47 protein-coding genes and 1 tRNA gene (2 of these 48 running past the window's edge) are annotated in these 57,671 nt (G+C 66.5%); 14 read left to right on the top strand and 34 right to left on the bottom strand.

Features of this window, described 5'->3' with window-relative positions; all coding sequences use genetic code 11:
* On the top strand, positions 1-1,305 hold the 3' portion of the coding sequence (locus H0A72_RS17025) for an ATP-binding protein (protein ID WP_180157501.1). Its footprint begins 405 nt before the window's first position; only the last 1,305 of its 1,710 coding nucleotides appear in the window; its start codon lies off the left edge, out of view; it ends in the stop codon at positions 1,303-1,305.
* A 438-nt stretch (positions 1,306-1,743) separates the two neighbouring features.
* On the opposite strand, the gene H0A72_RS17020 is transcribed toward H0A72_RS17025, so the two are convergent.
* The 16 genes from H0A72_RS17020 to recA form a co-directional block, all read right to left on the bottom strand.
* Positions 1,744-2,643: a hypothetical protein gene (locus H0A72_RS17020; protein ID WP_180157499.1), complete on the bottom strand. Its 900-nt coding sequence runs from the start codon at positions 2,641-2,643 to the stop codon at positions 1,744-1,746.
* Positions 2,640-2,870, bottom strand: a complete 231-nt coding sequence (locus H0A72_RS17015; protein WP_180157658.1) for a hypothetical protein — start codon at positions 2,868-2,870, stop codon at positions 2,640-2,642. The genes H0A72_RS17020 and H0A72_RS17015 overlap by 4 nt, the downstream gene beginning before the upstream one ends.
* 155 nt (positions 2,871-3,025) lie before the next feature.
* Positions 3,026-3,778: a phosphonate metabolism protein PhnP gene (gene phnP / locus H0A72_RS17010; protein WP_180157497.1), complete on the bottom strand. Its 753-nt coding sequence runs from the start codon at positions 3,776-3,778 to the stop codon at positions 3,026-3,028.
* Between the two features lie 18 nt (positions 3,779-3,796).
* Complete coding sequence (locus tag H0A72_RS17005) at positions 3,797-4,501, bottom strand: fumarylacetoacetate hydrolase family protein (RefSeq protein WP_180157495.1); 705 nt, start codon at positions 4,499-4,501, stop codon at positions 3,797-3,799.
* Position 4,502: 1 nt separating this feature from the next.
* Complete coding sequence (gene ppa / locus H0A72_RS17000; protein ID WP_180157494.1) at positions 4,503-5,039, bottom strand: inorganic diphosphatase; 537 nt, start codon at positions 5,037-5,039, stop codon at positions 4,503-4,505.
* A gap of 39 nt (positions 5,040-5,078) precedes the next feature.
* Complete coding sequence (locus tag H0A72_RS16995; RefSeq protein WP_180157492.1) at positions 5,079-6,608, bottom strand: heme biosynthesis HemY N-terminal domain-containing protein; 1,530 nt, start codon at positions 6,606-6,608, stop codon at positions 5,079-5,081.
* Between the two features lie 3 nt (positions 6,609-6,611).
* Positions 6,612-7,937 carry a uroporphyrinogen-III C-methyltransferase gene (locus H0A72_RS16990; protein ID WP_180157490.1) on the bottom strand — a complete coding sequence of 442 codons (1,326 nt, stop codon included), beginning with the start codon at positions 7,935-7,937 and terminating at the stop codon, positions 6,612-6,614.
* Between the two features lie 15 nt (positions 7,938-7,952).
* The gene (locus tag H0A72_RS16985) at positions 7,953-8,762 is read right to left on the bottom strand and encodes a uroporphyrinogen-III synthase (protein WP_180157488.1); all 810 of its coding nucleotides are present in this window, start codon (positions 8,760-8,762) and stop codon (positions 7,953-7,955) included.
* A 21-nt stretch (positions 8,763-8,783) separates the two neighbouring features.
* A complete protein-coding gene (hemC, locus tag H0A72_RS16980; protein WP_180157486.1) occupies positions 8,784-9,731 on the bottom strand; it encodes a hydroxymethylbilane synthase in 948 nt (315 codons plus the stop codon).
* A gap of 7 nt (positions 9,732-9,738) precedes the next feature.
* Positions 9,739-9,864 carry a hypothetical protein gene (locus H0A72_RS22360; protein ID WP_281389360.1) on the bottom strand — a complete coding sequence of 42 codons (126 nt, stop codon included), beginning with the start codon at positions 9,862-9,864 and terminating at the stop codon, positions 9,739-9,741.
* A 3-nt stretch (positions 9,865-9,867) separates the two neighbouring features.
* Positions 9,868-10,572, bottom strand: a complete 705-nt coding sequence (locus H0A72_RS16975; protein ID WP_180157484.1) for a TerC family protein — start codon at positions 10,570-10,572, stop codon at positions 9,868-9,870.
* Between the two features lie 82 nt (positions 10,573-10,654).
* A complete protein-coding gene (gene sucD, locus H0A72_RS16970; protein WP_180157482.1) occupies positions 10,655-11,536 on the bottom strand; it encodes a succinate--CoA ligase subunit alpha in 882 nt (293 codons plus the stop codon).
* A gap of 22 nt (positions 11,537-11,558) precedes the next feature.
* Positions 11,559-12,719, bottom strand: a complete 1,161-nt coding sequence (gene sucC / locus H0A72_RS16965) for an ADP-forming succinate--CoA ligase subunit beta (protein ID WP_180157480.1) — start codon at positions 12,717-12,719, stop codon at positions 11,559-11,561.
* Between the two features lie 92 nt (positions 12,720-12,811).
* Positions 12,812-13,381 carry a DUF2889 domain-containing protein gene (locus tag H0A72_RS16960; RefSeq protein WP_180157479.1) on the bottom strand — a complete coding sequence of 190 codons (570 nt, stop codon included), beginning with the start codon at positions 13,379-13,381 and terminating at the stop codon, positions 12,812-12,814.
* A 131-nt stretch (positions 13,382-13,512) separates the two neighbouring features.
* On the bottom strand, positions 13,513-14,028 hold the full coding sequence (gene recX / locus H0A72_RS16955; RefSeq protein ID WP_180157477.1) for a recombination regulator RecX: 516 nt from the start codon (positions 14,026-14,028) through the stop codon (positions 13,513-13,515).
* 16 nt (positions 14,029-14,044) lie between these two features.
* Positions 14,045-15,127, bottom strand: coding sequence for a recombinase RecA (gene recA / locus H0A72_RS16950; RefSeq protein WP_180157475.1), 1,083 nt, complete (start codon positions 15,125-15,127; stop codon positions 14,045-14,047).
* A 256-nt stretch (positions 15,128-15,383) separates the two neighbouring features.
* Here recA and H0A72_RS16945 point away from each other — a divergent pair, with 256 nt between their 5' ends.
* The 3 genes from H0A72_RS16945 to H0A72_RS16935 all read left to right on the top strand — a co-directional run bounded on the left by H0A72_RS16945 (position 15,384) and on the right by H0A72_RS16935 (position 19,441).
* Positions 15,384-16,070: a response regulator transcription factor gene (locus H0A72_RS16945; RefSeq protein WP_180157473.1), complete on the top strand. Its 687-nt coding sequence runs from the start codon at positions 15,384-15,386 to the stop codon at positions 16,068-16,070.
* 21 nt (positions 16,071-16,091) lie between these two features.
* A complete protein-coding gene (locus H0A72_RS16940) occupies positions 16,092-17,603 on the top strand; it encodes a sensor histidine kinase (RefSeq protein ID WP_180157471.1) in 1,512 nt (503 codons plus the stop codon).
* Positions 17,604-17,815: 212 nt separating this feature from the next.
* On the top strand, positions 17,816-19,441 hold the full coding sequence (locus H0A72_RS16935) for an MFS transporter (RefSeq protein WP_180157656.1): 1,626 nt from the start codon (positions 17,816-17,818) through the stop codon (positions 19,439-19,441).
* A gap of 252 nt (positions 19,442-19,693) precedes the next feature.
* Here H0A72_RS16935 and araD read toward each other — a convergent pair whose 3' ends face one another.
* The 4 genes from araD to H0A72_RS16915 form a co-directional block, all read right to left on the bottom strand.
* Entirely contained in the window at positions 19,694-21,421 is a 1,728-nt protein-coding gene (gene araD, locus H0A72_RS16930; RefSeq protein WP_180157469.1) for an L-arabinonate dehydratase, read from the bottom strand.
* A 79-nt stretch (positions 21,422-21,500) separates the two neighbouring features.
* On the bottom strand, positions 21,501-22,928 hold the full coding sequence (locus tag H0A72_RS16925) for an FAD-binding oxidoreductase (protein ID WP_180157467.1): 1,428 nt from the start codon (positions 22,926-22,928) through the stop codon (positions 21,501-21,503).
* Between the two features lie 10 nt (positions 22,929-22,938).
* Entirely contained in the window at positions 22,939-23,760 is an 822-nt protein-coding gene (locus H0A72_RS16920; protein ID WP_180157465.1) for an aldolase/citrate lyase family protein, read from the bottom strand.
* 1 nt (position 23,761) lies between these two features.
* Positions 23,762-24,748 carry a Bug family tripartite tricarboxylate transporter substrate binding protein gene (locus tag H0A72_RS16915; RefSeq protein WP_180157463.1) on the bottom strand — a complete coding sequence of 329 codons (987 nt, stop codon included), beginning with the start codon at positions 24,746-24,748 and terminating at the stop codon, positions 23,762-23,764.
* 147 nt (positions 24,749-24,895) lie between these two features.
* Between H0A72_RS16915 and H0A72_RS16910 the strand changes: the two genes are divergently transcribed.
* Positions 24,896-25,936 carry a LacI family DNA-binding transcriptional regulator gene (locus H0A72_RS16910; protein WP_180157461.1) on the top strand — a complete coding sequence of 347 codons (1,041 nt, stop codon included), beginning with the start codon at positions 24,896-24,898 and terminating at the stop codon, positions 25,934-25,936.
* A 201-nt stretch (positions 25,937-26,137) separates the two neighbouring features.
* Positions 26,138-27,037: a recombination-associated protein RdgC gene (locus H0A72_RS16905; RefSeq protein WP_180157459.1), complete on the top strand. Its 900-nt coding sequence runs from the start codon at positions 26,138-26,140 to the stop codon at positions 27,035-27,037.
* A gap of 50 nt (positions 27,038-27,087) precedes the next feature.
* Here the strand turns inward: H0A72_RS16905 and H0A72_RS16900 are convergent, their stop codons facing one another.
* From H0A72_RS16900 to tig, 9 genes are all read right to left on the bottom strand, one after another.
* Positions 27,088-28,380, bottom strand: a complete 1,293-nt coding sequence (locus H0A72_RS16900) for an aspartate carbamoyltransferase (RefSeq protein ID WP_180157457.1) — start codon at positions 28,378-28,380, stop codon at positions 27,088-27,090.
* Between the two features lie 94 nt (positions 28,381-28,474).
* Positions 28,475-28,861, bottom strand: coding sequence for a hypothetical protein (locus H0A72_RS16895; protein ID WP_180157455.1), 387 nt, complete (start codon positions 28,859-28,861; stop codon positions 28,475-28,477).
* A gap of 100 nt (positions 28,862-28,961) precedes the next feature.
* Positions 28,962-29,570, bottom strand: a complete 609-nt coding sequence (locus tag H0A72_RS16890) for a SecDF P1 head subdomain-containing protein (protein WP_180157454.1) — start codon at positions 29,568-29,570, stop codon at positions 28,962-28,964.
* 115 nt (positions 29,571-29,685) lie between these two features.
* The gene (gene pbpC / locus H0A72_RS16885; RefSeq protein ID WP_180157452.1) at positions 29,686-31,839 is read right to left on the bottom strand and encodes a penicillin-binding protein 1C; all 2,154 of its coding nucleotides are present in this window, start codon (positions 31,837-31,839) and stop codon (positions 29,686-29,688) included.
* Positions 31,836-37,817, bottom strand: coding sequence for an alpha-2-macroglobulin family protein (locus H0A72_RS16880; protein ID WP_343287144.1), 5,982 nt, complete (start codon positions 37,815-37,817; stop codon positions 31,836-31,838). The genes pbpC and H0A72_RS16880 overlap by 4 nt, the downstream gene beginning before the upstream one ends.
* A gap of 171 nt (positions 37,818-37,988) precedes the next feature.
* Entirely contained in the window at positions 37,989-40,457 is a 2,469-nt protein-coding gene (lon, locus tag H0A72_RS16875) for an endopeptidase La (RefSeq protein WP_180157448.1), read from the bottom strand.
* Between the two features lie 109 nt (positions 40,458-40,566).
* A complete protein-coding gene (clpX, locus tag H0A72_RS16870) occupies positions 40,567-41,874 on the bottom strand; it encodes an ATP-dependent Clp protease ATP-binding subunit ClpX (RefSeq protein WP_180157447.1) in 1,308 nt (435 codons plus the stop codon).
* An 87-nt stretch (positions 41,875-41,961) separates the two neighbouring features.
* Positions 41,962-42,618 carry an ATP-dependent Clp endopeptidase proteolytic subunit ClpP gene (gene clpP / locus H0A72_RS16865; protein ID WP_180157445.1) on the bottom strand — a complete coding sequence of 219 codons (657 nt, stop codon included), beginning with the start codon at positions 42,616-42,618 and terminating at the stop codon, positions 41,962-41,964.
* Positions 42,618-43,928 (bottom strand): trigger factor, encoded by a 1,311-nt coding sequence (gene tig / locus H0A72_RS16860; protein ID WP_180157443.1) that lies wholly within the window; start codon positions 43,926-43,928, stop codon positions 42,618-42,620. Before tig ends, clpP begins: the two co-directional genes overlap by 1 nt.
* 223 nt (positions 43,929-44,151) lie before the next feature.
* Between tig and H0A72_RS16855 the strand changes: the two genes are divergently transcribed.
* The 8 genes from H0A72_RS16855 to H0A72_RS16820 all read left to right on the top strand — a co-directional run bounded on the left by H0A72_RS16855 (position 44,152) and on the right by H0A72_RS16820 (position 51,893).
* Positions 44,152-44,236, top strand: a tRNA-Leu gene (locus H0A72_RS16855).
* A 162-nt stretch (positions 44,237-44,398) separates the two neighbouring features.
* Positions 44,399-45,004, top strand: a complete 606-nt coding sequence (locus H0A72_RS16850) for a phosphohydrolase (RefSeq protein ID WP_180157654.1) — start codon at positions 44,399-44,401, stop codon at positions 45,002-45,004.
* A 7-nt stretch (positions 45,005-45,011) separates the two neighbouring features.
* A complete protein-coding gene (locus tag H0A72_RS16845; RefSeq protein WP_180157441.1) occupies positions 45,012-45,695 on the top strand; it encodes an HAD family hydrolase in 684 nt (227 codons plus the stop codon).
* Positions 45,696-45,787: 92 nt separating this feature from the next.
* A complete protein-coding gene (dapC, locus tag H0A72_RS16840; protein WP_180157439.1) occupies positions 45,788-46,990 on the top strand; it encodes a succinyldiaminopimelate transaminase in 1,203 nt (400 codons plus the stop codon).
* Positions 46,991-47,098: 108 nt separating this feature from the next.
* Complete coding sequence (gene dapD / locus H0A72_RS16835) at positions 47,099-47,920, top strand: 2,3,4,5-tetrahydropyridine-2,6-dicarboxylate N-succinyltransferase (protein WP_180157437.1); 822 nt, start codon at positions 47,099-47,101, stop codon at positions 47,918-47,920.
* Complete coding sequence (gene dapE, locus H0A72_RS16830; protein ID WP_180157435.1) at positions 47,920-49,065, top strand: succinyl-diaminopimelate desuccinylase; 1,146 nt, start codon at positions 47,920-47,922, stop codon at positions 49,063-49,065. Before dapD ends, dapE begins: the two co-directional genes overlap by 1 nt.
* Before the next feature lie 9 nt (positions 49,066-49,074).
* Complete coding sequence (gene prmB / locus H0A72_RS16825; protein ID WP_180157433.1) at positions 49,075-49,971, top strand: 50S ribosomal protein L3 N(5)-glutamine methyltransferase; 897 nt, start codon at positions 49,075-49,077, stop codon at positions 49,969-49,971.
* Positions 49,968-51,893, top strand: a complete 1,926-nt coding sequence (locus tag H0A72_RS16820) for an ATP-binding cassette domain-containing protein (RefSeq protein ID WP_180157431.1) — start codon at positions 49,968-49,970, stop codon at positions 51,891-51,893. Before prmB ends, H0A72_RS16820 begins: the two co-directional genes overlap by 4 nt.
* On the opposite strand, the gene H0A72_RS16815 is transcribed toward H0A72_RS16820, so the two are convergent.
* The 5 genes from H0A72_RS16815 to purN all read right to left on the bottom strand — a co-directional run.
* Positions 51,886-52,035: a hypothetical protein gene (locus H0A72_RS16815; RefSeq protein WP_180157429.1), complete on the bottom strand. Its 150-nt coding sequence runs from the start codon at positions 52,033-52,035 to the stop codon at positions 51,886-51,888. The two genes, H0A72_RS16820 and H0A72_RS16815, sit on opposite strands and share 8 nt — an antisense overlap.
* A gap of 180 nt (positions 52,036-52,215) precedes the next feature.
* On the bottom strand, positions 52,216-54,495 hold the full coding sequence (locus tag H0A72_RS16810) for a UvrD-helicase domain-containing protein (protein WP_180157427.1): 2,280 nt from the start codon (positions 54,493-54,495) through the stop codon (positions 52,216-52,218).
* Entirely contained in the window at positions 54,492-55,706 is a 1,215-nt protein-coding gene (locus tag H0A72_RS16805) for a DesA family fatty acid desaturase (protein WP_180157425.1), read from the bottom strand. Before H0A72_RS16805 ends, H0A72_RS16810 begins: the two co-directional genes overlap by 4 nt.
* A 107-nt stretch (positions 55,707-55,813) precedes the next feature.
* Positions 55,814-57,220, bottom strand: a complete 1,407-nt coding sequence (locus H0A72_RS16800) for an RsmB/NOP family class I SAM-dependent RNA methyltransferase (RefSeq protein ID WP_180157423.1) — start codon at positions 57,218-57,220, stop codon at positions 55,814-55,816.
* Positions 57,213-57,671, bottom strand: partial view of a phosphoribosylglycinamide formyltransferase gene (gene purN, locus H0A72_RS16795; RefSeq protein ID WP_180157652.1) — the 3' portion only. The gene runs 171 nt beyond the window's last position; the window shows 459 of its 630 coding nt (coding positions 172-630); its start codon lies off the right edge, out of view — the gene reads right to left on this strand; it ends in the stop codon at positions 57,213-57,215. The genes H0A72_RS16800 and purN overlap by 8 nt, the downstream gene beginning before the upstream one ends.

Below are 57,671 nucleotides of genomic sequence, written 5' to 3'. Positions count from 1 at the left end.
ATTGAGGGAAGTAACCTTGCTGAAATAAGAAAAGTACGATTGGCCGTATTCCCACACGCTCCAAATACTGGTGTTTCGATGCCGCCGGCGCATATTTTTGGACGCCATTGCGCGGTACTGGGGACGACTGGTGGTGGAAAAAGCTGGACGCTAGCTCATCTTGTCGAGGAAATCGCCAGGCTTGGAGGGAAAGCTATACTTTTTGATGCAACGGGCGAGTACGGAGGGCAATGGGACGGCATCGATCACGTCCACCTTGGTGGACTTCGCGAGGATGCGAGAGACACCCGGCGATTCGTTAGTTTTCCGTACAGTCAGTTTTCAGAAACGGATCTTTTTGCAATGTTCCGCCCAAGCGCTAGTGCTCAAGTGCCGAAGCTGAGAGAAGCCATACGCAGCCTAAAGCTGGCCTATTTAGCCCCTGAGATTGCGATTGACGGACTTATAAAGAAGGCAGATCAATCAAAAGTTCCTTTTGAGAATGCACTACTTCAGCATGGTGCTGCACTAGGGAATATCGGTGCGGAATTCAATATTGAACTCCTTTCCCGTCAAATCGAGGAAGAATGTGTTTGGGCGACAAGCAACCGGGGGCAACGCATGTGGGGCGGCGCTAACGCAAACGAGCTGGGATTCTGCACCACCCTGATATCACGTATTTCCTCCGATGTAGGCTCATCGCACCTTGCTTGCGTATTTCAGCCTCAGCGACTGGACGAATCCCTTACCGCATCAATCGACAGATTTCTGCAAGATGGAACCAAGCGAGTTTTGCGAGTCAGTATGGAATTCCTGCCCTTCGAGCACAACACCAGAGAGCTTGTGGCAAATGCTGTTGGACGCTATCTGCTCCGCTTGGCAAGACAAGGGCGTTTTATCCATAACCCTCTTGTCGTTCTACTCGATGAAGCCCATCAATTTTTGGATAAAAACATCGGTGACGAGTTCTCAAAGACACCGCTTGACGCCTTCGGTCTAATTGCAAAGGAAGGTCGAAAATACAGTTTGACTTGTGTACTGGCAACGCAACGGCCCCGCGATATTCCAGAGGATGTGCTGAGCCAAATGGGTATGTTTATCGTACATAGATTAATCAATGGCCGCGACAGGAATGTTGTCGAGAAGGCTTGTGGAAATTTGGATGCCTCCGCCGCGGCATTTCTCCCAACATTGGGGCAAGGCGAGGCCATTGTTGTCGGTGTTGATTCGCCCATTCCTTTGCCAGTTTTGATTCGACGACCTACGACTCCCCCCCAGTCTAGAGGAGCTGATTACGAGAACCTCTGGAATGCACAACTGGCATAAGTGTGGCGTGGCCTATTGGATTAAGAATTTCCCTTCGTGACCCTCTGATCCCCATCGTGAACGCCTTCAGTATGTTCGTGGCCAGCGTCTCGCCATCGACAGGCTTATCCGCCGTTGGCTCGGCATCCTCCGGAGCGTCCTGCGCCTGCGTTTTCTCCGGCGTGGTTCCCGGATCTTCGGCCTGGAAGATGGTGGATATCCAGCCGGTGCCATCGAGCGACTACCTCACACCTAGATGGTTAAGGCTCTATTGTTGCTAATCCAAAAGCCATAAGCCCATCGGAATCGGGTATTAGGTAATAACCCATCGGTTGATGCAAGAGCAGCTTCGCAGCGTCTTGTATAAGCCCTCGCGAACTTGTACCCTGGCTTGTACCCTAGCACCTACCCAATCTACTTTTTTATTTATTAATCAATCGGTTAGGTACTTGACAAATATTATCTGTGGTAGCAGCCTATCCAGCGGTTCGACCGCAAGGCATGGAAGGATTCGGTGTCGATGGACTGCCACAAGCCCGAGGCGTCCAGCCTGGTCTGGCCCCGCCGCCGCAGTTCATGGCGCAGGCCCGGGCAGCGGGCATCGACCACCCAGGGGTTGCGCGCGGTGTGATCGCGCGGGTCGAGAAAGCGATAGCGGGCCGCCGCCTGCTCGGCCAGGTCGCGCAGCTGCAGGTGGCCGGCGTACTTCTGCACGTGGCCGGGCCAGTTGTCATGGTCGACGCGCAGATCGAAATCGCCCGGCTCGATCCGCATGGAATAGTTGTCGGCGAGCACCTGGCGCAAGGCGGCCTCGCGGGCCGAAGGCAGGGCCCGCACGATGTCTTCCTGGACCCGGGACAGCACCTGCCGGACGGCGGCGTCGTGATTCTTGTAGGCGCGCGCCAATTCCCCTTGTTCGCGGGCCAGGTCGTCCATGCCGGCTGCGCGGCTTGCCGCCGCGTAGGCCGCGCCGTGGCCGGGGCCGAACATGAAGCCGATGAGATGGGCGGGCGGGTTGCCGGAGGAAAGCTGCCCGGCTTGCGTGCCCCCGAGCATGGCCCAGCTGCCCAGCGTGACGAGATGCGCCATGGCGACCTGCTGCCCCACGTGCGCGCGGTTCACGTAGGCCAGCATGTTGAGGCTGCGCGCCTGGATCAGCGCGGCGCTGTATGCGGCGGCATCGAGAGAGTGCAGCTGCTTGGCGCGCGCGGCCGTCACCTGGCCCACGAAGAAATACCTGGCGAAGACGATGGCCGCCACGCCGGCCAACAGCATGCCCAGTACCATGGCCTGGCCTTGCTGGCCCGGCCCCGGCGGCGGCGCGCCCCGGGGCGCCGGCGAGCGCGCCGGGCGTGTCATTGCCCGGCCCCGGCGTTGCCGGTGAAGGACTTGAGGGTCTTGGCCGCCGTCTGGGCCGCGGCGCCTTCGGCCGCGGTTTGCGCCATGCGGGATTGCTCGGATCCGTCTTCGCCGGCGAGCTCCTTCGCCATGGCGGCGGTCTGCGAGCGCACGACCTGCCCGAACTGCTGGTAGACGGCGATGGCGGCCACGGCGACCAGGGCCACCACCACGATATATTCGGTCATCCCTTGTCCGCTTTGCGAACGCGTCGACTTCGGCACGATGTTCTCCTGAAGAAATTCAGGATCAGTGTGCCCCCGTTCGCCTTGCCGGCAAATTCGCAAATGCCGAGTTGGGCAAAGCGGTCAGCGGATGGAAAGAGCCACCCGGGGGAAGCGCGTCAGCGGAACACCGCGCCGTCCGCGCCGACCAGCACCTCGGCGGGCAAGGCCTGCTGGTTGGCCGTCAGCCAGGCGTCGAATTCGTGGCCGATATGCGTGAGCACCGCTTTGCCGACCGCCAGCCCGTCGATGATTTCCAGGGCGCGCGTCAAGTCGTTGTGGCCGCGCGGCGCATGGGCCTGCGGGGCGAACGAACAGTCCAGCACCATGAGCTCCAGGGAGAGCCGCTTCAGGAATTCAAAGGTGTCGCCGGGCAGGCCGGCGGTATCGGTCAGGTAGGCCCAATGCCGGCCGCCGTCCGAGAACACGTAGCCCAGGGTCGGCCGGCTATGCCGCAGCGGCACGGGGGTGACATCCAGCCCCATCAGGCGCAAGGGCTCGAAAGGCGTCAGCGTGCGCGAGAAGTCCAGAATGCCCGGATGCTTGTAGAGGTCGGCGAAGCCTTGGGGATCGGCCGGCCCCAGCACGGGCAGCCGGCAATCGCGGCCCCAGCGCAGGTGCAAGAGCCCCTGGGCGTGGTCGGCGTGATAATGCGTTTGCAGAAAGCCTTTGAAACTGCCCGGCGGGAAGCGCTCGGCCAGGTCCATCAGGCCGGCATCGAGCAGCCAGCGCTCGCCCCGATGTTCGATCGAGGCGCAGGCGGGGCCGCGGCGGCATGCCGGGTCGCGCCTGGCGCGCTCACAGGCGGCGCAGCGGCAGTTGTACACCGGCACCTGGCCCGAATCGCCCGTGCCCAGCAGGGTCAGCTTCATCGGGGCCGGCCGTCGGCGTCAGAGGGGTTCGCCCACTTTCACCCGCAGTTCACCCAGCCCGGCGACGGCGCCCACCATGGTGTCACCGGCGACCACCGGACCCACCCCTTCGGGCGTGCCGGTGAAGACGATGTCGCCCGCCTTGAGTTCGAACAGGCCGGACAGGTAGGAAAGCGATTCCGCCACGTTCCAGATCATTTGCGACAGATCGCTGGATTGCTTCTGCACGCCGTTGACGCTGAGCGTGATGGCGCCCGAGGACACCGTGCCGACCGTCTTGCGGGGATGCAGCGGCCCGATGGGGGCGGAAAAATCGAAACCCTTGCCCACTTCCCAGGGCCTGCCCAGCTTCTTGGCTTCGCCCTGCAGGTCGCGGCGCGTCATGTCCAGCCCGACGGCATAGCCCCAGACGCAGTCCGCGGCCTGTTCGGGCGTCAGATTGCGCCCGCCCTTGTCGAGCGCCACGACGAGTTCGATTTCATAATGGAGATTGGAGGTCTTGGGCGGATACGGCATGGTGCCGGTCTGGCCGTCGGCCACGTTCAGCAGCGCATCGGCCGGCTTGCAGAAGAAGAAAGGATCTTCACGGCCGGTGAAGCCCATTTCCTTGGCGTGTTCGGCATAGTTGCGGCCGACGCAATAGACGCGCCGCACCGGGAACACGGCATCGGAGCCCGCGACCGCCAGGGCGGCCACCGGATGAGCGGGGATGATGGTGTTCATGTCATTTGCTCCCGTCGGCATAGCGCGCGGCGCTGTCGCGGATTTCTTTCATGGCGGCCTCGGGGCCTTCCCAGCCCTTGACCTTCACCCACTTGCCTTTTTCCAGGTCCTTGTAGTGCTCGAAGAAATGCTGGATGCGATCCAGCTCTTCAGCGGGCAGGTCCTGCGGCGTCTTGATGGAACGATAGGGCGGGTAGAGCTTGTCCACCGGCACCGCCAGCAACTTGGCATCGCCGCCCGCCTCGTCTTCCATCTGCAGGACGCCGATCGCCCGCGAACGGATCACCGCGCCGACCTGTATGGGGAAAGGCGCCAGCACGAGCACGTCGACGGGATCGCCGTCGTCGGAGATGGTCTGGGGAATGTAGCCGTAATTGCAGGGGTAATGCATGGCGGTCAGCATGAACCGGTCCACGAAGACGGCGCCCGAGTCCTTGTCGACTTCGTACTTGACCGGGTCCGCGTTCATGGGAATTTCGATGATGACATTAAACTCTTCCGGCAATTTCGTGCCGGCTGGTACGTTCTTCAGGCTCATGCTCTGTTCTACCCTATATTTCAGGATTCAAATGAAAGATCAATGGTTGCCGGAGCCGCGCGAGGTATCGCGGTCCGACGTTTGCGTGAGATCGATGCCCACGAAAGGCGAGCTGTCGAAATATTCTTCCTGCGCCGAGACGTCGTCGCCGGCCGCCTTGGGCGTGGCGGGCGCCGCCGCGCGGGGCTCGTCGGCGCCGGCGGCGGGTGCATCCGCGGCCGTATCCGCGGCGGCGTAGTCGGAGAAATCGGCCGCGCTCGCCGCCAGGGGAGTTTCCAGGGTGGACAGCACCTTGGCCTGGGGCAGGTGCTCGACGTCGATCAGCGTGGGGTCGCCGCGCGTGTCGGCCGCCGGCAATGCGCGGCTGGCCGGCAGCACCGGCAACACGCCGGCCACGCTGGACGCCAGGCGCCAATGCGTCGTGGCATCGGCCGGGCGGCCGAGGCGGTCGTAGAGGTTGCCGAGCAAGGCGTGGATGCGCATGTCGCTGCGCAATTTCATGCTGCGCAGCAGATACTGTTCGCCCGGCCCCCAGAGCTCGCCGGTCAGGCAGAGGTTGCCCAGCGCGGCCAGCAGGGCCGAGTCGTCGGGATGGGTCTTCAGCCACTCCTCCGCCTTGCTCAGGCGCCGGGCCACGTGCTCGGGCGGGCATTGCGAATAGGCGTTCAGCAGGCGCGCGTCCAGCCGGACATTGAGCGCGGCTTCCAGGACTTTTGCCGCTTCATCGTGGTTGCCCTGCCCGGTGTGGATGGCGGCGGCGGCCAGGGCGATGTCCGGCAGCGCGCGTTCGTCGGACTTGAGATCGGACCAGATGGACTTGAGGTTCTCCGGGCCGCCCTGCCTCAGGCGCGCGGCCGCCGAGACCTCGATCAACTGCTGCGCTTCGGCCTTGTCGATCACGCCGCGGCGCGACAGCAGGCGGGTCAATTCATATACGCGGTCATGGTTGCGCAACTGCCGGTGCGCGCGCAGCAGCAGCCGGGTGGCGTGGAAATAGCGCGAGCTGGCGTCCTGCAGCGGCTGCAGCAGCACCAGCGCGTCCTGGGGGCGGTTCTGGTCCAGATACATCTCGGCCGCGACGATGGACGCGGCCTCGCGCAGGCGGATGTTCTCGGAGGCGTGCTCGCGCGCCTGCGCCAGGGCCTCGTCGCGCCGTTCGAACTCGCCCATGTGGTGCGCGGCCCGCGCCGAGGCCAGCGCGGCCAGCACTTTGCGCGAGCCGGAGCGCGTGCGCCCCAGCACCTTGGACAGGTCCTTCTCGGCCTCGGTGTAGCGGCCTTCGAGTATGTGGATCCAGCCGTTCTCCAGCAATTCGTGGTCGCGCTTTTCGGCGCGCAGGCCCCGCCAGGAACGGAAGCGCCCGGGGCTGTGGGAGATCCAGGCGAGCACGCGCAGGACGATGTAAAGAACCAGGAAGCTCGCCAGAAGCAGCAGCACGGCCAGCGTCAGGGACAGTTCGATGCGATACGGCTGCGCGATGATCAGCACGTTGCCGCTGTGTTCGCGCAGCACCAGCGCCAGCGCCACGGCGGCGACGAATACCAGCAGGGTCCAGAACCAGGTCTTCATGGCTTACCCCCGCGCGCCCGGCGCCTGGGCGCCCGCGCCGGCCTGGCCGTCGGGCCGGGCGCCCGCCGGCTGCGGCTGGGAAGGCTGGGCGGCTTCGGACGGTTCGGAGGATTCGGCCGAGGGCTCGGAATCGCCCGCTTCGTCTTCGGCTTTGGCGCTGGCTTCGCGCAGGGTCTCGATGGCGGCCAGGCTGTTGTCCACCGTCGGCAGACGGACGTCGATGTTGGTGTCGGACATGTCGCGCGCGATCTTGAGCGCGCGGCGGGATTCGGCCGATTGCTGGTCGAAACGGCTTTCGATCGCCTTGACCAAGTGGGCGGTTTCCGTGGCCCAGACATTGGGCTGGCGCATCATCAGGGCCAGTTGGGCGGTCATGATGCGCAGCCGCAGGTTCTCGCGGAAGCGAGTGGCCTGGTCGGGCGACATCAACAGCGCGTGGGGGTCGTCGACGCGGCGCACGGCGATGAATTCGCCCAGGTCGTGGCGCACCGAGGCCCAGGCTTCGGCGCTCCATTGCCGGGCGGCCGCCAGGCTGTGCCGCCACCACGGGGCGTCGGGATCCTGGCTTGCGGCCTGGCCGCCGCCGGCCGCCGGCGCGGCGCCCGGCGCTTGCGGCCGCAGGGGCTGGGGCGCGGCGTCGTCGGGCACCATGAGGGGCGCCTGGCTCACGAGGTTGCCGAGCTCGTCCAGCTGCGCGGAAAGCGCCGCGATGTCGACCGTGGACGCCGCCCGCAGGCGGTCGAGATCGCCGTTGACGGTTTGCTGCAGCGACGCCAGCGTGGGGCGGTTGGCGCGAGCCAGCTGCGCTTGCGCGGTTTCCAGGGAAATGATGGCATTGGCCACGTTGCCGCCCAGCTGCAGCTGCTGCTGGGCGATGGTGACGAGGTGGTCGATGTCGTTGATCAGCACGAGATCCGAGCCGCTATCCGTGAGCGTCTGGAACGCCTGCTGCAAGCTGTCGGCCTGTTCGCGCGCTTCTTGCAACGCGGCTTCGAGCGAGGCCAGGCGAACGGATTGTTCCTGCGCCAGGGCCAGCGCCTGGCGAGCCTGTTCGGCCGCCCGGCCGGCCGTATCGGCGCCGATGCGGACCTGATCGGACAGCACCGCCGTGTTCCTGGAATATTCCTGGTGCTGATACCAGGCCGTGGCCCCCAGGGCCGCGGCCACCAGCAGCACGACCACGAACGCCGGCAGCAGGGCCGAACCCGCTTTGCGCTGCCGAGCCTCGTGCGCGCGGGCGGACTGGCCGGCGGCGGACTCGGACCGGGGCCCGGAAGCGGAAACGACGGCCGGCACGGCGGGCGAGATCTCGGTTTTTTTGTCTGTCATGGCGAGATTGTAATCCTAGGAGCTTTCAGAAGGCGACGCCATCCCGACCAGGGCCTGGAAAATGGCGTCGTCGCTTGGTTGGCATATTTTTACCATCCGCGGCCCTACCTTACCAGAAGCGCCGGACACGGATTGTAAGCGGCCCGCGATGCGCTCGTGCACGACGAGAAAGCGCAGCGACGGCCAAGCATTTTCCAGGCCCAGGCGCAAAAGGTTGGCGTACACCGCGTCGACGCCCTCGCTGCTGGTCAGCAGGCAGATGCAGGGGCCGCCCTCTTCCAGCGCCGCCGCCAGCCGGCGCCCCTGCTCGGCGGACCATTGCGCCGGCCGGCGCTCGTATGCGGCATGGCGATCGACCCGCAGGCCCGCTTCCTCCAGGCGCGCGCCCAGCCATTCACGGCCGCGATTGCCGCGCACGATCAGCACGCGCCGCAAGGAGCCGAGACGGGGGCTGAGCTGTTTCCACAAGGCTTCGGAATCCTGGCCGTCGCGGGGGTCCGGCTGGATGATGGCGCCAGGGTCGACCCCGGCCCGCTGCGCGGCCCGGGCGGTCGCGGCGCCCACCGCGGCGACCCGCAAGCCGGGCGGCCATGCGGCGTCGGCGGACAGGCCGCGCAGCTGCGCGGCATAGAAGCGGACGGCGTTGCCGCTGACGAAAACCAGCAGGTCGTAATGGGCGGGCAGCGGAAAAGCGCGTTCGCCGGCCGGAAGCGCCCGCAGGCTGAGCGCGGGAAGAACCAGGGGTTCCAGGCCGGCGTCCCGCAGCCTGGCGGCGAGCTGCTCGTTCTTGCCCTCGGGCCGCGTCAGGATGACACTGGCGTCCATGACCGCGCCGATCAAGAGACCTCAGGCCGACGCATCGGGCATCGACAGGCGATCCAGAATGGGGCGCGCGCCTTTGGCCAGCAGGTCTTGCGCCACGCGTTCGCCGAGGGCGGCGGCGTCCGCGACCGGGCCCGCGGCCCGCGCCCGGATGATGACCGAGCCGTCGGGCTCCGCCACCAGGGCGTCCACCGCCAGCGTGCCGCCCTGCACTTGCGCATAGGCCGCCAGCGGCACCTGGCATGATCCGCCCAGCACCCGCGACACCGCGCGTTCCGCGAGCGCGCAGGCGGTGGTCGCGGGATCGGCCAGGGGAGCCAGCCAGGCATGCATGTCGGCCCGGGCTTCGAGGACTTCGATGCCCAGCGCGCCCTGCCCCGCCGCCGGCAGGCTCTGCTCCACCGGCAGGTAGCCGCGTATGCGCGCCTCCAGCCCCAGGCGGCGCAGGCCGGCCGCCGCCAGGATGATGGCGGCGTAGTCGCCGCGATCGAGCTTGCCCAGGCGGGTGTCGAGGTTGCCGCGCAGCGGCTGGACGACCAGGCCGGGATGGCGCTGCCGGATCTGGGCCTCGCGGCGCAGGCTGGACGTGCCCACGACGGCGCCGGCCGGCAGCTCGTCCATCGAGCCATAGCCGTTCGAGACGAAGGCGTCGCGCGGGTCGTCGCGCTCGAGCACCACGGACAGGGCGAAGGGGCTGTGCAGGTCGACCGGCACGTCCTTGAGCGAGTGCACGGCGAGGTCCGCCCGCCCGTCCAGCAGGGCGGTTTCCAGCTCTTTGACGAACAAGCCCTTGCCGCCGACCTTGGACAGGCTGCGGTCCAGGATCTGGTCCCCGCGCGTGGTCATGGTCAGCAGGCCGACCTCGCATAGCGGGTAGAGTTCCTGCAGGCGGTCGCGCACGTGCTCCGCCTGCCACAGTGCCAGGCGGCTGGCGCGGGTGGCGATGGTCAGTTTCTTTGGTGTTTCCGGCATGCCCAGACTACGCCAGATACTTGAACAGCACCGCCAGCACGATGCCGATCACCGCCAGTATGAACAGGCCCTGCAGCAGCGTGAGGCCGGAATCATCCGACTTCTTGCCCGACGAAGACTTGAATAGACCCATGATTTATTCCTGTGCCCCAGCGGTTTTGCGGCCGGCGAGCCACTTGCCGACCAATATCACGAGGATGGCGCCGGCGACTTCGGCCCCGATCTTGATGGACGGCTGGATTTCGCCGAATTGCTCGACGATGAATACGTCCGTGACCAGCATGCCGCCCGCGATCCAGCCCAGCAGCCCGGCGCCGAAGGTGACGACCAGCGGAAAGCGGTCGATGAGCTTCAGCACCAGCGTGCTGCCCCAGATGATGATGGGCACGCTCACCACCAGACCGAAAATCACATAATACAGCTGATGGTCCATATGGGTGTTCTGCGCCGCGCCGGCAATGGCGATGACGTTGTCCAGGCTCATGACGAAGTCGGCGATCAGGATGGTCTTGACGGCGCTCAACACGGAGTTGCCGCCCTTGATGTTGCCGTGCTCGTCTTCTTCGGGCGCCAGCAGCTTGATGCCGATCCAGACCAGCAAGGCGCCGCCCACCAGCTTCAGGAAGGGGATGTCGAGCAAGGTCAGGGCGAAGGCGATGAGCAGCACGCGCAAGACGATGGCGCCCGCCGTGCCCCACAAGATGCCCTTGATGCGTTGGGCGGGCTGCAGGTTGCGGCAAGCGAGCGCGATGACGACCGCGTTGTCTCCGCCCAGCAGGATGTCGATCAGGATGATCTGGAAAACCGCGCCCCAATGGAGCGTCTGGATAAACTCTAGCATTTTCGTATCCGTTGTATGCCAAGAGGCGTCGTGAGTATGAAAGCCCAGTGCAAAAAGGCCCGCCAGGCGAGCCTTTTTGTGCTTACAGCACCGATTTGAGCAGCTTGCCCATTTCGGACGGATCGCGAGTCGTGCGGATGCCGCAGGACTCCATGATCTCGAGCTTGGCGTCGGCCGTGTCCGCGCCGCCGGAAATCAGCGCGCCGGCGTGGCCCATGCGCTTGCCGGCCGGCGCCGTGACCCCGGCGATGAAGCCGACGACGGGCTTCTTCATGTTGTCCTTGGCCCACAGGGCCGCGTTGACTTCGTCGGGGCCGCCGATTTCGCCGATCATGATGACGGCGTCGGTGTCCGGGTCATCGTTGAACATCTGCAGGACGTCGATGTGCTTCAGGCCGTTGATGGGGTCGCCGCCGATGCCGACGGCGGAAGACTGGCCCAGGCCCAGTTCGGTGAGCTGGGCGACGGCTTCGTAGGTGAGCGTGCCGGAGCGGCTGACCACGCCGATGCGGCCCTTGCGCGAAATGTGGCCCGGCATGATGCCGATCTTGAGCTCGTCGGGCGTGATCAGGCCTGGGCAGTTGGGGCCCAGCAGCAAGGTCTTCTTGTTCTCGTCGCGCATGCGATTGCGCACGACCAGCATGTCGCGCACGGGAATGCCTTCCGTGATGCAGATGACCAGGTCCAGGTCGGCGTCGACCGCTTCCCAGATGGCGTCGGCAGCGCCCGCGGGCGGCACGTAGATGACCGAGACGGTCGCGCCGGTCTCGGCCTTGGCTTCCTTCACGGACGCGTAGATGGGCACGCCTTCGAAGTTGTCGCCCGCCTTCTTGGGATGCACGCCGGCGACGAACGCGTTCTTGCCGTTGGCGTACTCGCGGCACATATGGGTATGGAACTGGCCGGTCTTGCCGGTGATGCCCTGCGTGATGACTTTGGTGTCTTTGTTGATCAGAATCGACATGAAAAAATCCTCGGCAATATTCTTATTTCGCGGCGGCCACGACCTTGGTCGCGGCTTCGGCCATGGTGTCAGCGCTGATGATGGGCAGGCCCGACTCGGCCAGCAATTTCTTGCCCAACTCTTCGTTGGTGCCCTTCATGCGCACGACCAGCGGCACGCTGAGGTTGACGGCCTTGCAAGCCGCGATCACGCCCTGGGCGATGACGTCGCAGCGCATGATGCCGCCGAAGATGTTCACCAGTATGGCTTTCACGCCTTTGTTCTTGAGCATGATCTTGAACGCTTCGGTGACTTTCTCGGCCGATGCGCCGCCGCCCACGTCCAGGAAGTTGGCGGGTTCGCCGCCGAACAGCTTGATGGTGTCCATGGTGGCCATGGCCAGGCCGGCGCCGTTCACCAGGCAGCCGATGTTGCCGTCGAGCTGGATGTAGGCCAGGTCGAACTTGCTGGCTTCGATCTCGGCCGGGTCTTCTTCGTCGAGGTCGCGGTACGCGACGATTTCGGGATGGCGGAACAAGGCGTTCGAATCGAAGTTGAACTTGGCGTCCAGCGCGATGATGTCACCGGATCCGGTGAGGATCAGCGGGTTGATTTCGGCCAGGGACGCGTCGGTGTCCCAGTAGGCTTTGTAGAGCTTCTGGAATTCGGCGGCGGCCTTGGCCACCGAGGCGTCGGGCACGCCGATGCCGCGCGCCAGGTCGGCGGCTTCCTGGTCGGTCAGGCCGGCCTTGGGGTCCACGAACACCTTGAGGATTTTCTCGGGGGTCTTCTCGGCGACTTCTTCGACGTCCATGCCGCCTTCGCTGGAAGCCATGACGCACACGCGCTGCGTGCCGCGATCGGTGACGATGCCGACGTAGTATTCCTTCTTGATGTCGGCGCCTTCTTCGACCAGCAGGCGGTTGACTTTCTGGCCTTGCGGGCCGGTCTGGTGCGTGACCAGCTGCATGCCCAGGATTTCCGACGACAGTTGACGAACTTCATCGATGGACCGGGCAAGTTTCACGCCGCCGCCCTTGCCGCGACCGCCTGCATGAATCTGCGCCTTCACCACCCAGACGGGTCCGCCCAGCTTTTCGGCTGCAGCAACGGCTTCGTCTACGGAAAAAGCAGGAATTCCGCGCGGCACAGTCACGCCAAATTGCTTCAGCAGTTCCTTGCCTTGATACTCGTGAATTTTCATTTGTTACCTGTCAGAACGTAAAGATAAAAGAGAATGTGTTCGGGGGCTACACCAGGACCGTCACACACGGATAGCGCATCTGCTGCATCGGTTCATTCGCACGAGGCCTTCTTGCGGGAGGTCTTGTACCAATGGGGATAAAACTCCTGGACGACGGGGCCGTCCAGCCGCAAGGCGTGGCAGCCTTCGAGCTGAAAGGGCCGCTTGGCGAGGTCGGCTTCCGCTTGGCGCCGGACGTTGGACATGGTTTGCACGGCCACGGTGGGCAGCACGTACGACAGTTCGGTCATGTGGGTACAGCCGGCGGTCCGGCCGAAGCGGTCTTTGACTTTTTGGCGGAAGTTGCGCAAAAGGTTCATGCCGATGAGATCGCGGTAGTCTGGCGTAATGGCGGAGCAGACGACCCCGTACGGGGCGGCGTCATACGCCGCTACGGCGTCGGTGATGCTGAACTCCTGGTCTATGGTGATGCGCAGGTGCATGTGATGCACAGGAGTGCCCGCCCGGTGGGTTTGCCCGTTTCTTTTGGGAAAGTCGTAGGCTTTGACGTCGATGAGTTCGGCTTCGAGGTCCCACAGTCCGTCTTTACGGGCATACGAACTCACCCGTATGGAACGAGTATGCATGGGTTCGCGTGCGGCATCGGGCGGCGGTAGCGGCATGTATGAACGATGAATATTGCGTAAAACCTGTTAAGTATAGCGCAGTGTTTTGTTTGGAACGCGGGCGGCTTAGCGCACGGGGGCTTGGGAGGGTGGCCGGCGGCGGCACGCCGGATGGGCGGGGAATGCGTTTACTCGTCCGGGCCATGGCCGCTCGGAACACGCCCGAGAAGGCGGCGGATGAGTTCCGTGGAGAAGCCGCGCGACGCCATGAACCGGAACTGCCTTGCGTAGTCCTTGGCGTCCCGGGGCGGCCGCCCGAACTTCTTTTCCCAGATTTCCGTGGCGCGCTGCCGTTCCGTGCCGTGCAGGCGCTGTTCGGCGTCCTGGATGACGTTTTCGGCCAGGCCGTGCTGCCTGAGCTCCTGGACGATGCGCTGCGCGCCCTGGCGCTGCGCCCGGCGGTTGACCAGGCTTTGCGCGAAGCGTTCGTTGGACAGCCAGTTCTCGCGTTCCAGGCCGTCCAGCAGGGCTTCGAGTTCGTCCGGATCTTGCGCATGGGGCGCGAGCTTGCGCTGCAGTTCACGCCGGGAGTATTCCCGGCGGGAAAGAAAGCCGATGGCCCGGGCCTTCAGCGAAGGGCCGGAGCGAGGCGAGGGGCCCGGATCGGCGTCGGACAAGGTTTCGAACTCGTCGTCGCGATGCATGGCGCCCCCCCGTGGATCATTCGCCGTCTTCGGGGCCGTCGTCGACGGGGCCCGCCGCCCTGGCCCGGGCGACCGGCGCGGCCTGGGCGGCGACGCCCAGCTGTTCGCGGACCCTGTTCTCGATTTCGAAGGCCATTTCGGGGTGTTCCTTCAGGTATTCGCGCACATTGTCCTTGCCCTGCCCGATGCGGGTGCCGTTGTAGCTGAACCAGGCCCCGGCCTTGTCGACGATGCCGGCCTGGACGCCGAGATCGATGATTTCGCCTTCGCGCGAAATGCCGGCGCCGTACATGATGTCGAATTCGGCCTGCTTGAACGGCGGCGCCACCTTGTTCTTGACGACCTTGACCCGTGTTTCGTTGCCGATGACCTCGTCGCCCTTCTTGATGGCGCCGATGCGGCGGATGTCGAGGCGCACGGAGGAATAGAACTTGAGTGCGTTGCCGCCCGTGGTGGTTTCGGGGTTGCCGAACATGACGCCGATCTTCATGCGGATCTGGTTGATGAAGATGACCATGCAGTTGGCGCGCTTGATGGTGGCGGTCAGCTTGCGCAGGGCCTGGCTCATGAGGCGGGCCTGCAGGCCGGGCAGCGAGTCGCCCATGTCGCCTTCGATTTCGGCCTTGGGCACGAGGGCCGCGACCGAGTCGATGACGATGAGGTCGATGGAGCCCGAGCGCACCAGGGCGTCGGTGATTTCGAGGGCCTGTTCGCCGGTGTCGGGCTGGGAGATGAGCAGGTCGGCCAGGTTGACGCCCAGCTTGGCGGCGTACTGGACGTCGAGCGCGTGTTCCGCGTCGATGAACGCGCAGGTGCCGCCGATTTTTTGCATTTCGGCGATGACCTGCAGGGTCAGCGTGGTTTTGCCCGAGGATTCCGGGCCGTAGATTTCGATGACGCGGCCGCGTGGCAGGCCGCCCACGCCAAGGGCGATATCGAGCCCGAGCGAGCCGGTGGAGACGACCTGGATGTCGTGCTCGACCGAGTTGTCGCCATAGCGCATTACCGAGCCTTTGCCAAACTGCTTTTCAATTTGGGATAAGGCGGCGGCCAGCGCTTTGCTGCGCTCGCCGGCGGCTTTGCTGTTTTTGTCGTCCATGTAGCGTCCTTGACTGATGTACGGTGAATTCCGGTATACGGTGTGGCGGGCATGCGCCCAAGGGTTGTGATGCCGCCGGGCAGCGTCGCACCCCAAGATTATTGCATCAAATTATACTGTATAAAAACACAGATCACAGCCATGGAGCCCTTGCATCGTAATCCCTGACTGTTCAAGGCCCGCCCGAAATGCCAAAATTGGCGGACAGGTTTCAGAGTGGCGGTATACGACAATCGCAACGTCAACGCAGGCCGACATGCATATTCTAATTGCCGAGGACGACAGTATTCTTGCCGATGGACTTTCCCGTTCACTGCGCTACGACGGCTACGCCGTCGACGTGGTCAGCGACGGGGCCGCCGCGGATTCGGCGCTGCAGCTGCAAAGCTTCGACCTGCTCATCCTCGACCTCGATCTCCCGCGCATGCACGGGCTGTCGGTGCTGCGCATGCTGCGCCAGCGCCCCACTCCCATACCGGTGCTCATACTCACGGCCTCGGATTCGGTCGAGCAGCGGGTCACCGGCCTGGACCTCGGCGCCGATGACTACATGGCCAAGCCGTTCGCGCTGTCCGAACTCGAAGCCCGGGTGCGCGCCCTCACCCGCCGCAGCGCGGGCGCCGCCTCGACCATCCTGAAGTACAAGCGGCTCACCTTCGATCTCAACGGCCGCATCGCCCGCATCGACGACCAGCCCCTGGAACTTTCCGCGCGCGAAACCAGCCTGCTCGAAATCTTCCTGTCGCGCTGCGGCCGCATGATCAGCAAGAACCAGTTCGTGGACCTTCTATGCGAATGGGGCGAGGAAGTCACGCCCAACGCCATCGAAGTCTACATCCATCGCCTGCGCAAGAAAATCGAACCCGGCGGCGTCAAGATCGTCACCGTGCGGGGCTTGGGCTACTGTCTGGAACCCGAACGCAGCGACACGATCGCCGCGTGAATCCGGCAAGGCCTTGCCGGCATGCTGATCGACCCGAAAATCCTGAAGGACACCAGCACGCAGGCCGCCGAAAGCGACCGCATGCTGGGCCTGTTCCGCCGGAAAAAGGGCAATCGCGCGCTGCTCAACAAAATCATGATCTGGATGTTCGGGCCGCTGTTCCTGCTCTGGACCATAGGCCTGGTCATCACCTACTTCATTGCGCAGAACATCGCCAACGCCCCCTACGACCGCGCGCTGGCCGACCACCTGCGCATGATCCGCCATGAAATCGAACAGCAGGCCATCCTGGACGGCATCACGCTGCCGGCCTCGGCCATCAACATCCTGCACGGCGACACCGGCCACCTGGTGCATTGGGAGATCCGCGACGCCAACGGCAATTCGCTCGGCGGCAACAGCAGCATTCCCCTGCCGGACAACTGGGCCTACGACAATGACAAGATCCGCATGCGCAACGAGACCATCGACAAGCACAGCGTGCGCGTGGCGTATGTCTGGGGCGGCCGGGACGCGGACGGCATGCCCTTCATGACCGCCGTGGCCCAGTCCAATGAAATGCGCGCCACCTTGCAGCAAGAGATCCTCACGGGGATGCTCACGCCCCAGCTCATCGTCCTGCCGCTCGCGGCCCTGCTCGCCGGCCTGGGCCTGACCCAGGGCCTGGAACCGCTCAACGTGCTGCAGGAAAGGATACGGGCTCGCCGCGCCAACGACATGTCGCCCATCAGCGCCGAACTCGCCCCCGCGGAAATCGTGCCGCTGATCGCGGCCATGAACAGCCTGCTGCACCGTCTGGCCCATACCCACGAGACCCAGCGCCGCTTCGTGGCGAACGCCGCGCACCAGCTCAAGACGCCGCTGGCCGGCATGCGCACCCAGGCGGAGCTGGCGCTGCGCGAGCGCAGCCCCGACAAGCTGAACGCCAGCCTCGAACAGCTGGTGCGCGGCTCCGAGCGCGCGACCCGGCTGGTCAATCAGCTGCTGACGCTGGCGCGGGCCGAAAGCCCGGACGGCCCGCAGCTCCGGCCGGGCGAACAGGTCGACCTGAACCGCCTGGCCGAGCAGCAAGCGCTGAACTGGGTGGACGCCGCCCTGCAGAAGCGCATCGACCTGGGCTTCGAACGCTCCGCCGCGCCCATGACCATCACCGGCGACGCCCTGATGCTGGCGGAGCTGCTGAACAACCTGATCGAGAACGCCCTGGTGTACAGCCCGCCCGGCGGCTGGATCACCGTCCGCGTCGGCGGCGACCCGCTGTCGGCCTATATCGAAGTCGAGGACTCGGGCCCCGGGATTCCCGAAGAAGACAAATCCAGGGTCTTCGACCGCTTCTACCGCGTCCTGGGCACCGATACCGACGGCAGCGGCCTGGGGCTGTCCATCGTGAAGGAAATCGCGGAACTGCACGAGGGCACCGTCGAATTCATGCCCACCGGCAGTCGCCTGGGGAAAAAAGGCGGAACCTGTTTGCGCGTCACCTTCAGCCGCATCAAGCCCCAGATTCCCGCGCCGGGCCATGCCGCCGGCTGACGCCGCCGCACCCGAAAGAAATATTTTTGCGGGGCCGTCAGGCTGACGTCAGCTAGCTCAAATAATTTACGCTGGCCGAGACGTGAATTCGCGCTCCGGAAAAACAGCAGATCTTTGAAAGACACCCAGGAGACAATATGTACTCAAGTACGACAAGCATCGCACAGCCCGGCGCCGCGCCCACGGGAGCCCCGGCCGCGACCAACCGGCCCATGACCCCCGAGGAGCGGCGCGTCATCTTCGCCTCCTCCCTCGGCACCGTTTTCGAATGGTACGATTTCTATCTCTACGGCTCGCTGGCGGCCATCATCGCGGCCCACTTCTTTTCGGGCGTCAATCCCACGGCCGGCTTCATCTTCGCCTTGCTGGCCTTTGCGGCCGGCTTCGCAGTGCGGCCCTTCGGCGCCCTGGTGTTCGGCCGGCTGGGCGACATGGTGGGCCGCAAGTACACCTTTCTGATCACCATCCTGATCATGGGCATGTCGACCTTCCTGGTCGGCGTCCTGCCGTCCTATGCCTCCATAGGCATGGCGGCGCCCGTGATCCTGATCGTGCTGCGCCTGCTGCAAGGGCTGGCGCTCGGCGGGGAATACGGCGGCGCGGCGACCTACGTGGCCGAGCACGCGCCCCAGAACCGCCGGGGCTTCTACACCAGCTGGATCCAGACCACCGCGACCATGGGGCTGTTCCTGTCCCTGCTCGTCATCCTGGGCATCCGGACTTCGCTCGGCGAAGAAGCCTTCCTGGACTGGGGCTGGCGCATTCCCTTCCTGATCTCGGTCGTGCTGCTGGGCATTTCGGTCTGGATACGCATGCAGCTGAACGAATCGCCCGCCTTCCGCAAGATGAAAGAGGAAGGCACGAGCTCCAAGGCGCCGATCAAGGAGTCCTTCGGCAAATGGGGCAACCTGAAGATCGTCCTGCTCGCCTTGTTCGGGCTGACGGCCGGCCAGGCCGTCGTGTGGTATACGGGGCAGTTCTACGCCCTGTTCTTCCTGACCAAGACGCTGGCGCTGGAAGCCAACACCGCCAACATCATGATCGCCCTGGCGCTGCTGCTGGGCACGCCCTTCTTCGTGGTGTTCGGCGCGCTGTCGGACCGCATCGGCCGCAAGCCCATCATCATGGCGGGCTGCCTGATCGCGGCGGTCGCGTATTTTCCGGTATTCAAGGCGATCACCCACTTCGCCAATCCGGCGCTCGAACATGCGCAGGCGACCGCGCCCGTCACCGTCATCGCCGACCCGGCGACCTGCTCCTTCCAGTTCAATCCGGTCGGCGTGTCGTCGTTCACCAGCTCCTGCGACATCCTGAAGGCCTTCATGGCGAGCAACTCGGTCAACTATGCCAACGAAAAGGCGCCTGCGGGCAGCATCGCCAAGGCGCGCATCGGCGATGAGGAATTCCTGTCTTTCGAGGGCAGCGCGCTCAGCAAGGCGGATTTCGCCGCCAAGTCCGGCGAATTGAAGAAATCGCTGACCGAAGCGATCCGCAGCCACGGCTATCCCGCCAAGGCCGACCCGTCGCAGGTGAACTACATCATGGTGGTGCTGCTGCTGACCTTCCTGGTCATCCTCGTCACCATGGTCTACGGCCCCATCGCCGCCATGCTGGTCGAAATGTTCCCGACCCGCATACGCTATACCTCCATGAGCCTGCCCTACCACATCGGCAACGGCTGGTTCGGCGGCTTCCTGCCGCCCGTGGCCTTCGCCATCGTGGCCGCCACGGGCAACATCTACCACGGCCTGTGGTACCCCATCATCGTCGCCGTCATGACGCTGGTCGTGGGCGCGCTGTTCGTGCGGGAAACCAAGGACAATGACATCAATAGCTGAAAATGAGGCGCTTTCAGGCAAAATTCAGGCTAAAGGCCTAGAATTCGAGGCATAGAAAGGGCTGCCCTTTCCGGCGCGTTCAACCTGTCCCCCTGGTTCTCGCATCGGGAAAGCTCTTTTTATCGCCTGTGCCGCGCCTCCCCGCGAGCCTTATCATGGCGCGGCACTGTGTGCTCCACTGGCCCGATGCTTCGGCATTTCGGGCCTTTTTTTTGCCCGGCGCGCCCGGGAAGGCCGCGGCGCGCCCCCGCCTCAGAAGATGTCGGGCTCGGGCACCGGCTTGCCGAAGCCGGTTTCCAGGAAATCGAAATCGCAGCCCTCGTTGGCCTGCTTGATGTGGCGGCCGAACATCCAACCGTAGCCGCGCTCATAGCGCGGCGGCGCGGGCGTCCAGGCGGCGCGGCGCGCGGCCATTTCCTCATCGCCGATTTCCAGGCGTATGCTGCGCGCCGGCACGTCCACGGTGATGCGGTCGCCCGTGCGGACCAGGGCCAGCGGGCCGCCGATCGCCGCCTCGGGCGCGCAGTGCAGCAGGCAGCCGCCGTAGCTGGTGCCGCTCATGCGCGCATCCGACAGGCGCAGCATGTCTCGGACGCCCTGCTTGAGCAGCTTGGTGGGGATGGGCAACATGCCCCATTCGGGCATGCCGGCGCCCAGCGGCCCGGCGTTGCGCAGCACCAGGATGTCGTCGCCGGTCACGTCCAGGTCCGGGTCGTCCACCGCCTGCTTGAGCGAGGGGTAGTCGTCGAACACCAGCGCGCGGCCGGTATGCCGCAGCAGCCGCGGCTCGCAGGCGCTGGGCTTGATGACCACGCCGTCGGGCGCCAGGTTGCCGCGCAGCACGGCCAGCGCGCCTTCGGCGTAGATCGGCCGATCCAGCGGGCGGATTACGTCTTCATGGTAGACCTCGGCGCCGGCGATGTTCTCGCCCAGGGTCCTGCCGTTGACGGTCAGCGCGCCGGTCTTCAGGTGGGGGCGGATGCGCTCCAGCATGGCGCGCAGGCCCCCGGCGTAGAAGAAGTCTTCCATCAGGTAGGCGTCGCCGCTGGGCCGGATGTTGGCGATCACGGGCACGCGGCGGCTGGCGGCGTCGAAGTCGTCCAGGCTGACCGGATGGCCCGCGCGGCGCGACATGGCGATCAGGTGGATGATGGCGTTGGTGGAACAGCCCATGGCCATCGCGCAGGCGATGCCGTTCTCGAAACTGGCGCGGGTGAGCAGTTTGGCGGGCCTGAGGTCTTCCCACACCATCTCCACGATGCGGCGGCCGCAGTCCGCGCTCATGCGGATGTGGTTCGCGTCCGCGGCCGGAATGCTGCTGGCGCCCGGCAGCGTCAGGCCCACCGCCTCGGCGATGCCCATCATGGTGGCCGCCGTGCCCATGGTCATGCAGGTGCCGTGGCTGCGCGCGATGCCGGCCTCCATCTCGCGCCAGGCCTGCTCGGGCAGGCGGCCGGCGCGGCGCTCGTCCCAATACTTGAAGGCGTCGGAGCCAGAACCCAGCACCCGCCCCTTCCAGTTGCCGCGCAGCATGGGGCCGGCGGGCAGGTAGATGAACGGAATGCCCATGCTCATCGCGCCCATGGTCAGGCCCGGCGTGGTCTTGTCGCAGCCGCCCATCAGCACCGCGCCGTCCACCGGGTGGCTGCGCAGCAGCTCTTCGGTTTCCATGGCCAGGAAGTTGCGGTACAGCATGGTGGTCGGCTTGACCATGCTCTCGGACAAGGAAATGGCGGGCAGCTCCAGCGGGAAACCGCCGGCCTGCAGCACGCCGCGCTTGACGTCCTCGACCCGCTGCTTGAAGTGCGCGTGGCACTGGTTGGCGTCGCTCCAGGTGTTGACGATGGCGATGACGGGCTTGCCCACCCAGTCCTCGTAGCCATAGCCCATTTGCAGCACGCGCGAGCGGTGCCCGAAGCTGCGGAAATCGTCGGGGGCGAACCAGCGCGCGCTGCGCAGGCTCTCGTAAGGAAGTTTCATGAAGCTGTCTCCAGAAGCAAGGCCGCCGGACCGCATCCGGCCCCGGCTTTCGCCTCGCATGATATGCCGATACGGCCGCCTACAAGACTTTTCCCGGGTTCATCAGCCCCTGCGGATCGAGCGCCCGCTTGATGCGGCGCATGACGTCCAGTTCGGCCGCCGTCTTGTACGACGCCATTTCGTGGCGCTTGAGCTGGCCGACGCCGTGCTCCGCGCTGATGCTGCCGCGCATCGCCGCCACCGCGTCATGAACCAGCCGGTTGACGGCGCCGGTCCGTTCCTGCCAGGCGGCGGGTGCGACGCCGGCGGGCGCGCTGACGTTGAAGTGCAGGTTGCCGTCCCCCAAGTGCCCATAGACGATGGGGCGCGCGCCGGGAAAGGACTGCCGCAGCTGCGGCAGCATCCGCTCCACGAAAGCCGGGATGCGCGAGATCGGCAGCGAAATATCGTGCTTGATGTTGCCCCCGTCCATCTGCTGGGCATGGGTGATGTTCTCGCGCAGCGACCATAGCGTCCGGCCCTGCCCCAGGTTGCCGGCCAGCACGACGTCCTCCACGCAGCCCTCCTCCAGGCAGGCCATCAGCGCCGCCTGCATCGCCTCGCGCAAGGCCTCGTCGCCGCCGCCGTCCGCCGCCTCCATCAAGACATGCCAGGGCCAGCGCCGTTCCAGCAAGGCGGGCGTGTCGGGAAAGTAGCGGCGCACCAGGTCGACCGCGTCGCCGGAAATCAGCTCGAAGGCGGCGAAGCGCTCGCCCATGCGCGCGCGCATCGCGCCCAGCAGCCGGACGGCCTGCCCGATGGAGTCCAGGCCGGCGAAGGCGACGGATCCCGCGCTGGGGGCGGGAAAAAGCTTGACCGTGGCCGCGGTGATGACGCCCAGCGTGCCTTCCGCGCCGATGAAGAACTGCTTGAGGTCGTAGCCGGTGTTGTCTTTGCGCAGGCCGCGCAGCAGGTCCAGCCGTTCGCCGTCCGGCAGCACCACTTCAAGGCCCAGGACGAGGTCGCGCATGTTGCCGTAGCGCAGCACCTGCACCCCGCCGGCGTTGGTGGCGATGTTGCCGCCGATCTGGCAGGAGCCCTCGGCGCCCAGCGACAAGGGGAACAGGCGTCCCGCCGCCGCCGCGCGCTCCCGCAATGTCTGCAGGATGCAGCCGGCCTGTACCGTGGCGGTGTTGTTTTCGGGGTCGATCTCGAAAATGCGGTCCATCCGCCCGAGCTGCAGGATGGCCTGGGGCCTGCCGCCGGGGACGGGCACCGACGCGGCGCACATGCCGGTGTTGCCGCCCTGCGGGATGACGGCTACGCCGGACCGCGCGGCCAGGCGCATGAGGGCCTGGACCTCGCCGGTATCGGCCGGGCGCAGCACCGCCAGCGCCGGTTCCTGGAACTTGCCGCGCCAGTCCCTGGTGTAGGCGGACAGGTCGTCGCCGCGATCGGCCGACAGGACGTGCGCGGACCCGATGAGCGCGCGCGCCTCGGCCAGCCAGGCCTGTGTATCGAAAGCCATGGGCGCTCCTTCAGTAGCTGTCGGCGGCGGCGGGGCCGGTGGCGGCCGGCCCACCGCGGAAGCGCGCGGCCGCGGCGTCCAGGCCGTCGCGCAGCAAGAGGGTGTCCAGCGCCACGGCGACGAATTGCGCGCCCATGTCCAGGCATGCGCGTGCGCGCGGTTCGTCCACCATCAGGATGCCCGGCGCCTTGCCGCAGGCGCGGATGCGGCGGATGGCGTCGTCGATGCGGCGGTCCACCTCGGGGTGGCGCGCCTGCCCCGGATAGCCCAGGCTGGCGGAAAGGTCGGCGGGGCCGATGAAGATGCCGTCGATGCCGTCGACGGCCGCGATCGCCTCGATCTGTTCCAGCGCCTCGGCGGTTTCCACCTGTACCAGCAGGCACAGTTCGTCCGCCGCGCGGGCCACGTAGTCGGTGACGCGCCCGAAGTTGGATGCGCGGGTGGAGCCGCCCATGCCGCGGATGCCTGCGGGCGCATAGCGGATTGCGCGCACGGCGGCCGCGGCCTCTTGCGCGTTCTGCACGAAAGGCAGCAGCAGCGTCTGCGCGCCGATGTCCAGGTAGCGCTTGATGAGCACCGGGTCGTTCCATGCCGGGCGCACGGCCGCGTGCGTGCGCGGCGCGCCCGGCGCGGGCAGCGCGGCGGCCACGGCCTGCAGCTGGTGCAGCATCAGCGGCACGTCGGTGGGCGTGTGCTCGGTGTCCAGCAGCACCCAGTCGTAGCCGGCGCCGCCGATCAGTTCGCAGACATAGGGCGAGGGGATGGTGGACCAGACGCCGATCTGCGCGCGCCCCGCGCGCAGGGCTTGCTTGAAATGGTTGACGGGCAGCATGCTATTGAACCTGGATGTTTCCTTTTTTCACCACGTCGGTCCAGCGCGCCACTTCCGAGGCGATGAAGCCGGCGGCCTGTTCGGGCGTGCCCGGGGCGGTCTCGTTGCTCATGGCGGCCAGCCGCGCGATCACTTCGGGCTCGGCCAGGATGTCCCGGCATGCCTGGTTGAGCTTCTGCACGATGTCGGCCGGCATGCCCGGCGGCCCGGCCAGGCTGGTCCAGGAATAATTGATGACCTGCGGCTGGCCGGCCTCCGGCATGGTGGGCACATCGGGCAGCGACTCCAGCCTCTTGCTGCCGGTCACGGCCAGGGCGCGCAGCTTGCCGGCCTGCACGAAGCTGATGGCGGAGGTCGCCGGCACGAAGAGCAGATCGGCCTGGCCGCCGATCAGGTCCGTCATGGCGGGCATGTCGCCCTTGTACGGCACGTTGGTGAAGCTGATGCCGGCCGACTGCTTCAGCAGTTCGGTGGTCATGTGGCTGGACGAGCCGATGCCGGTCAGGGCCATGTTCAGCGAGTCGGGCTTGGCCTTGGCCAGGGCGACCACGTCGGCCACCGAATTCGCCTTCAGCGCGGGCGAGGCCAGCAGCAGCATGGGGCCGCGGCCCAGCATGGCGATGTGGGTGAAGTCCTTGCGGGTGTCGTACTTCACGTTGGGGTTGACGAGCTGATTGATCGCATGCGTGCCCGGCCCGCCGATCACCAGCGTATAGCCGTCGGGCTTGGCGCGCGCCACGGCGTCGGACGCCAGAGAACCGTTGACCCCCGGCTTGTTGTCCACGACGACCGTCTGCCCCAGCCGCTGCGACAGGCGCTCGCCGATCAGCCGCCCCACCACGTCGGTTTGCCCGCCGGGGGGAAAAGGAATCACCAGAGTGATGGGTTTGTTCGGATAAGCGGCCTGGGCGCACACCGCCAAGGGGGCCAGCGCCGCGGCGAGCGACAGCGACAGGACGGCGCGCCGGCCAAGCAGGAATTTGGACATCGATGTCTCCGGTGAATGGGCATGGTAGCGCAATCATTTCATAGCGCTGATGCGGCCTCCATTCGGGGATACCCTAGGGACAGTTGCCCGGCATGATATGAATCATTATCATCATGACAGCGCAATCATAGCGAGCATTCCGGCATCATGGCGAACCGTTCTTCCCGCGGGTCTTCCGCTCCCACGCTGAAAGACCTGGCCCGCCTGGCCGGCGTCTCGCCCATCACGGCCTCCCGCGCCCTGCACCGGCCCGAACTCGTGGCCGAAGCCACGCGCCTGCGCGTGGCGCAAGCCGCGGAGCAATCGGGCTACGTGCCCAATTCGCTGGCGGGCGGCCTGGCGTCGCGGCAGACCCGGCTGGTGGTGGCCATCGTGCCGTCCGTCGGGCATTCGCTGTTCTCCGACATGCTCGATGCGCTCATCACGGCGCTGGCGGCGCAGCGCTACGAAACCACGCTCGGCATCTCGCACTACGACCCGCAGCACGAAGAACGCTGGCTGGCCGTCATGCTCAGCCGCCGGCCGGACGGCGTGGTGCTGACCGGCACCGAGCACACGGCGCGCACGCGGCGCCTGCTGCTGAACGCCGACATTCCCATCGTGGAGCTGTGGGACTACACGCCGCATCCGCTGGACGTGGCCATCGGCTTTTCCCAGGAAGACGCCGGCCGGGCGGCGTTCCGCCATCTTTGGGCCTGCGGCTACAGGCGGCCCGCCATTCTGCGGTCGGACGACAGCCGCGCCCAGCGGCGGGCCCAAGGCTTCCTGCGCGCCGCCGCCGAAGCCGACGCCCCCGAGCCCGCGCAGGTCGTCTTCCCAGAAAGCAGCCCCCAGGCGGGCCGGGGGCGCGACGCCCTGGACGCCCTGCTGGCCCGGGCGCGCGACGCCGACGCGGTGTTCTGCAGCTCCGATGCCCTGGCCCAGGGCGTCCTGGCGCACGCCCACGCGCTGGGCCTGAGCGTGCCCCGGCGGCTGGGGGTGCTGGGCTTCGGCGACCAGGTCCTGGCCGCCGACTCCATTCCCGCGCTGTCCACGGTCAGGGTGGACGGCGCCCACATCGGCCGCCTGGGGGCCGAAGCGCTGATCGCCCGCATGAGCGGCGGCGCCGTGATCCCGGCGCAAGACATCGGCTTCAAGGTGGTGGCCCGCGCCAGCACGCTGCGCGACGCCCGTCCGCCGTCCGCCTAGAGCCGGTTCACGTCCATGGGCGCGGGCGGGCGCGCGCCCATGCCGCGCGCCCGCCCGGCCTCGTGTCCGGTCCCGGGTTTCGGCGAATACCCGCCGGGCCCGATCCGGGAATGCGCTTACAATCGTTCCTCATCTTGCGGGCCGCCGCCGTCATCCATAGGCCGGCCCGCACGCAGCCTCAACTCACGAAGACACGACAATATGTGGTTCAAGAATCTCCGGATATTCCGCCTGGCCCCCTCCTGGTCCTACACAGCAGACGCCCTGGAAACAGCACTGGCGAAACAGACCTTCCAGCCCGGCGGGAATCGTGACATGCAAAGCCTGGGATGGGTGCGCACGCGCGACGACACGGGCCTGGCGCACGCCCTGGACGGCCAGTACCTGCTGACCCTGCGGGCCGACAAGAAACTGCTGCCGGCCACGGTGATCAACCAGTTCACCAAGGCCCGGGCGCTGGAAATCGAAGAGCAGCAGGGCTTCAAGCCCGGCCGCCGGCAAATGAAGGAAATCAAGGAGCAGGTCACCGACGAACTCCTGCCCAAGGCGTTCAGCGTATATCGCGACACCCGCCTCTGGATCGACACGCGCAACCGCTGGCTGGTCGTCGACGCGGCGGCCGCCGCCAAGAGCGACGAAGTCCTGGGCGTGCTGGCGAAGAGCCTGGATGCGCTGCCCGCGGCGCCCCTCTACGTGGAACAATCGCCCGCGGCGGCCATGACCAACTGGCTGATCAGCGACGAACCGCCCGCGGGCTTTTCCATAGACCAGGACACGGAGCTGCGCTCCACCAGCGACAGCGGCGCGGCGGTGCGCTATGTGCGCCAAAGCATCGAAATCGACGACGTGCGCAAGCATGTGCAGGCGGGCAAGCAATGCACCCGCCTTGCCCTGACGTGGGCGGATCGGGTGTCTTTCGTCCTGACCGAGGGGCTGGACGTGAAGCGGGTCAATCCGCTGGACGTTCTGAAGGAAGGCCGCGAGTCGGCGGCCCTGAACGATGCCGAGCAGTACGATTCGGACTTTGCGCTGATGGCGGGGGAGCTGGCGCGGTTGATCGAGAATCTGGTGGAGGCGCTGGGGGGCGAAAGAAAGGCCTAGGGCCTGCCGACGCTGACAGGCCCAAGAGGGGCCTCGGGGTTCCGGTCCCCTCAATCCACCCCATGGAAAACGCTGTCATCGGGCCCGATATGCGACGGCGGGCTCCAGGTGACGTCGCGCAGAGAATGCTGGACCAGGTTCTCCACACCCAGCAGAACCGCGAAGATCGCCATCCGGACCGGAATCCCGTTGTCCGTCTGGCGGAAAATCGCCAGGCGGGAATCATGGTTCAGATCGACGCTCAAGTCGTTGGCGCCCTCCCTGCTATCGCGCGGCAGAGGGTGCATCACGATCACATCGGGGCGGCCGACCTTGTCGATGATCGCCTTGTTGACCTGGAAATCCGGCGTATAGCCTTCCAGCTCCTCGGCGGCGAAGCGCTCCTTCTGGACGCGGGTCGCATAGATCACGTCCGCGCCGGCCAGCCCCTCTTCCAGCGAATAGGTCTGCTCGATCACATGGCCGCGCGTGCCCGCCTGCTCGAGTATGTAGTCCGGCATTTCCAGCCCGCGCGGCGACACCAGCGTGAACTTCAGGCCCCGGTAGAGGGACAGCAGCTTGATCAGCGAATGCACCGTGCGCCCGTATTTCAGGTCGCCGACCAAAGCGATGTGCGCGCCGTCCAGCAGCTTGCCCAGCCGCGAGAACTCGGTCAGGATGGTGTAGAGGTCCAGCAGCGCCTGGCTGGGGTGCTCGCCCGGGCCGTCGCCGCCATTGACGACCGGGATATTGGTCGCCCGGGCGAATTCCGCCACCGAACCCTTGTCGGGGTGGCGTATGACCATGGCGTCGACATAGCCGCTCATGACCCGGCTGGTGTCGTAAATGGACTCGCCCTTGGCCATCGACGAAAACGTGAAGCCCGTGGTGTCGCAGACCGAGCCGCCCAGGCGGCAGAAGGCCGCGCCGAAGCTCACGCGGGTACGGGTGCTGGCCTCGAAGAAAAGATTGCCGAGCACGGCTCCTTCCAGCACCCGCGACACTTTCTGGCGGCGGGCGATGGGCTGCATCTGGTCGGCGATCCGGAAGAGCTCTTCCACGGATTCGCGCGAAAACTGGTCGACGGACAGCAGCTGGTGCTTGCCGTCGGCGGCGATGCGGTTGCGCAACGGGCCCGACTGGGCGCTCTGCGCATATTTTTGCAGCAAGGCCTCGTTTTCGATGATTTCGGTCACGAAACGGCCGACGACCTCCGGCATGGCCCGGAATTCCTGGGAGCCCTCGGGCAGCAGCCAGGTATCGAGCGCACGCCGCTTGACGCCGATGCGGCCCGCGAACACGTCGCGGGTCAGGTTGAGGCGGCGCATGGCGTCGCGCAGGAATACCTGTTGGGAGACAGACATTTCGAGATCCTATGAATATACGCAAAGCGTATATTTTAGAATCCAAACCAGTGGTTTTTGGGGGTTTTCCAGCGACCGCGATGAAAATACAACATCAATAGAAATAGCCGCCGACGCTGTAGGTGAACCAGCACGCGGCGACGAAGGCCATCAGGCTCAACCCGTAGGCCAGCATGATGCAGAAGACCGGCACCCAGTGCGTGCGCCGGGCGCGGCCCGAAACGGCCTGGCTCAGCAGGCTGGCCTGGGCGGGATAGACCCACAGCAGGCCCAGCGCCGCCAGGGTCAGCCCGGCCAGATAGGCGGCCAGCGGCCAGCGCAGCCATTGCGGCTCGATGTCGATCTCCAGTACGCCCAGCGTACAGAAAACCAGCAGCAGCACGCCCAGCCCGTTGATCCAGGCCAGGAACTTGAACCCCAGGGTGAACGCCGCGCTCAGCGAGTCCAGCGCGCGGTAGCGCGCATATTGATAGTTGTCCATTTGATCCTCGATCCCGCGTGATACGACAATTGTGCAGCATGCGCGCCAACAAAAACGGCACCCGCGATGGTGCCGTTTCCATGGCCCGGCGCGTACTGCCTTACCGGGCCGCGGGCGCCGCCGCGCCGGCCGCGCCGCCTTCTTCGTGCGGCACGCCGGCGATGGCCCGCGCGGCCGCCGTGGCGTTTTCCTCGGTGCCCACGGCGAAGATCAGCTGGCCGGTGGTCACGGGCGTGGAATAGCTGGGCACCGCCAGCAGCGTGCGCCCGACGACCAGCGCCAGGCGCTTGTTGGGGTTTTGCGTGGTGGCGTCGCTTACCTTGCCCTTGCCTTGCTCATTGAGTTCCAGCGCCAGCAGGCCGTCGCCCTGCTTGTTCGAGCCCGCCTGGACGCCGCTCAGGTCGGAACGCGTGATGATGGGCTGGGGATTGACGTACAAGGTGCCGGACTGCAGGCTCACGGGCGTCCAGCCCGTTTGCTGCGCCGTGTCGGCGATATAGACGGCCACGGCCGCGCCTTGCGCCTGCGCCGGCCCCGCGTCCGGCCGGGCGGGCGTGGCGCTGGGCTGCGCCGGCGCCGGCGCGGATTGCGCGGCCGGCGCCGTGGAAGCCGTGGATGCCGCGCCCGGGCCTTGCGTGGTCTGGCATGCGGCCAGCAGCGCCAGGCTCAGCGGCGCGATCAGCTTGCCCAATTGGCGTATGGTCTGCATTGTTGTGTCCCTTCCTGCTTGATCATGATGCAAAAAGTTTAACAGCAAGAATGGCAAAACTACGTCAACAGCTCACAAATTGTACGAAGACGTAGGCCGCGCGACACACGGCCGGCTACCGGCCGCCGGCCCGGACCTGGATGCCGACCTCGTCGCGCAGCCGTCCGTGCTCGTCGATGAGCTGCACGCGGTGCGTGCCGGGCTCGGGCTGCCATTCCAGGCGGTCGCCCCGGCCCACGAGCCGGCCGTCGACGCGCCATGCCAGGCCGTCGGCGCGCCCGCGCCCCGGGCCGCTCACGCTGAACACGCTGCGCTGGCGCGCAAGGGGAATGTCCGGGTCCAGCGCCAGTATGGTCCCGTCGGCCGGCGCGGCGATGCGCAGGGGCGCGGCGCCCTCCGCGCCCTGCGCCCGCGCCAGGCGCACCTGGGTGATCGCCGTATCGCCCAGGAAGTAATCCTTGCGCGCCGGCTCGAGCCCGTCCTGGAAGACCACTTGCGCCGGGCGGACGGCGGCGGGCGCGGGCGGCTGGACGCTGGCCTCATGGCGGTGCAGGTAGGCCATGATCTCGTGCCAGACGGGCCCGGCCCCGGATACGCCGGACACCTCCCGCATGCTCACGCCCGTGCTGTTGCCCACCCATACTCCCACGGTATAGCGCGACGACCAGCCCACGCACCAGTTGTCGCGCATGTCTTTGCTGGTGCCGGTTTTGACGGCCGTCCAGAAGGGAGTGGACAAGGGACTGTCGAACCCGAACGTGCGCGCCCGGGCCTGGCGGTCCGCGAGGATGTCGCCGACGATCCATGCGGCGCCTTCGGCGGCCACCCGCCTGGAGCCGGCCGCGCCGGCCCCGTCCACAACATACCGGGGCTCGGAATGCACGCCGCCCCGGGCCAGTGCGCGATAGGCATTGGTCAGCGACAGCAGGCTGACGTCGGCGCTGCCCAGCGCCAGGCTGTAGCCGTAATAGTCGCCGGACCGGTCCAGCGGCAGGCCCAGCGCCGCCAGGCGGCGCGCGAACGCTTCCGGCGTCACCATCATCAACGCCCGGACGGCCGGAATATTGAGCGAGGATCCCAATGCGCCGCGCACGCTGACCCAGCCCGAAAACCGCTTGTCATAATTTTGCGGGATGTACAGGCCGTTGCCCGTGGGAAGATCCAGGGGGCCGTCGTCCAGCAGCGACACGGCGGTCAGGCGTTCCTGCTCGATGGCCAGCGCGTACAGGAAAGGCTTCAGCGTCGACCCCGCCTGGCGCAGCGCGCGCGCATGATCCACCTGCGCCGCGCCGGACAGATCGCCCGATGAACCGACGTAGGCCAGCACGCCGCCCGTTTCATTGTCCAGCACCACCAGGGCGGCGTCGCTGACGTTGGCGTCGCCCAGGGCCAGCAGGTTTCTTTCGATGACGGCCAGCGCGTGGCGCTGCAGGTCCGCATCCAGGGTGGTGGCGATACGCGCGCCCGGCCCGGCCGCGCCGGCGCCGTTCAAGGCAAGCCGCGCGAAATGGGGCGCCAGGCCGGCGCCGTCGGCCCATCTTGCCGGCCTGTGGTCCAGGGTCAGCTGGACGAAATCGCCCAGGCCCGAGCATTCCTCCGGAGACCCCATTTCAGCCAGCAGCCCGCAAGCCCTGCGCACCAGGACGGCCTGCGGCGCATTGGGGCCGCGCAGCAGCACGGCGGCCAGGGCGGCTTCGCGCGTCTCCAGCCCGCTGGGCGCCTTCCGGAACAGCGCGCGCGCCAGCGCATCGACGCCCACGAGTTCGCCGCGGAAGGCGGCGAGGTTCAGGTAGGCCTCGAGTATCTGGGATTTGCTCCATTCGGCTTCCAGCTCGAGCGCCGCATAGGCCTGGCCGAGCTTCTGCATGATGCCGCGCCCGCCCGGCCCGCGCCGGTATTGATCGTCGATGAAGCCCAGCAACTGCATGCTCAGGGTCGATGCGCCCCGGCGGCCGCCTGAAACCAGGTTGCCCCAAGCCGCCGACCACACCGCCGTCCAGTCGACCCCGGCATGGTCATGGAAGCGGCGGTCCTCGGACAGGATCACGGCCCGCTGCAGGGCCGGAGAAATGTCCTGCAAGGCCACCCAATCGCCGCGCCGCTCGCGGAAATCGGCCCGCAACCGCTGCACCGTGCGGCCGGCGCGGTCCAGGACCACCGCGTCCGAGGCGTGATAGCCGTCCCTTACATCCTGATACGATATCCCCGCCCAGGACGCGCCGCAGAAGCAGGCCGCCAGCGCCAGCACCCAGGCCGGCATCCGCTTCATTGCCCCTCCCGCTCCGCCACCACGGCCATGCCCCCGATATTGGGCAATTCCCCGAAGACGTCGGGCTGGTACATGGCCTCGACCCGGGTCGCCGGCAGCTGGAACTGCCCGACGGTGTTCAGCCTGACCGTGTATTCCAGCGTCGTCGTGCCCGCGGGCAGATAATCGAAGTAGGCGCGATACGATTCGAAGCCGCGCTCCACGAAACTCGGCGGGGTCGATTCCGGATCGGCCGGCTCGCCCTGCGCCCCGATCGCCGAGTCGCGCCCCAGGCCGCCGCCCAGGATGCCGGCGCCCGCGGGAACCGGATCCGTCACCACCGCCCAGACGGTCGGCGTCCGGGCCCGGATCCGCAACTGCACGCGGTACACGTCGCCCTTCGTCCAGGCGCCCGGAACCGCCTGGCTGACGGGTTCCACCCGCCTGGCGAGCTCATAGCCCGACATCACCGGCTTGTTGACCGGGACGGCCGCCTGGGACCGCAACACCACCCAGGGATTGCCCGAGCCGCGCTGCGTCAGCTGCAGCGTCTTCGTCGCCGAGGCCGCCCAGGGCTCGAAGAACTCGAAGGACGTGGACCCGTCTTCGGAGCGCGCCTGCGACCAATCCAGCGTCCTGGCGTCTTTGCCGGCGGCCATGCCGACTTGCAGCCGCCCCGTCACCGGCACGCTTTCATAGCGGCGCGCGAATTTCTCGATGGCCAGTTCCCCGAGCAGATTCGCGGTCGTGGTGCGCCAGGCGCCCTTGCGCTGCAGGCCCAGCAGCCCCTGGGCGATCAACGGCATGTCGGAACGCCATTCGCTGCGGTCCGCGGCCACCAGCACGAGCTTGGCCAGATTCGTCTCGGGGCTGACCATCAGCCACCATGCCTCGTTGCCGTCCGCCGCGAACACCAGGCCGGTGCCGGTTTCCAGCATGCGCGCGCGCAGAATCTTGCGCGCCGCCTGGAGCGACTTCTTCTGGTCGGGCATGCCCGGCACCCGCTGCACCAGCGCCATCCAGTCCAGCACCGCGGAGGTGGGCCAGCGCTCGGGCGCGATGTCCATGCTGCCGAGCATGCGCGGCCGGACGAGCTGATACCTGGACAAGGCTTCCAGGGCGATCAGCTTGCGGACGTCCAGGTCGCGCTGCGGCGCCCAGCGATTCCGGGTGATCTTGCCCTGGACGAAGTCCAGCAGCCCCTGGGCCATGCGCTTACGCAAATCCTCCGGAATCGCGAACTGCCGGCCCTGCGCCTGGGCCTCATGGCTGACGGACAGCAGGTAGGCGGTCAGGACTTCATTGCCCTGGCGCGCCCCGGGGAAATAGGAAACGAGCCCGTCCGGGTCGAGGTAGTCCGGCAAGCGCCGCATGAGCTCGTCCCAGGCCCGGCGGTCGCGCAGGCCGATGGCGCGCGAGCCGGTCTGCTCCAGGCAAGTGTAGGGATATTCCTGGAACCACTCCCGCACGCCCGGCAGGCCGCCCCCCAGCGAGCTGCGGACCTGGATGCTCAAGCCGCCGCGCGGCAAGCCGTTGGCGTCGGCGAGCGCGCCTTTCGGAGGCGCCACCGGAATGCCGGTGGCCGGCTTTCCGGCCTCCAGCGACAACAGGCTTGCCTGCTGGGTGCGCACCGGCACCGCCGGCTGCAAGCGCTGGCCGACCGCCAGCCGGTCGCTCGCCGGCGGCGCGTCTCCGCCGCCGGCGCCGGACGCAGCGGCCAGCTCCTGCGCCGTCAGCGTCCAATCGAGCTCGGCGGAGCCCTCGGGCGCATTGCTTTCCGGCGCGCGCACGGCCCAGGAGACCGTGCGCGCCAGCCCCGGCGCCAGGTCGACCTCTTGCGGCGGCAGCGTCTCGGACGGCACGCCCGGCCCGGCATAAGCCGCCTGCAGCCGGACCTTCATCTGGCGGCGCGTAGCATTGCGGACCGTCACGTCGGCCTGGTATTGGTCGCCTTCCCGGACCAGGACCGGCAGCCCGGAAATCACCTGCAGGTCCTGCGTGCTGACGATGCTGGACATGCCCGTGCCGAAACGCGAGGCGCCGTGATCCGCGATGGCCACCAGGCGGAAGCGAGTGATCGAATCATTGAGCGGCAGCTCTAGCGACGCCCGCCCGTTTTCATCGGTTTCGATCGACGGCGCCCAAAGCAGCAGAGTGTCGAGCAGTTCGCGCGTGGGGCTCTTGCCCCCGCCGCCGCCCGCCGGCAGCGCCTTGCGCCCGAAGTGCCTGCGCCCCACCACCTGCATCTGAGCCGTGGCGGTTTCGACGCCGTAGCTGCGCTTCTGGCGCAAGGCAGCCAGCAGATCCCAGCTTTCGTTGGGCGCGAGTTCGAGCAAGGCTTCGTCGACGGCGGCGAACGCCACGCCGGCGTGCGCCGCGGGCCGCCCGTCGGGCAAAGAGACCGCGATGGATATCCGCGCCTTGCCGCGGACCTGGTATTCCGGCTTGTCGGCGCTGACTTCGACCTTGAGCCGGTCGGCCTCGTCCGACACATTGATGGACGCCAGGCCGAAACGGAAGGCGGGCTTGGCCAGGTCCACGAAAGGCGTGGGCGCCGCATAATCGCGGCCGGCCTCGATGAAGGACTCATACCACGCCCGGGGCTGCTTCCAGCCCCAGCTCAAGAAGGTATGCCAGGGCAATTCGCGCAGGCGGCCGCGCAGCGCCAGCACCGACACATAGACGTTGGGCCCCCAGTCCTCCCGTATGGGAATGCGCAGTGTCGGATCGCCGCCCTGCAGGTTCACGACCTCGGTGTGCAGCACGCCTTCCCGCTCCACCGCCACCAGCGCCGTCGCCTGCCTGAACGGCATGCGCACCTGGAACTGGGCGGTCTCGCCCGGCTTCCAGGTCTTGCGCAGCGGGATGACGTCGATGCGGTCGTCGTTTTCGCCGCCGAACCACAGATCGGAGGATCCCGTCACCCACACCGTCGTGGCAGCCGCGGACACCCTGCCCTGCTGGTCTTCCACCCGCGCGATCAGCTCGACGGCGCCGGTGTCCGCCAGTTCGATGGCGCAGTCGAATTCGCCCGTCCTGGTCGTCCGGCCCGCGCACACCTCGCCCAGCTCCTGCGTGACCGTATGGTTGTCGTAGCTGTAGAAGCCCCCCACCATGCGCTTCCGGGTGGAAAAAGTCTTGCGGGCCAGCGCCGAAATAACGATCGGCGCATCGGCCGCCGGCCGGCCGTCGAGCGTCAGCGCCAGGCCGCTGATGCGGGCCCGCGCGCCCGTCTGCAGCCAGCTGCCCGCCCGTATCCCCGCCTGCAGCGCGGCCGGCCATACCGGCACGACCTGGGACAAGGTCTGTACCTGCCCGTTGGGGTCGGAATACCCTGCCTCGAACACCAGTTCGGCCGGCCTGTCGATGGCGGGCAGGCCGTCCACGCCCATTCTTCCGCCCCCTTGCGCATCCAGCGTCATCGCGCGCTTGTCCAGGAAGAGCGCCTGCTTGCCCCCGGCCTGGCCGCCCTCTTCGCCGGCGTCGTCCGCGGCCCCGCGCGGCGGGGCGAACGAGTAGTCCTCATGGTCCGGGAAGTTCACCGAGCGATCGCGCATCATGCCCGACACACTGACGGGCAGCCGCCCCGCGGGACCGCCCGACACATAGGCGATCTGCAGGTCGGCGTCCAGGCGCCTGGGCGCCACCAGCGGCCCCGCCGTCTCCCCGCTGATCTTCAGGCTGCCCGTGAGCAGCGGCAGCTTGAATTCCTCCACCCGGAACTCGCCGCCGCCGTACCAGCCCCCGTCCTTGTCCGTCAAGCGCAGGGTGTAGACCCCCAGCTTGGCCGTCGGCGGCAGCTTGAATGCGCTGATCGCCGACAATCCTCCCGAAGGAGTGGCCCGCCACTCGACCCGCTGCTCATGCTTCTGATCCGAGCCCTGGTGCTCGATGACGAGGCGGTCCGGCACGGGCTGCGAGCTGGGCGGCAAGGCGAACCCGTCGCGCGTCTGGATCCGCATGTAGTGCTTCATGGACACCGTCTCGCCCGCGCGGAACAGGCTGCGATCGAACACCGTATGCGTGGCGAGCGTGGGCGTGGGGTCGGTGTTGGTGGGCACATTGAAGCGCCATGATTCCATGCCCGCGTTCCAGTCGGAGAAGGCGAACGAAAAATCGGCCTTGCCGCGCGCCAGCGCATGGTCCGCCGCGATGCGCGCCGACACGTATACGCCGCCCAGCCCCGTGCCTTCGCAGTATTCCGTGGCGGGCACCGCCTTGGGATGATGCCATATGCCCTGCTCGTCCGTGCGGCCCTGCGCCAACGGCCTGCCCTCGCAGTCGAGCACGCTGACGTCGGCGCCCGGCACGACCTGGCCGTCGTCCAGCGTGGTCACCCAGGCGAGCATGTCGTCCCGGCCCGTCTTGACGTGGACGGCCAGGTTCGTGACCAGCACCGCCGTGCGCACATACATGGGCTGCGCGTTCTCGAGCAGGGAGCGCCCCAGCCGGGCGGATTCGACCTCCAGCACGTGGAAGCCCGGCTCGGGCACCGGCACGCCGATCACTTCGAAGGGCCGCGGATCTTCCGCGCGCAAGCCCGGCAGCTGCAGCATCCGGGCCCCGGCCTGCGCCTTCAGGGCCGAGAAGCCGCGCACGTCCGTTGCCGGCTGCTCGTCGGCGGGCGGCGCCTGGTCCGACATGATGGCGTCCAGCTGTTTCGCCGACCAGCTGCCGTACTGCAGCCGGCGCACCCTGGAGAACCAGCCCAGCACTTCCCGGTCGTCCTTCACGGCGAGATCGCGCAGCGTGCCGGCCGATACCGTGACGTCGCGCGTCGGCAGCTCGGCTTCGACGTTGCGCACGGTGAGCGGCACCACGGGGGGGAATTCTTCTTCGGACCCGCCCTCCGGCACATAGCCGAAGCGCTCCACCACCCCGAAGGAAGAAGACGAGAACTTCACCAGCGGCGGATAGGCCGCCGTCGGGACCGCCAAGGGGAACTGGTCCGCATTCGACAGCTCGCGCCCCGCGTCGTCCTTCAAGCCCTCGGGCAGGGACAGCGTCAAGGTGGCGAGCTCGGGAAAGGGGCCTGGGAAGCGCAGGCTGGAAACCCAGCCCTGCTGCGCATCTTCTTCGTCCATGGGCGCCGCGACTTCCCCCGCGGGCGTGGCAAGCCGGACCCTGGCCGCGTCGGCGGCCGGGATGGGCGCGGAAAACGACAGCGTGAGGGCGGAAACCGGCGTGCACGGCGCCTTGGCGTTTTCGCGCAGGCAGCTCAAATTCGCCTTGAAGGCCTCGCGCACCGTGTAGTCGAACACCCGCGCCTCCCTCGACGCCATCGGCCGGCGGGCCGGCGCGTCCGGTGCGTCCGGCGTGGCGACGCCGGGCGTCGCTACGCCCGGCCCCACCCGCAGCTGCATTTTTGCGCCTGACGGCAGCCGGCGCTTGCATTGCAGCAGTTGCCGGGACGGCGTGTCCGCTTCCTGGCCGCGCGTATAGTAGGCGGCCTGCAGGATCTCGCCGCGATCCCCGCCGGTGATCAGGCGCACGGGTATCGACTCGCCCAAGCCCTCGACCAGGCACTGGCTGTGGTCGGCGACGCTTTGCGGGTCGACCGCGCCGTTGAACTCGACCACGAACACCTGGTCCTCGTCGACGAGATCGCCATAGGGCCTGGTTGCGACCACCCGCGGCCCGCCGGTATGGAACGAGAACCGCGTCTTGCCGCCGGGCGCTTCATTGCTGGCGGTGCGGAACGAGGGCGGTATGGCCGCGGTGCAGCTGATGCCCGGGCCGAGGACTTCGGTGAACACATAGGTCCAGCGCTGGGCATCCAGCCAGCGCCCTTCCCCTTTGACCGCAGGATCGTTGCACACCACTTCGACCGGATCCGCCTGCCGGGCGCTGCCAAAGGGCGCCACGGCCTGGTCGAAGGCGAGCGTGATGCTCTCTACATTCGATGCCTCGCCTTGCGGCGAAAACTGGGTGATGTGCGCCCCCCAAGCGGGCGCCATGCACAGCGCCCATGCCAATATTCCCGTTCCAATGCGATGCACCCGCTTTCTCCAGACCTGATTTTCCGGCCACGATACCATCGTTCAGATGACAAGTCAGCACGCGAATGAAACGCTTTCCGCATGATCAGGCTGGAAGGCGCAGCGGACGCACAAACAAAAGCCCACCGCGGTCTTGAAACCGCGATGGGCTTGCAATGCAGGCGGTGCCGATCAGTGCTTGATCACGCCGCCCGTGGCTTCCTCGCCCGGCTTCGCATTGGCGACCGCCTCGGCCGCCAGCCTGGCGACTTCCTCGTCCGACAAAGGCGTGGGCATATCCTGCAGCGCGACCTCCAGCACGCGGTCGATCCAGCGCACCGGAATGATCTCGAGGTGATTCTTCACGTTGTCGGGGATCTCGGCGAGATCCTTCACGTTTTCCTCGGGAATCATCACGACCCGGATGCCGCCGCGATGCGCCGCCAGCAGCTTCTCTTTCAGGCCGCCGATGGCCAGGACCTCGCCGCGCAGCGTGATCTCGCCGGTCATGGCGACGTCGGCCCGCACGGGTATGCCCGTCAGCGCCGAGACCATGGCCGTCGTGATCGCGATGCCGGCGGAGGGGCCGTCCTTGGGCGTCGCGCCTTCGGGGAAGTGGACATGCAGATCGCGCTTCTCGAAAGCCGTATTCGGAATGCCCCACTTCTGGGCGCGCGCGCGCACCACCGTGCGCGCGGCTTCGACCGATTCCTTCATGACGTCGCCGAGCGAACCGGTGCGCAGCACCACGCCCTTGCCCGGCATGTCGGCCACCTCGATGGTGAGCAGATCGCCGCCGACCTCGGTCCAGGCCAGGCCCGTGACCTGCCCGACCTTGTTTTCCTTTTCCGCCATGCCGAAGCTGTAGCGGCGCACGCCAAGGAAATCGGCCAGGTTCTCCGAAGTGACCGTGACGCTTTCCAGCGGTCGGCCGGCGGCGGCCTTGGCCCCGCGCTTGATCGCCGGGTTCTTGGCCAGCAGCTGCTTGACCACCTTGCGGCAGATCTTGCTGATCTCGCGCTCGAGCGCCCGCACGCCGGCCTCGCGGGTGTAATAGCGCACGATGTCGCGGATGGCGGACTCCTCGATCGTGAGCTCGCCCGGCTGCACGCCGTTGTTCTTCATGAGCTTGGGCAGCAGGTGATCGAAGGCGATGTGCACCTTCTCGTCTTCCGTGTAGCCCGACAGGCGGATGACTTCCATGCGGTCCAGCAGCGCCGGCGGAATGTTCAGCGTATTGCTGGTGGCCACGAACATGACATCGGACAGATCGAAGTCGACCTCGATGTAGTGGTCCTGGAAGGTGTGGTTCTGTTCGGGGTCGAGCACCTCCAGCAGCGCCGACGACGGATCGCCGCGGAAATCCGCGCCCATCTTGTCGATTTCATCGAGCAGGAAGAGCGGATTGCGCACGCCGACCTTGGTCATGTTCTGCAGGATCTTGCCCGGCATGGAGCCGATGTAGGTGCGGCGATGGCCGCGGATCTCGGCCTCGTCGCGCACGCCGCCCAGCGCCATGCGCACGAACTTGCGATTCGTGGCGCGCGCGATGGACTGGCCCAGCGAGGTCTTGCCCACGCCGGGAGGCCCCACCAGGCACAGTATCGGCGCCTTGAGCTTGTCGACCCGCTGCTGCACCGCCAGGTACTCGACGATGCGTTCCTTGACCTTTTCAAGGCCGTAGTGGTCGGCGTCGAGCACGTTCTCGGCGTTCGAGATGGAGTTGTTGATGCGGCTCTTTTTACGCCACGGCAAGCCGATGAGCGTATCGATGTAGTTGCGCACCACCGTGGCCTCGGCCGACATGGGCGACATGAGCTTGAGCTTCTTGAGCTCGGCGTCGACCTTCTTCTGCGCTTCCTTGGGCAGCTGGGCGGCGGCGATCTTCTTTTCCAGCTCTTCGATGTCCGCGCCCTCTTCGCCTTCGCCGAGCTCCTTCTGAATGGCCTTGACCTGCTCGTTCAGATAGTAGTCGCGCTGGCTTTTCTCCATCTGCTTCTTGACGCGGCCGCGGATGCGCTTTTCGACCTGGAGGATGTCGATCTCGGATTCGAGCTGCGCGAGCAGGCCTTCCAGGCGCTCGGACGTGCCGGTGATCTGCAGCATCTGCTGCTTCTGTTCCAGCTTGAGCGGCAGGTGGGCGGCGATGGTGTCGGCCAGGCGGCCGGCGTCGTCGATGCCCGTGAGGGAGGTGAGGATCTCTTGCGGGATCTTCTTGTTGAGTTTGACGTATTGCTCGAATTGCGCAACCACGGCGCGGCGCAGCGCTTCGGACTCGGCGCTTTCGCCTTCATCGGGCGCGACGGGCACGACCACCGCCATGAAATGCGTTTCGGCTTCGGTCACTTTCTGGATGCGCGCGCGCTGTATGCCCTCGACCAGCACCTTGACGGTGCCGTCGGGCAGTTTCAGCATTTGCAGGATATTGGCCGCACAACCGATGTCGTACAGGTCTTCCGGGGCGGGATCGTCTTTGCCTGCGGATTTCTGTGCCACCAGCATGATGCTGTTGCCCGCTTCCATGGCGAGCTCCAGCGCCTTGATGGAGCGCGGGCGACCAACAAACAGAGGAATCACCATGTGAGGAAATACCACGACGTCGCGCAAAGGCAACAGCGGCAAGTCCGTGGGTTCCGAAGAAAGAATCTGGCTCGCAGACATAGTAATTTCCTTAAAATTTGCCTCAAGATGCAAAAGGGAAGCCAGGGCCTCCCTTTTTGCAGTACTACCTGTAGGTCAATGTGGTGGCCTTCGCCACGTTTTCAAGCCCCTACGCTGCGGCACCCTTCAGTTTCTTCTGGGCATCGTCCCGGCCTCTGGCCTCTTCTTCGGCGCCGTCCTCGTAGATGAGGATGGGCTTGCCGGTACCGGTGACGGCATTTTCATCAAGTATTACACTTTTGACGCCCTTCTTGGAAGGAAGTTCATACATGGTCTCCAGCAAGGCCTGTTCCACGATGGAACGCAGCCCCCGCGCGCCGGTGCGGCGCTTGATGGCGCGCTTGGCGATGGCCGCGAGCGCGGCGGGCCGCACCTCGAGTTCGACGTCCTCCATTTCGAACAGCTTCTGGAACTGCTTGATGAGCGAGTTCTTCGGTTCGGTCAGGATGCGGATCAGGGTGTCTTCCTGGAGCTCCTCGAGCGTCGCGACCACCGGCAGGCGCCCCACGAGCTCGGGGATGAGGCCGAACTTGATGAGGTCCTCGGGTTCGACTTCGGCGAAGAGCTCGCCCACGCCGCGTTCGGTCTTGGCGCGCACGGACGCCGAGAAGCCTATGCCGGATCTTTCCGTGCGGTCGCGGATGATTTTCTCCAGGCCGTCGAAGGCGCCGCCCACGATGAACAGGATGTTGGTCGTGTCGACCTGGACGAAGTCCTGGTTGGGGTGCTTGCGCCCGCCCTGCGGGGGCACCGAGGCGATGGTGCCTTCGATGAGCTTGAGCAGGGCCTGCTGCACGCCTTCGCCGGATACGTCGCGCGTGATGGACGGATTGTCGGCCTTGCGCGAGATCTTGTCGATCTCGTCGATGTAGATGATGGCGCGCTGCGCCTTCTCGACATCGTAGTTGCAGTTCTGGAGCAGCTTCTGGACGATGTTCTCGACGTCTTCGCCGACATAGCCGGCCTCGGTCAGCGTGGTGGCGTCGGCCATCACGAATGGGACGTCGAGCATGCGCGCCAGCGTCTGGGCCAGCAGCGTCTTGCCCGAACCGGTCGGGCCGATCAGCAGGATGTTGCTCTTGGACAGCTCGACGTCGCTGCCCTTGACCTCGCCGTAGCGGATGCGCTTGTAGTGGTTGTACACCGCCACCGCCAGGTTGCGCTTGGGGATGTCCTGCCCGATCACGTAGCCGTCAAGGAATTCCTTGATCTCGCGCGGCGTGGGCAGTTCGTTGCGGATGGCGTCGCGCGCCGCTTCCTGGCTTTCTTCGGTGATGATGTCATTGCAGAGGTCGATGCACTCGTCGCAAATGAAAACCGATGGACCCGCAATGAGCTTCTTCACTTCATGCTGGGTCTTGTTGCAGAAAGAACACCGCAAGACCTTGTCGTCCGCCGATCCTTTTTTCTCGGGCATATAAATCTTCGTTCAGTTCAGTCGACAGGAGCCATGCCTGTCGTGTGTAACCGGCGCGCGGGGAGCCGCGCGCCGACCGGCTGGCCTTCAGGCTTGGTCGGCCCGGGAAACCAGTACTTTGTCCACCAAACCATACGATAACGCATCTTCCGCGGACATGAAATTATCGCGCTCGGTGTCCACGGCGATGCGCTCGACGGGCTGCCCGGTGTTCTGGGCCAGGATGTTGTTGAGCCGTTCACGCAGGCTGAGGATCTCGCGGGCCTGGATCTGGATGTCGGACGCCTGCCCTTGCGCGCCGCCCGACGGCTGATGGATCATGATGCGGGAATTGGGCAGGGTATAGCGCTTGCCCTTCGCGCCGGCGGCCAGCAGAAAAGCGCCCATGCTTGCCGCCAGGCCCGTGCACAGCGTGGACACGTCGGGCTTGATGAACTGCATGGTGTCATAAATGGCCATGCCCGCGTACACGGAACCGCCGGGCGAGTTGATGTACAGCGAGATGTCCTTGTCGGGGTTTTCGGATTCCAGGAACAGCAGCTGGGCCACCACCAGGTTGGCCGACTGGTCGTTCACCGGCCCGACGAAGAAGATCACGCGCTCCCGCAGCAGGCGGGAGTAGATGTCATAAGACCGCTCGCCGCGGCCGGATTGCTCTATCACGATGGGCACATAGCCCAGCCCCGTGGGGGTCACCGAGTCGCCGCCATACATTGATGCGTAAAAATCGGTAAATCGCGACATTAGTTGGTCCCCATCAGTTCGTCGAACGCGACGTCTTCGTCCGTGACCTTGGCATGGGCCAGGACGTGATCGACCACATTGTCCTCGAGGACGATGGCTTCGATCTCGGCGCGGCGCTGCCGGTCGGAAAGATAATACGCCACCACCTGGGCGGGCTGCTCGTAGTTCTGCGCGAATTCCTCGATGCGGGCGCGAACCTGCTCGGGCTTGGCTTGCAGGTCGGCGCTGCGCACCAGTTCGGACACCAGCAGGCCCAGGCGGACGCGGCGTTCGGATTCGGCCGAGAAGGCTTCCGCCGGGATCGGCATCGAGTCGGCATTGGGCACGCCGCGCTGCTTGAGCTCTTCGCGGGCGGCGGCCACGCGGCTTTGCGCATCGCTTTCGACCAGCGCCTTGGGCACGTCGAAGCCGCATGCCGCGGCCAGGGCGTCCATGACGCTGCCCTTGGTGCGGGCCTGCGCGCGGGCCTTGACTTCGCGCTCGATGTTGGCGCGCACGTCGGCCACCAGCTTTTCGACGTCGCCTTCGGCCTGGCCCAGGGACTTCGCGAACTCGGCGTCGACCGCGGGCAGCACGGCTTCGGCGACTTCGGTCACGGTGATCTTGAATTCAGCCAGCTTGCCGGCGACTTCCTTGCTGCCGTATTCCTCGGGGAATTGCAGGGGGAAGGTCTTGGTTTCGCCGGCCTTCATGCCACGCACGGCGGTTTCGAATTCGGGCAGCATGCGGCCCTGGCCCAGCACGAAGGGGAATTTCTCGGCCGTGCCGCCTTCGAAGGCCACGCCGTCTATGGTGCCGACGAAATCCAGCGTGACACGGTCGTCGTCCTGGGCCGCACGGCCTTCACGGGGCTCGTAAACCGCGCGCTGCTTGCGCAGGATGTCGATGGTGCGCTGCACTTCGGCGTCGCCCACTTGCACGTTCGCGCGCTTGACTTCCAGCGTGGACAAATCAGGGAGCTGGATCTCGGGATAGATTTCGAAGGTGGCGCTGAACGCCATGGTGCCTTCTTCGACGCCTTCGGTCTTGGGTTCGAGCGAGGGCGTGCCCGCCACCCGCAGCTTCGCCTCGCCTATGACCTTGTCGAGCGAGCGGCCGACTTCGCTGTTGATGACGTCGTAGCGGATGCCGGGCCCATGGCTGCGCTCGATGATCGAAAGCGGCGCCTTGCCGGGGCGGAAACCCTGAACCTTGGCAGTACGAGCGACGCGCTTGAGTTGCGCCTGGACTTCCTTTTCTACGTCGGCAATCGAAACGACCAGATCAACTCGGCGCTCCAGGCCAGACAAAATTTCAACCTCGGGCTGCATTAGGGACCTATATGTAAATGAGTAATTGAAGAAATGAACAGGGCATTTTACCGGAAACTCGGGAAATCGACGAAATCGCCGCGAGGCCGGTTGCGGGCCGGCCCCGCCGCCGGGCCGGCGGCGCCCCGCCCACCCCAGGGCCGCGGGTGATCCGGCCATATCGTAGCCCGACGAAGCGAATTGCGCGCCCATGAAAAAAAGCTATAATTGTTGGCTTCCCTTTGCGAACGTGGCGGAATTGGTAGACGCACCAGATTTAGGTTCTGGCGCCGAGAGGTGTGAGAGTTCGAGTCTCTCCGTTCGCACCACCCGTGCTTTCATCGGCGCGCCTTTTGCCTGCCGGCCCTGCGGCGGCGCGGCGGGCGGCATGAAGCCGCAGGACTGGAACAGCAACCGTGAGCTCGAGCCCTTCCGACGCCGCCGGGCGCCCGCCCGGAAACACTCCCGCGTCCGCAAAGCTTCGCGCCTGGATGCGCCTGCCGTCCGGCAGGCATCTGGACCTCATCCACCCCGACCCCGGCGCCTGGGACCACCAGGATCTTTCCGTACGCTTGTCGCGCACTTACCGCTGGGGCGGCGAATCCTGCTGGCCGCTGCCCTTGTCGGTCGCCCAGCATTCCCTGCTGGTGCTGGAACTGCGGCGCCAAGCCGGCCCGGGCCGCCTCGATGCCGCCGGCGAATTGCTCGAGCTGCTGCACGACGCCGAAGAAGGCTTTCTGGGCTTCGACTGCATCTCGCCCTTGAAAGCCGCGCTGGGCGCGCCGTTCCAGGAAGTGGCCGGCCGGCTGACGGCGGCCATCATGCGGCGCTACCGCCTGCCGGATTGGGACGCCGCGGATTACCGCCTGCACAAGGCGGCGGACCGGACGGCGGCCGCCAGCGAAGCGGTGCATTGCGTGGGATGGAGCCGCCGCGAAGTGGCGGACGTCCTGGGCATAGACGCGGCGATCACGGACGAAGACCCGCTGGCGCGCCGCTACGGCGAAACGCCCTGGGCGCCATGGGACGCCGACACCGCCGCGCGCAGGTTCCACGGCGAGCTGCTGCGCTTGTGCGCGTCCCTGGGCATTACATGACTGAACCATGGAACAAACGATCAACCTGCATCCCATCCTGACGGAAGCCGGCCTGCGAGGCCTGGTCTTCGATCTGGACGGCACGCTCATCGACAGCGCCGCCGACATCCTGCACGGCATGCGCCTGACCTTCCACCAGGCCGGCCTGGGGCTGCTGCCCGACGACTATTTCCCCGGCGACCTGCACGGAACCGGAGAAGGCATCATGCGGTCCATCGCCGCCGACATGGGCTGGACCATGCCCGCCGACCTGAAGCCGTTGCGCGCCCTGTATGTCGAAAACTACGCCGCCATGGGCCATCGCCACACCCGCCTGTACGCCGGCGCGCAGGACGTGCTGAACGCCTGCCGCGACGCCGCCCTGCCCATGGCGATCTGCACCAACAAGCTCCATGCCAGCGCCCTGACCGCCGCCCGCAAAGTGGGCATCGACGCGCACTTCGATTTCATCAGCGGCGCCGACACCTGGCCGGCCGCCAAGCCCTCGCCCGTTCCCTTGCTCGAAACCATACGCATGCTGGGGCTGCGGCCCGACCAGTGCCTGTACTTCGGCGACACCTCGGTCGACGCGGAATGCGCGCGCCAGGCGGGCGTTCGCTTCGTGCTCCATAAATCGGGCTACGGGGACCATCGGCTCAAGGCCGCGCCGCAGTATTTCGCCTTCCAGCACTGGGCCGAATTGCTGGCGTGACGGCGCCATGGCGCTGCGCCCCGTGGCGCCGTCGCCGCGTTTTACTGTAAAATCAACCCTTCGTTCGCAAACGCGAAACTTGCGCGGACAACATGAACCCTCGACTTGGCGCGCTTCACCCCTACCCCTTCGAAAAGCTCAGGAAGCTGCTTGCGCAAGCCGGCAACCCGGCAGCCGGGCTCAAGCCCATCAACCTTTCCATAGGCGAGCCCAAGCACGACACCCCCGGCTTCATCGCGCAAGCCATGCGGGACGCCATGGGTGGCCTTGCCGTCTACCCGCCCACCAAGGGCGACGCCGCCTTGCGCGGCGCCATCGCCGACTGGATCGCCGGCCGCTACGGCATCGCCCGGCCCGACCCCGAAACCCAGGTGCTGCCGGCGCTGGGCTCGCGCGAGGCGCTCTTCGCCTTCGCCCAGACGGTCGTCGATCCGGATGCCGGGGCGTATGTCGTGTGTCCCAATCCCTTCTATCAAATCTACGAAGGGGCGGCCCTGCTCGCCGGGGCGCGGCCTTATTTCATCAACGCGCAACCCGAACTGAATTTCGGCTACGACTGGCGGTCGGTGGACGCCGCCGTCTGGGAAAAGACCCAGCTGCTGTTCATCTGCTCGCCGGCCAACCCCTCCGGCAGCGTGCTCACGCTCCAAGACTGGAAAACCCTGTTCGAGCTGTCCGACCGGCACGGCTTCGCCATCGCCGCCGACGAATGCTATTCCGAGATCTATTTCGACGAGGCCGACAAGCCGCTGGGCAGCCTGCAGGCCGCCGCCTTGCTTGGCCGCCATGACTACCGCCGGCTGCTCAGCTTTTCCAGCCTGTCCAAGCGCTCCAACGTGCCGGGCCTGCGCTCCGGCTTCGTCGCCGGCGATGCGGCGCTGGTTCGCGCCTTCCTCCTGTACCGCACCTACCACGGCAGCGCCATCAGTCCCGTCGTATCCGCCGCCAGCGTCGCCGCCTGGCAGGACGAAGCCCACGTGGCCGAGAACCGCCGGCTCTATCGCCGGAAGTTCGAAGCGGTGGTGCCCATGCTGGAACCCGTCCTGGGCGTCGCCCGGCCCGACGCCTCGTTCTATCTCTGGGCCGCCACGCCCTGCGACGACACCGAGTTCACGCGCGATCTGTACGCCGCCACCGGCGTCACCGTCCTGCCCGGCAGCTACCTGGCGCGCGAGGCGCACGGCGTCAATCCCGGCGCGCGCCGAGTCCGCATCGCCCTGGTCGCCCCGCTGGAAGACTGCATCGAGGCCGCCGGCCGCATCGCCGGCTTCGTGCGGCAGCGCGCCCTGGAATAGCCGCGCGCCTGAACCACCGCGCCCGGCGGCGGCCGCGGCCCGAAGCGGCGCGCCGCCCGCGCCGGAAGACTCTTTTCCGTCCCGACTCACCTCTTGAGCACCACGCCCATGACCAACGAATTGCAAAGCATCATTGAAGCCGCCTGGGACGCCCGCGCGGAAATCTCCCCGTCGTCCGGACACGCGCGGCTGCGCGAAGCCGTCCAGGAAACCCTGGCCGGGCTCGACGCCGGCCGCTTGCGAGTCGCCGAGAAAACGGAATCGGGCTGGGAAGTGCATCAATGGATCAAGCAAGCGGTTCTGCTTTCCTTCCGGCTGGAAGACAACCGCGTGACCGGCGACGGCCCCTTGCGGTTCTACGACAAGGTCGCCACCAAGTTCGAGTCCTATGACGCCCAGGATTTCGCCCGCGGCGGCTTCCGCGTCGTGCCGCCGGCGGTCGCCCGCCGGGGCAGCTACATCGCCCGCAATGTCGTGCTCATGCCTTCATATGTGAACGTCGGCGCCTATGTGGACGAAGGCGCCATGATAGACACCTGGGCGACGGTCGGCTCCTGCGCGCAGATCGGCAAGAACGTGCATCTGTCCGGCGGCGTGGGCATAGGCGGCGTGCTCGAACCCCTGCAGGCCAACCCCACCATCATCGAGGACAACTGCTTCATCGGCGCGCGCTCCGAGGTGGTGGAAGGCGTCATCGTGGAAGAGAACTCCGTGCTGGCGATGGGCGTCTTCATTTCCCAGAGCACCCGCATCTACGACCGCGCCACCGGCGAGATCCTCTACGGCCGCGTGCCCTCGGGCTCCGTGGTGGTGCCGGGCTCGCTGCCGGCCGAGGACGGCTCGCACAGCCTCGCCTGCGCCGTCATCGTCAAGCGCGTGGACGCGCAAACCCGCTCCAAGACCAGTATCAACGATTTGCTGAGGGCCTGATGCCGGAATCCGCCGTCCTGTCGCTGACCCGCGACCTCATCTCCAGACCGTCCGTCACGCCGGAGGACTACGGATGCCAGCAGCTGCTGGCGGCGCGCCTGATCCCGGCCGGCTTCAGCTGCGAGCATCTCGCTTACGGCGACGTGATCAATCTATGGGCCCGGCGCGGCCAAGACGGCCCCCTGCTGGTGTTCGCCGGCCATACCGACGTAGTGCCCACGGGCCCGCTGGACCAATGGACCAGCGAGCCCTTCACGCCCACCGAGCGCGAAGGCAAGCTGTACGGCCGCGGCGCGGCCGACATGAAAAGCTCCATCGCGGCCTTCGTGGTGGCGGCCGAGGAATTCGTCGCCGCCCATCCCGGCCACGCGGGCTCGATCGCGCTGCTGATCACCTCGGACGAGGAAGGCCCTTCCGTCAATGGCACGGTCAAGGTCTGCGAATGGCTGGCGGCGCGCGGCGAGCTGCCCGACTACTGCATCGTCGGCGAGCCGACCTCGGTGCATGCCCTGGGGGACACGGTCAAGAACGGCCGGCGCGGGTCGCTGTCGGGGCGGCTCGTCATCAAGGGCAAGCAAGGCCACGTGGCCTACCCGCAGCTGGCCCGCAATCCCATACACTTGCTTGCCCCGGCCCTGGTGGACCTCACCCGCGAACACTGGGACGAGGGCAACGAGTATTTCCCGCCCACCAGCTTCCAGGTGTCCAATCTGCATTCGGGCACGGGCGCGACCAACGTCGTCCCCGGCAGCGCCGTGCTGGATTTCAACTTCCGCTACTCGACCGCCAGCACGCCGGATTCCCTCAAGCAGCGCGTGGCGCGCATACTGGAATCGCACGCGCTGGATTATGATCTGGACTGGACGCTGGGCGGGGAGCCGTTCCTGACGCCCGTGGGCGAACTGAGCGCCGCCATCAGCGGCGCCATCCTCGCGGAAACCGGCGTCGCCACGGAGCTGTCCACCACCGGCGGCACGTCGGACGGGCGTTTCATCGCCAAGATCTGCCCGCAAGTGGTAGAGTTCGGCCCCATCAACGCCAGCATCCACCAAGTCGACGAGCACATCAGGCTGGATACGCTCGAACCGCTCAAGAATGTTTATCGCCGCACGCTGGAAAGCCTGCTGCTCTCCGGCGACACATAGGAAGACCGCATGCATGCATCCGCCCGCCATGAATTGTTCACCCTGCGAGACCTGCTGCGCTATGCCGTCAGCCGGTTCAACGCCTCGGGCGTGTTTTTCGGGCATGGCAGCGACAACGCCTGGGACGAGGCGGCCTATCTGCTGCTGCACACCCTGGACCTGCCGCTGGACCAGCTCGACCCCTTCCTGGACGCGCGCTTGGTTCCCGAGGAACGCGCCGCCTTCCTCGACCTCATCGAACGCCGCATCACCGAGCGCAAGCCCGCCGCCTACCTGACCGGGGAAGCCTGGCTGCAAGGCCATCGCTTCACGGTCGACGAGCGCGTGATCATCCCCCGCTCTCCCATTTCCGAGCTCCTGGCCAACGGCCTCGCCCCCTGGGTGAACGATCCGGACGACATCGATTGCGTGCTCGACGTCTGCACCGGCTCGGGCTGCCTGGCGATACTGGCCGCCCTGGCCTTTCCGAACGCGCAGGTCGATGCCGTCGACATCTCCCCCGACGCGCTGGAAGTCGCGAACCGGAACATCGACGACTACAAGCTGGACGGGCGCGTCACCACTTACTGCAGCGACCTGCTGGATCAGCTGCCGCAGTGCGAATACCAGCTGATCCTGTGCAACCCGCCCTATGTGAACCGGCAGTCCATGGAAAGCCTGCCGCCCGAATACCTGCACGAACCCAGGCTTGCGCTCGCGGGCGGCGAAGACGGCATGGACCTGGTGCGCCGCCTGTTGCGGCAAGCGCCGGACTACCTCGCCCCGGACGGCATGCTCGTCCTGGAAATCGGCAACGAATACCAGAATTTCATGGCGGCCTTCCCCGATCTCGACCCCATCTGGCTGGGCACCGAGAACACCGAAGACCAGATCCTGTTGTTGACCAGGGAACAGTTGGCCTCGTGATACGCGCTACCGGTCTGACTCTGCGCCGCGGCACCAAGGTGCTGCTGGACGATACGGATTTCGTGGTGAATCCGGGCGAACGCGTGGGCATCGTCGGCAAGAACGGCGCCGGGAAGTCGACGCTGTTCGCGCTGCTGCAAGGCCGGCTGGACGCCGACGCGGGCAGCCTGCTGATCCCGGCCTCCTGGCGCATTGCCAGCGTGGAGCAGGAAATCAGCGACAACGACATGCCGGCGCGCGAATTCGTCATCGACGGCGACACCCATTTGCGCGCCCTGCAGGCCGAGCGGGCCGTCACGCCCGACGGCAACGGCCACCGGATCGCCGAGCTGGAATCCGCTCTGGTCGAGGCGGACGCCTGGAGCGCGCCTTCGCGGGCCGAGCAGCTGCTTGCCGGCCTGGGCTTCGCGCCGGATGAGTGGATGAATCCGGTCCGCAGCTTTTCGGGCGGCTGGCAGATGCGGCTGGCCCTGGCGCGCGCGCTCATGGCGCCTTCCGAGCTGCTGCTGCTGGACGAACCCACCAACCACCTGGACCTGGACGCCATGCTGTGGCTGGAACGCTGGCTGGCGGCCTACCAGGGCACCGTCATGCTGATTTCGCACGACACCGAGTTCCTGGACGCGGTGGCGAAAGTCATCCTGCACTTCGACCAGGCCAAGCTGGTCCGCTACCGCGGCGGCTACGAAGACTTCCTGAGTCAGCGCGCCGAGCGCCTGCGCCAGTCCCGGATCGCCTGGGACAGGCAGACGCGCGAAGCCGCGCGGCTGCAAAGCTTCATCGACCGCTTCAAGGCCAAGGCCACCAAGGCGAAACAGGCGCAAAGCCGCGTCAAGGCGCTGGCGCGCATGGAAACGCTGGCGCCCCTGCATGCCGAGGCCGGCATCGACATCCGCCTGCCCGAACCCCTCAGCATGCCGGATCCGCTGCTGGTGCTCGACGAGGTCTCGACCGGCTATCGCCTGCCCGGCGGCGGCGAGAAAACCGTCTTGCGCGATGTGCGCCTGATGGTGCGCGGCGGCGCCCGCATCGGCGTGCTGGGCGTCAACGGCGCCGGCAAGAGCACGCTCATCAAGACGCTGGCCGAGGAATTGCCGGCGCTGGCCGGCGAGCGGCGCGCCTCCAAAGGCCTCGTCATCGGCTATTTCGCCCAGCACCAGCTGGACATGCTCGACCCCGACGCCACCCCGCTGCAGCACCTGGCCCGCCTGGCGCCCGAGACCCGCGAGCAGGAACTGCGCAACTACCTGGGCGGCTTCGGCTTCAGCGGCGACACCGTGAACAGCAAGATCGCGCCCATGTCGGGCGGCGAAAAAGCGCGCCTGGCCCTGTCGTTGATCGTGTGGCGCAAGCCCAATCTCCTGTTGCTGGACGAGCCGAGCAACCATCTGGACGTGGACACGCGCGAGGCGCTGGCCACCGCGCTGGCGGAATTCGCCGGCAGCGTGCTGCTCGTCTCCCACGACCGCCACCTGCTGCGCACCACCGTGGACGACTTCTGGATCGTCGCGGACGGCAAGGTGACCGAATTCGACGGCGACCTGGAGGACTACCGGGACTGGCTGGCCGCAAGAAACGCCGACGCGCGCAGCGAGGCCCGCCTGGAGCAGCTGGCCTCGGCCGACGCCCCGGCCGTCGACCGCAAGGCCCAGCGGCGGCAGGAAGCGGAACAGCGGCAGCGCCTGTCGACGCTGCGCAGGCCCCTGGAGACGCGGCTGAAGAACGTCGAGGCCGACATGGAAAAGACAGGCGCGCGGCTGGCGGCGCTGGACGCCCTGATCGCCGATCCCGGGCTCTATTCCGAAGAGCGCCGGGCGGAAAGGCTGAAGGCGCTGGAAGAGCACGGCGAATTGAGCAAGCGCCACGCTCAGCTGGAAGAGCAATGGCTGAGCCTGCAGGAAGAGCTGGAAGCCCTTACTTGACGTTCGGCAGCAGCCGGAAGCCGCCGCTGATTCCCCACCTGTCGATGGGCTCCACCCATATGGCGTTGCAGGCCACGCAGCGGTATTGACGCTCCTGCGCGCCGTTGCTGGACGCGGCTTGGCGTATGCCCTGGTGTCTCATGTTCTGATGCGGAGCGCGATTGATGCTATGGCACGACTCGCATAATGACGGCGCGACAGGCTTCTGCATGTTGCTGACCTCAGTGTGGGGGCCTGTTGATTCTACGCCATATTTAGTGATGATTAGACGCATTTGCGTAAAAAACTACATCCCCGTTGCCGGGTTGGCCGCCTGCCGCCGTCAAAGAATATCCAGCTTGGCCACTCCCAAAGCCAACGTCTTCATCCCGACTTCGCGGAACTGGATCTGCGCCTGCGCATCCTGACCCGTCCCGCTCAACGCAATCACCGTCCCGTCCCCGAACTTGGCATGGCGCACGCCCGTGCCGATACGGAACATCTTGTCCCCCACCGTCACCCCGCTGCTGAAACTGCGCGGCGCCCTCGGCGCGATGCTGTCGCCCTCCGACCCGGCGAACGACCGCCCGCGGCGGAACGCGCCGCCCCAGCTTTCCTGGCGGGCCACATGCGCCGCCTCGCGCGGCGTCAGCCACTTCAGATGTTCCTCGGGTATTTCGTCCAGAAAGCGCGAACGCAGCGCATAGCGCGTTTGCCCATGCAGCATCCGGCTCTGCGCCAGCGTCAGGTACAGCCGCTCGCGCGCCCGCGTGATCGCCACATACATCAGGCGGCGCTCTTCCTCCAGGCCGGCGGCCTCCAGCAGGCTGTTCTCGTGCGGAAACAGCCCCTCTTCCACCCCGGTGATGAATACCGCATCGAATTCCAGCCCCTTGGCCGCGTGCACCGTCATCAGCTGGACGGCGTCCTGCCCCGCCTGCGCTTGGTTGTCGCCCGCTTCCAGCGAAGCGTGCGTCAGGAAGGCGGCGAGCGGCGACATGGGCGCCACGGCGGCCAGCGCCTCGGGGTCGGCCGACAAGGCTTGCGCGCCGAGCGCGTCGTCGGGGATGCGCCCCGCCGGCAGGCCTTCGAAGTTTTCCTCCGCCACGAAAGCCGCGGCGGCGTTGATCAATTCCCGCAGGTTCTCGATGCGGTCCGCGCCCTCGCGGTCCTGCTGGTAGTGCGCCATGAGCCCGCTGTGGTGTATCACGTGCTCCACCAGTTCGGGCAGCGTGAGCACTTGCGCCTCGTGCGCCATTTCCTCGATCAGGCGAGCGAACCTGGCCAGGTTGGCGCCCCCCTTGCCCGCCATCATGGGAACGGCGCGAAACAGGCTGGAGCTCTGCTCGCGCGCAAGATCGGCAAGCTGCTCCAGCGTGCGGGCGCCGATGCCGCGCACGGGGAAATTCACCACCCGCAGCCAGGACGTGTCGTCATGCGGGTTGTCCATCAGCCGCAGATAGGCCAGCGCGTGCTTGACCTCCTGACGCTCGAAGAAGCGCAGGCCGCCATAGACCTTGTATGGCACGCCCGCTGAAAACAGCGCGTGCTCGATGATGCGGGACTGCGCGTTGCTGCGGTACAGCACCGCGATCTGGCTGCGCGGGCCGTCGTTGATCAAGGCCTTGATTTCATCGATCACCCATTGCGCTTCGAGCGCGTCGGAGGGCTGCTCCACCACCCGCACCGGCTCGCCCTCGCCCTGCTCCGTCCAGAGGTTCTTGCCCAGGCGCACGCTGTTGTGCGCGATCAGGGCATTGGCCGCATCCAGGATGTGGCCGTAGGAACGGTAGTTCTGTTCGAGCCGGATGACGTTGCCGCGGGCATAGTCGCGCTCGAAGTCGGACATGTTCCCCACGTTCGCGCCGCGGAAGGCATAAATGGACTGGTCGTCGTCGCCCACCGCGAACACCGCCGCTCCGCCGCCCGCCAACAGGGTCAGCCACCGGTACTGCAGCGTGTTCGTGTCCTGGAACTCGTCCACCAGGATATGGCGGAAGCGGCGCTGGTAGTGTTCGCGCACCGGGGCATTGCGCTGCAAGAGCTCGTAGGCGCGCAGCAGGAGCTCGGCGAAGTCCACCACGCCCTCGCGCTCGCACTGCTCCTGGTACAGCACGTAGATTTCGATCAGGCGCTTGCGGTGCGGGTCCCAGGCCTCCAGGTCGCCGGGGCGCCGGCCTTCTTCCTTGGCGCCGTTGATGAAGCGCTGCACGTCGCGCGGCGGGAACTTGTCGTCGTCGATGTTCGCGGCCTTCAGCAGGCGCTTGATCGCCGCCAGCTGATCCGCGCCGTCCAGGATCTGGAAGGTCTGCGGCAGGCCGGCGTCGCGGTGGTGCGCGCGCAGCAGGCGGTTGCACAGGCCATGGAAGGTTCCCACCCACAGGCCGCGCGTGTTGATGGGCAGCAGCGCGGACAGGCGCGTGAGCATCTCGCGCGCGGATTTGTTGGTGAAGGTGACCGCCATCAGGCCATATGGGCTGGCCTGGCCGGTTTGTATCAGCCAGGCCATGCGGGTCGTGAGGACCCGGGTCTTGCCGCTGCCCGCGCCGGCCAGAACCAGGGCATGCGCGGGAGGGAGGGTGACGGCGGCTTGTTGCTGGGGATTGAGCTTATCCAGCATCATGCCGCGTAGCGGCGCAGACGATAAGCAAACTGCTCGAGGCCTTCGATACCGCTTTGTTGCGCCCGCTGGCACCATGCCTGCAGGTCGGCCAGCAGCTGTTCGCTGCTGGCGCTGGAGCTTTCCCAAAGGCGCACGAGTTCGCGGCGCATTTGCACCAGGGTGGACAGGGACTGGCTTTGGGCGAGCACGTTGTCGAGTTCGGCACGCTGGGCGGGTTCCAGCTTGGTGTCGTCGCTGCGGCTGACGAGCAGCTTGCGGGCGCGCTTGAGCATGGTCCAGCCGCAATCGGGGCTACCCTGCTTGCGGGTGGATTTCAGCTTGTTGAGCTCTTCGGCCGCCGCCTTCTTGACCAGCTCGGTGTAGCGCGCCATGATCTCGTAGCGATGCGTGATCACGCCCTGCAGGGTGTCGAGGTCGACCGTGTTCTTGGCCGGGTCGAGCTTGAGCTTGGGCGCGACGCGGCGCACCGTGGCCAGCCTGAAGAAGCGCAGTATGCAGATGTAGAACCAGCCGATGTCGAATTCCCACCACTTTGCGGAAAACTTGGCCGAGGTGCCGTGCGCGTGGTGGTTGTTGTGGAATTCTTCGCCGCCGATGATGATGCCGATGGGCATGACGTTGGTGCTGGTGTCGGGGCTGGCGTAGTTGCGGTAGCCGATGTAGTGGCCCAGGCCGTTGACGACGCCCGCCGCCCAGAACGGGATCCAGGCCATCTGCACGGCCCAGACGGTGAGGCCCAGGGCGCCGAAAAGCGCCAGGTCGATGGCCAGCATGATCATCACGCCCAGCACGCTGTGCTTGGAATAGATGTTGCGCTCGAGCCAGTCGTCGGGCGTGCCGTGGCCGAAACGCTTGATGGTCTCGGCGTTGGCGGCTTCGTCGCGGTAGAGTTCCGCGCCGCGGAAGAAAACCTTGCCTATGCCGTACACCATGGGCGAATGCGGGTCGCCCTCGCGTTCGACGAAAGCGTGGTGCTTGCGGTGTATGGCGACCCATTCCTTCGTGACCATGCCGGTCGTCAGCCACAGCCAGAAGCGGAAGAAATGCATGACGGCGGGGTGAAGATCCAGGCCCCGGTGGGTTTGACTGCGGTGCAGGAAGATGGTTACCGACACGATGGTGATGTGTGTCAGGACGAGCGTGACCAGGACGACCTTCCACCACGGAAGTTGCAGGAAGCCGCCCGACAGGAAATTGAGTATTTGGTCCATAAACCCTTATAAAGGCCTAGTGTTAGAACAACAAAAGTTTAGCCCACTTGTCCTTGATATGACAGCTAAATTTCAACTTGGACTTAAGATGGATCAATTGATTTGCATCAATTTTCGGGCTTGGAGCGCTCCATTACCGCGGCGAAAAAGCCGTCCGTGCCATGGCGGTCGGGCCGCATGTTCAGAAACGGGCCTTGCAGTGTCAGATTTTCACAACGATCGGCGGCGATTTTGGCGGCATCGAGCAGCGTAAATTCGGGATTTTCCGCCAAAAACGCCTTAACTTGCTCTTCATTTTCCTCGGGCAGGATGCTGCAAGTGGCGTAGATGAGCCTGCCGCCCGGCGCCACGCAGCGCGCCGCCTGGGCCAGTATCTTCGCCTGGGTCTCCTTCAGCGCGGCCAGCGATTCGGGGTGCTGCCGCCATTTCAGGTCGGGATTGCGCCGCAGCGTGCCCAGGCCGCTGCAGGGCGCATCGACCAGCACCCGATGGGCCTTGCCGCGCAGGCGCTTGACCCGCTGGTCGTTGTCGGGGTCGATCACGACCGGCACGATGTTGGACAGCCCGCTGCGGGCGAAGCGCGGCTTGGCCCGCGCCAGCCGCGCGGCGGAGACGTCGAACGCATACAGCCGCCCCGTGGAGCGCATGAGCGCGCCGATCAGCAGCGTCTTGCCGCCCGCCCCCGCGCAATAGTCGATGATCATCTCGCTGCGGCGCGGCGCCACCAGCGCCGCCAGGATCTGGCTGCCCTCGTCCTGGACCTCGATTTCGCCTTTCTCGAACATGGGCCAGCGGTTCACCGGCGGGCGGCCCTGCATGCGGATGCCCCAGGGCGAGTACGGCGTGGGCTGCGGGTCGTAGCGCAAGGCCGGGCCGCTGCGCAGCTGCTTGAGCATCTCGGCGCGCTCGACCCGCATGGGGTTCACGCGCAAGTCCAGCGGCGCCGGCCGGTTCAGCGCCTGGATCAGCGCATCGGGATCTTCCAGCGTGGACAGCTTCTCGTCCAGCCAGTCGGGCAGGCTGTCCCGCACCGCGCGGGCCAGGCCGCGGACGTCCAGGGAACGCACGTGGGCCAGCCAATGGCGTTCGTGCTCTTCCAGGCCGGCGTCCAGCACGGACGCGTCCATGACGGCGGCCAGGCCCAATATGGCCAGGCGCCGGGTGGCCGGGCCGGCGCCGCTTTCGGCGAACTGCCGGTAGCGGCGCAGATTGCGCAGCACGTCGTATACGGCCTCGGCCACTTCCCCCCGGTCGCGCACGCCCAGCTTGGGGTGCGCCTTCAGCCAGCGCGACAGCACCGCGTCCGCCGGGAATTCCCATTGCAGGACTTCCCCCAGGACCGCGCGCACCTGCTCGATGCGCACGGCCGCCAGCACGAAGGGGCGCTCGCCCGGGCCGGCGGCGGGCCGGCCGGGGGCCGGACGCGCCGGCGCCCGGCCCCGTCGCGCCTCGTCGCGCGCCGCCGTGGCGGTGTTTCGTTCCCGGCCGCGGCGCGGCTTCTCTGCATTATTCATAACGACCTTCTGAAGATTCGACGCCGTCGGGCGTCAGCACGAAAGCACGGCTGGCGACGCCCCGGACCTGCACGCGCTGCATGGCGTCCAGCGCTACCCGCCCTTCGGCCAGCCAGCCCGCCACCTCGGCATACATCCGATGCTCCACGCCCAGCACGCGCGCGGCCAGGCGGTCCGGCGTGTCGCCCGCCAGCACCGGCACCACGCCCTGCGCGATCACGGGTCCGTAATCCAGCACGGGCGTGACGAAATGGATGGTGCAGCCATGCCACTGCACGCCCATGGCGAGCGCCTGCTGGTGCGTGTGCAGCCCCGGAAAGGCCGGCAGCAACGAGGGATGTATATTGATGAGCCGGCCATTGTACCGTTCAACGAAGGCGGGGGTCAGCACGCGCATGAAGCCGGCCAGCAGCACATAGTGCGGATCGTGCGCGTCGATGGCGGCGGCGAG

Source organism: Parapusillimonas granuli, assembly GCF_013416525.1.
In the GTDB taxonomy this organism is placed as follows: Bacteria; Pseudomonadota; Gammaproteobacteria; order Burkholderiales; family Burkholderiaceae_B; genus Parapusillimonas; species Parapusillimonas granuli.
Note: the sequence above shows the minus strand (reverse complement) of the source record. Positions and strands in the feature narration are given on the sequence as shown.

What these genes read in the sequence shown, in the direction of transcription:
- H0A72_RS17020 (WP_180157499.1), bottom strand. Translation starts at nt 2,643, where the DNA reads ATGACACGCCCGGCGCGCTCGCCGGCGCCCCGGGGCGCGCCGCCGCCG.
- H0A72_RS17015 (WP_180157658.1), bottom strand. Translation starts at nt 2,870, where the DNA reads ATGACCGAATATATCGTGGTGGTGGCCCTGGTCGCCGTGGCCGCCATC.
- phnP (WP_180157497.1), bottom strand. Translation starts at nt 3,778, where the DNA reads ATGAAGCTGACCCTGCTGGGCACGGGCGATTCGGGCCAGGTGCCGGTG.
- H0A72_RS17005 (WP_180157495.1), bottom strand. Translation starts at nt 4,501, where the DNA reads ATGAACACCATCATCCCCGCTCATCCGGTGGCCGCCCTGGCGGTCGCG.
- ppa (WP_180157494.1), bottom strand. Translation starts at nt 5,039, where the DNA reads ATGAGCCTGAAGAACGTACCAGCCGGCACGAAATTGCCGGAAGAGTTT.
- H0A72_RS16995 (WP_180157492.1), bottom strand. Translation starts at nt 6,608, where the DNA reads ATGAAGACCTGGTTCTGGACCCTGCTGGTATTCGTCGCCGCCGTGGCG.
- H0A72_RS16990 (WP_180157490.1), bottom strand. Translation starts at nt 7,937, where the DNA reads ATGACAGACAAAAAAACCGAGATCTCGCCCGCCGTGCCGGCCGTCGTT.
- H0A72_RS16985 (WP_180157488.1), bottom strand. Translation starts at nt 8,762, where the DNA reads ATGGACGCCAGTGTCATCCTGACGCGGCCCGAGGGCAAGAACGAGCAG.
- hemC (WP_180157486.1), bottom strand. Translation starts at nt 9,731, where the DNA reads ATGCCGGAAACACCAAAGAAACTGACCATCGCCACCCGCGCCAGCCGC.
- H0A72_RS22360 (WP_281389360.1), bottom strand. Translation starts at nt 9,864, where the DNA reads ATGGGTCTATTCAAGTCTTCGTCGGGCAAGAAGTCGGATGATTCCGGC.
- H0A72_RS16975 (WP_180157484.1), bottom strand. Translation starts at nt 10,572, where the DNA reads ATGCTAGAGTTTATCCAGACGCTCCATTGGGGCGCGGTTTTCCAGATC.
- sucD (WP_180157482.1), bottom strand. Translation starts at nt 11,536, where the DNA reads ATGTCGATTCTGATCAACAAAGACACCAAAGTCATCACGCAGGGCATC.
- sucC (WP_180157480.1), bottom strand. Translation starts at nt 12,719, where the DNA reads ATGAAAATTCACGAGTATCAAGGCAAGGAACTGCTGAAGCAATTTGGC.
- H0A72_RS16960 (WP_180157479.1), bottom strand. Translation starts at nt 13,381, where the DNA reads ATGCCGCTACCGCCGCCCGATGCCGCACGCGAACCCATGCATACTCGT.
- recX (WP_180157477.1), bottom strand. Translation starts at nt 14,028, where the DNA reads ATGCATCGCGACGACGAGTTCGAAACCTTGTCCGACGCCGATCCGGGC.
- recA (WP_180157475.1), bottom strand. Translation starts at nt 15,127, where the DNA reads ATGGACGACAAAAACAGCAAAGCCGCCGGCGAGCGCAGCAAAGCGCTG.
- H0A72_RS16945 (WP_180157473.1), top strand. Translation starts at nt 15,384, where the DNA reads ATGCATATTCTAATTGCCGAGGACGACAGTATTCTTGCCGATGGACTT.
- H0A72_RS16940 (WP_180157471.1), top strand. Translation starts at nt 16,092, where the DNA reads ATGCTGATCGACCCGAAAATCCTGAAGGACACCAGCACGCAGGCCGCC.
- H0A72_RS16935 (WP_180157656.1), top strand. Translation starts at nt 17,816, where the DNA reads ATGACCCCCGAGGAGCGGCGCGTCATCTTCGCCTCCTCCCTCGGCACC.
- araD (WP_180157469.1), bottom strand. Translation starts at nt 21,421, where the DNA reads ATGAAACTTCCTTACGAGAGCCTGCGCAGCGCGCGCTGGTTCGCCCCC.
- H0A72_RS16925 (WP_180157467.1), bottom strand. Translation starts at nt 22,928, where the DNA reads ATGGCTTTCGATACACAGGCCTGGCTGGCCGAGGCGCGCGCGCTCATC.
- H0A72_RS16920 (WP_180157465.1), bottom strand. Translation starts at nt 23,760, where the DNA reads ATGCTGCCCGTCAACCATTTCAAGCAAGCCCTGCGCGCGGGGCGCGCG.
- H0A72_RS16915 (WP_180157463.1), bottom strand. Translation starts at nt 24,748, where the DNA reads ATGTCCAAATTCCTGCTTGGCCGGCGCGCCGTCCTGTCGCTGTCGCTC.
- H0A72_RS16910 (WP_180157461.1), top strand. Translation starts at nt 24,896, where the DNA reads ATGGCGAACCGTTCTTCCCGCGGGTCTTCCGCTCCCACGCTGAAAGAC.
- H0A72_RS16905 (WP_180157459.1), top strand. Translation starts at nt 26,138, where the DNA reads ATGTGGTTCAAGAATCTCCGGATATTCCGCCTGGCCCCCTCCTGGTCC.
- H0A72_RS16900 (WP_180157457.1), bottom strand. Translation starts at nt 28,380, where the DNA reads ATGTCTGTCTCCCAACAGGTATTCCTGCGCGACGCCATGCGCCGCCTC.
- H0A72_RS16895 (WP_180157455.1), bottom strand. Translation starts at nt 28,861, where the DNA reads ATGGACAACTATCAATATGCGCGCTACCGCGCGCTGGACTCGCTGAGC.
- H0A72_RS16890 (WP_180157454.1), bottom strand. Translation starts at nt 29,570, where the DNA reads ATGCAGACCATACGCCAATTGGGCAAGCTGATCGCGCCGCTGAGCCTG.
- pbpC (WP_180157452.1), bottom strand. Translation starts at nt 31,839, where the DNA reads ATGAAGCGGATGCCGGCCTGGGTGCTGGCGCTGGCGGCCTGCTTCTGC.
- lon (WP_180157448.1), bottom strand. Translation starts at nt 40,457, where the DNA reads ATGTCTGCGAGCCAGATTCTTTCTTCGGAACCCACGGACTTGCCGCTG.
- clpX (WP_180157447.1), bottom strand. Translation starts at nt 41,874, where the DNA reads ATGCCCGAGAAAAAAGGATCGGCGGACGACAAGGTCTTGCGGTGTTCT.
- clpP (WP_180157445.1), bottom strand. Translation starts at nt 42,618, where the DNA reads ATGTCGCGATTTACCGATTTTTACGCATCAATGTATGGCGGCGACTCG.
- tig (WP_180157443.1), bottom strand. Translation starts at nt 43,928, where the DNA reads ATGCAGCCCGAGGTTGAAATTTTGTCTGGCCTGGAGCGCCGAGTTGAT.
- H0A72_RS16850 (WP_180157654.1), top strand. Translation starts at nt 44,399, where the DNA reads ATGCGCCTGCCGTCCGGCAGGCATCTGGACCTCATCCACCCCGACCCC.
- H0A72_RS16845 (WP_180157441.1), top strand. Translation starts at nt 45,012, where the DNA reads ATGGAACAAACGATCAACCTGCATCCCATCCTGACGGAAGCCGGCCTG.
- dapC (WP_180157439.1), top strand. Translation starts at nt 45,788, where the DNA reads ATGAACCCTCGACTTGGCGCGCTTCACCCCTACCCCTTCGAAAAGCTC.
- dapD (WP_180157437.1), top strand. Translation starts at nt 47,099, where the DNA reads ATGACCAACGAATTGCAAAGCATCATTGAAGCCGCCTGGGACGCCCGC.
- dapE (WP_180157435.1), top strand. Translation starts at nt 47,920, where the DNA reads ATGCCGGAATCCGCCGTCCTGTCGCTGACCCGCGACCTCATCTCCAGA.
- prmB (WP_180157433.1), top strand. Translation starts at nt 49,075, where the DNA reads ATGCATGCATCCGCCCGCCATGAATTGTTCACCCTGCGAGACCTGCTG.
- H0A72_RS16815 (WP_180157429.1), bottom strand. Translation starts at nt 52,035, where the DNA reads ATGAGACACCAGGGCATACGCCAAGCCGCGTCCAGCAACGGCGCGCAG.
- H0A72_RS16810 (WP_180157427.1), bottom strand. Translation starts at nt 54,495, where the DNA reads ATGATGCTGGATAAGCTCAATCCCCAGCAACAAGCCGCCGTCACCCTC.
- H0A72_RS16805 (WP_180157425.1), bottom strand. Translation starts at nt 55,706, where the DNA reads ATGGACCAAATACTCAATTTCCTGTCGGGCGGCTTCCTGCAACTTCCG.
- H0A72_RS16800 (WP_180157423.1), bottom strand. Translation starts at nt 57,220, where the DNA reads ATGAATAATGCAGAGAAGCCGCGCCGCGGCCGGGAACGAAACACCGCC.